We start from the raw sequence: 49955 nt of genomic DNA, 5'->3' as shown, positions 1-49955 counted from the left end.
CACCCACTACTCAGACTCAAAACTGTTTTTCTGGAAAGAAAAAACTGGCATTGCGATAATTATGTTGGCAGTCATCGGCGTGTTTTATGTGGCCCGCGAGCACGTTGACCACCTCCCTCAAGTATTGCTTTATTTGATTCTGTTGCTGTGCCCGCTGATGCACATATTCGGTCACAACCACGGTGATCACTCCCATCGAGGTGATGCTGATACCCCCAAGGATGACAACAGGAAGTGAACCTTATGCACACCAATCCGGACCATCTCGACCATCAGCACTCCAAGCATCATGAAGACCAACACGGGAGTCAGCATGATCCGGTGTGCGGCATGGCCATCAAACCAGACAGCCCATTCAATGACAGCCACGAAGGTCAGACATACCGCTTCTGCAGCGCGAAATGCCAGGAGAAGTTTCGCGCAGACCCTACCCGCTACGTGAACCGTCCCCAGCATGATGAGCATATACATCATGAAACACCGCTTACCGCACATAGAGCCTCTGGGTCTGCGGAGTACACCTGCCCGATGCATCCGGAAATACGTCAGCCACAACCTGGCAATTGCCCCATCTGCGGCATGACCCTGGAGGCAGTGATCCCGGAATTAGAGGAAGAGGAGAATTCAGAACTCAAGGATTTCTCCCGGCGCTTCTGGTGGACGCTCCCTCTCACGATCATCGTGACAGTCTTGGCGATGGCCGGCCACTCATTAACGCTGTTTCATGGTGCAACACAGAACTGGGTTGAGCTTGCCTTGGCGACGCCTGTGACCCTCTGGGGCGGCTGGGTATTCTTTGCCCGTGGCATCGACTCGATCCGCCATCGCAGCCCAAATATGTGGACACTCATTGGCCTGGGTACCTCGGCAGCCTACCTCTACAGCGTTGCCGCGACCCTGGCCCCACAGCTATTCCCTCAAGCCTTCTTCCAAGACGGGCGCATTGGTGTCTACTTCGAAGCTGCGGCAGTAATCATTTCCCTGACATTATTGGGCCAGATGCTCGAACTCAAGGCTCGCTCACAACCCTCAGCCGCTATCAAATCGCTATTGGGTCTGGCTCCCAAAGCCGCGCGGCGCATCAAGCCTGACGGCCAGGAAGAAGATATTCCGTTGACCCATGTGCACCTAGGCGACCATCTGCGAGTACGCCCCGGCGAGAAAGTCCCAGTGGACGGCAGCGTTCTCGAAGGCGAAAGCGCCGTTGACGAGGCCATGCTGACCGGCGAGCCGCTTCCGGTGACCAAGCGCGTTGGCGATACCCTGATCGGCGCAACCATGAATACCCACGGTAGTCTGGTCATGCAGGCGCAAAAGGTAGGGGCCGACACCATGTTGTCCCAGATCGTGCAAATGGTCGCCAGAGCACAGCGCTCCAAGGCACCCATGCAGCGTATGGCCGATGCGGTAGCGGGTTACTTCGTGCTTGGCGTGATCGCTACCGCGATCCTCACGTTCTTCGGCTGGGGCTTGTTCGGTCCGGAGTCGGGCTGGGTATTCGGCCTGATCAACGCGGTTGCAGTACTGATCATTGCCTGCCCCTGTGCACTGGGCCTGGCGACCCCCATGTCGGTGATGGTATCGACCGGCAAGGCTGCCACCAGTGGCGTCTTGTTCCGCGATGCCAGTGCCATAGAGAACCTGTGCAAGATCGATACGCTGATCGTCGACAAGACCGGCACGCTGACCGAGGGACGGCCTGTATTCCATAGCGCAGAAGGTGTCGGCCCGTTCGAACCGAACGAGGTGCTGCGATTGGCTGCAAGCCTTGATCAAGGCAGTGAGCATCCGCTGGCCCATGCAATCGTTGATTACGCCCGCGCTCAGGGCATTGAGTTGGCCAAGCCGGACTCTTTCGAGTCGGGCTCAGGCATCGGTGTGCGCGGCCAAGTAGAAGGTCGGCAGCTGCAATTGGGTAATACAGCGTTGATGGAAGACGCCGGAGTAGATGCCACCCCTCTGAGCAACCGTGCAGAGCAGCTCCGCCTGGAGGGCATCAGCATTGTCTACTTAGCGGTGGATGGTGTCCTGGCAGGACTTCTGGCTGTCTCCGATCCGATCAAGCCGACCTCCAAACAAGCAGTCACCAGGCTTCAAGAGCTCGATGTGAAAGTCATCATGGCCACTGGCGATGGGCTTACAACCGCAAGGGCTGTTGCCAGGGAGTTGGGTATCGAAGAAGTCCATGGCGAGGTTAAACCTCAGGACAAGGAAAAGTTGGTTGCCGATCTGCAGAGCTGTGGCCGCCGAGTAGCCATGGCTGGCGATGGTATCAACGACGCCCCCGCGCTGGCTCGTGCCGATGTGGGTATTGCGATGGGAACCGGTACAGATGTGGCGATGAACAGTGCTCAGGTGACCCTGGTCAAAGGTGATCTGATGGGCATCTTACGGGCAAGAACATTGTCCGTGGCCACGGTAAAGAACATGCGGCAGAACCTAGCCTTTGCCTTCATCTATAACGCCATGGGAATTCCACTCGCAGCAGGGGTGCTTTATCCCCTGACTGGCCACTTGCTGTCGCCCATGATTGCGGCATTGGCTATGAGCATCAGTTCAGCATCGGTTGTATTCAACGCATTGAGACTGCGGAAAACCCGCATCGACTGAAATGAGCATGTATCTAACGCCAGCTGGCAGGCACCGGAATTCAATCAACTCCGAAAGAACATCTACTGGCGCTAAACAACAGGCTTGACCTTACCAACGTGTCAAGGTCGATGCTCAGGTTACGGCATCTTTGCCGCCTAACTAACAAGGTGATTTATGTTCGTTTTACAGGTATCAGGAATGGGTTGTGGCAGTTGCGTAAGCAAGATCACAAAGGCAATTCAGGCGGTAGATGAAACCGCAAAAGTGGAGATTGACCGTGCTGCCGGTAAGGTATCGGTAGACAGCCAAGAACCCGCGGAATCTATCCGCAAGGTGATTCAGGATCTGGGCTATACCGCGCAGGTCAGCCCGTAAGAGTCGACTGGGTTGTGATCGACTCCTTTTGACACCCTCAATCCGAGCTTTTGCGAGCGATGAGGTCATGGCTTCAGGGCCATGGCCTCATTTGAAACCCTTGATCTCAGACCAGGACCGCTGCCTGTGCTTCGATCAGAGATTCCACTGCCGCGTAGAGGTCAACTTCCGTTTGCGGAGTCCTGATCGACACCACCAGACTGTACCTCACGGTGTCGTCATATCGCTGCTGCTTAACAAGCGTTTTCCACCACCCCAGTGCGGGATAGATACCAAGCATTCCCCGTCCTGCCAGTTCGGCTGCAGTACCTCGCCAGATATCCGAGTGGAGTGAGCCTCGATGCCGTGTCTGGGTACCGAGCAGCCAGTTCGGATCTGAGCCGCCGCCCTGGTAGCCACCTTCTTCCTCATCCCGTGCACGCTTGTTGATACGCTGGCGGAACTGGTCACGGTCTTCGTTTGGGCGGCTGACATCGAAGCGTAGGCCATGCGACTCGTAGCGATAACGCCCCTTGATACCGCGTTCGGCTATACCGGGGTTTGGCTCTACGAAGTAGGAAAGTGTCACTCGCATTTCCACATCGATGTTGCCTAAGTTGAGCAGTTCCTCCTGCGGCCAGGGAAGCAGATGAAGATGCATATCCCGCGCGGTGGGGGGCTTGGTGCCCTGCCTCATGAACGGCCTGAGATGGTCCTCGACAATCATGGTCAAGGAGTCGCCAGCACTCCACAGGGCACGATTTAGGTCTGGCACGCCAAAGCCGCAGTGCTTGACCAGATTTTCGTAGCCGGCCTTGGTACCGGCAGCAAGGAAGTCCTGCCGCATGCGATCAGGCCACTCAGCTGAGTGCACGATTAAAGCTCGTACAGTCTCGGGCCAGAACTGTGGGTAGTTCGTCGATACTTGTGCTGCCATGCGAGCTGCTAGCGCGGATGCTGCGCTGGTGGCGCTGGTCGTCGTCAAAAGCCGTTGTTCTGGTTCGTGTGCCGTGGTTACCAGGGAAAGACAGGGCTCGGTGTATGCTTGTTGCCCGTCTGTGGCCAGGTTACCTCCTTCAAACACTACATCGGGTTTCAAGGGCCAAGCCGAGTTGCTCCAGGTCCCCGAAGTCGTGCTGTATGGGCTGAGGCTGCCTGCGGCAGCGATCGGGCGCAATCCAGGGTTGGGAGGGTCGATAGTGACCTTCTGGGTGTAAGCGCCTACGCACAGTGCATTCCAGGCCTGGGCCGGATCATGGATTCCGTCGGTGGTGGTGTTATGCGGGTAGTGGGTGGCCTGGTTCTTGTCCGCATTGCCGGCGGACACGACGATAAGCCGAGGGTTAGCTCTCTCTCCCAACACGTCGGATGCGAGCTCATCAACTGCAGCTGACCATGCGGAGGGGCGGCCGCGATCTCGGTCGTCGAGGCTGGTGATCGCCATGCTGTAGACCCTGCGCACTTCCGGCTTGGCGGTATCCGCCTGGGTTACGGCGTCGATCATCAAAGCGCCGTAGGGCTCCTTTTGATTTCCCTGGGCTGCGGGGAGCAATTTCACCGACTCAAGGCGATGCTCGATCGAAATCGGGTTCTGTCCGTTGAGAGGGTCAAACAGATCACCATAAAGGGCGATTCCTGCGAGCTGTGTGCCATGACCCGTAGTATCCGCAAGACCCCAGTTGTGGTTGACGGTGTAGAGGTCATTCGCGTCAATGTGCTGAGTTAAGAGTGGGTGGCCCCGATTGACTCCGGTATCTAGAAGGCAGACGCGGATACTGCCGCCCCCTGCGGGGGTGGTTCGCTCAAGCAGGTTCTCTACCCATTCTCTTTGTTCTAGCGGCGCAAGGGCATCAAAAAATTCGGCGGTGTCCTTGGCTCTACGAATCTCGGCGACTTCATTGAGCAGCAAGAGTGACCGAGTGATGGCTGCTCGCGAGGCATAAACGTTGAGCACTGTCCGCTCAGGAAACTTCAGCTCTTTTTCGGATGTATGAAAGCCACATGCTTCGGCAACCGACTTAAAGCGATTTAGCACTGCTTCACGGCCTTCCCTGATAGGCAACCAGAATTCCCACCAAATGGTTTCGTTTTCATCTGGCGGCAACACTGCGGGATCATCAGTCCACAGGGCGTTGAAAGCTGCGACTCGGATTTCTTGGATTGGATTCAGGAGCGGAGCGTTGCGCGGACTCCCCTTGGAGGTCTCCACCTCCAGGTATTGCCTGACGAGGTTCTCAAAGGCTTTGAGCTGACCATCTGGAACGAATACCGTGGCGAAGTCAGTATTCGTGGCGGGGTCATGACGCAGGTTCATGAGCTCAATGCGCTGAGCGCCTCGGGCAAGGCCTTCGAATGCAAGCGCGTAACCAGGCTCGCTGCGGAATTCGATTTGCAGGCCGTACCCACCTTCAGACCTGTCTCCTTGTCGCATTTGCCTTTCAGATGCTTCGCGCTGCAGCTGCACTGCAGAGGCCATCTGACCGCTGACATGTTGGAGTTGAGCGAGTAGTTTTCCGCCATGAGCCCCTCGGTTTGGCGTGGGGTAGCGAGGGTCTCGTGTTGCTGATGCTGTGGATCGGAACCGTTCGGGTAGTCCCTGTCCCTGAAGATGAAAGTGAGGCCGTTGTCCGTTGATCGATTCCGTCATCTAAATGCTCTACTACGTTAGGAGTGCCGTCTCCCGTGGAAAGTCTTCCGTTCTTCAAGGTGCCTTTCCACGTCTTTGACCGCCATCTCGGTACGGTCATGAATGATCGTGTCCTTGATCGCGTCGTCTGCCGCCCTCGCAAGTTCTGCATGGCTGAGCCCCTCTGCGACCTTGCAGAGTTTGTCCCAGCTGCGAATCGACTTGGAAAAGTTCGCTAGTCGATTCTTGAGCACAGCCTTGGTCTGTTCCTGATTGGGCAGTCCGTATTCGATAACATCATCGAAGCGTCGGAACAAGGCGTAGTCAAGAATTTCAGGGTGATTGGTGGCAGCGATGATCAGGCTATTGGATTGGTCCTGCTCGATCATCTGCAGAAAGCTGTTCAGGACGCGACGGATTTCGCCCACGTCGTTGGCAAGACCACGCTGGGAACCGATGGCATCGAATTCGTCGAAAAAATAAATGCCGCGAGTATCGCGAATGGCATCAAAAATCTGACGCAGCTTGGCTGCGGTCTCACCCATGTACTTGGTGATGAGGCTATCAAGGCGGACGATGTAGAGCGGAATCCCGAGCTCGCCGGCAAGCGCCGAGGCGGTCATGGTCTTGCCGGTACCAGGTGGCCCAACCAAAAGCAGCTTGCGGCGAGGGGAGAGGCCGTGTGCGCGAATCTTCTCGAAGTTGCGCTGCTCATTGATGATTCTTCCAAGACGGGCATGAGTGGCCTCGTCCAGAATCATTTCCGAAAAGCGGGTCTTTGGAAGAGCTACTGACAGCAGGTTACTCAGCTCGCCGCGAGGCTGCCCGATGGGCACCGGCTGACCGGAAGGCAGACGATTTTTCTTGGCCGAATCAATTAGAGCCCGCAAATCTTCTGCAAGCTTCCCGTGACCCTGCTTAGCCTCATGGGCCGCCATCTGCATAGCAACGGCAAGGAAATGCGTGTCATCTCCCTTGATATGCGAGCGCAGAAGCGCTTTCAGTTGTTCGCCGCTAGCCATGGTTTCTACCTTTGCGTAGGGGTTAGTCTAATCGTTAAGACCCGCTTCTGGCCTTGAATACGTCAACTTTTATTCGCACAAGCAATCAGTGTCTGGCCTGAGTTCAACGCAATTCATTTAACATCGCGGCCCTGCCAAGGGCGGTGGCCATCCAGCTGGGAAGGCTCGCACGGACCGAACCCAGGCTTTCCCACTCCACTTCCGCTAAGTGTCGACGAAGTTTCTGGGCCGAATTTTCAGCCTGATCTTTACCCACCCAGGCCATCGCCCTGAGCGCATCCCCGGCTGGCGTCGCCCCCAATGAGAACAGCCAGTAGGGAGCGTGCTGGAAGTAAATTGTCCGGGAGCCGACTACCAACCGCTTACTGCGCCCTGTGGTCAGGTACACCTCTTTAGTAGAAGCAGCTAGCGTCAACCCCATTGATCTCGCGGCCTGTGCGCCATCGAGCGAGATGCACTGCTTACCCTGAGCGGCGATTGATTTCGCCAATGACTCTGCCGACGGTGCCCTGGTCTGGTCTTTTTCACGCACCGGCGCGACGTAAATACCGCGCGCTATTCGCATCAGTTGCCCGGCTTTAGCCAAGCGACAAAACGCCTGATCAACCGCCGCACGACTTCCAAGATGAAGAAACTCCTTGGGCGCAAGAACCCCACCTTCGCTTAGGGATTGGCTGCGTTCCAAGATCGCTTGCGGGATCGATCGCATATGAAAGCTCGGCTCATATCAATGTCAGATATTTGATTACACTTCTGACATTTGAGCAATGACCGTTCGTCTTTTGTCGCCAGGATTGGGCTAACCGGCTCTTTCTAGGCTGCGCTGAACGTCACGACTGCGCGACAGCTAAAGCGGCACAACTGCGCGCGCATGCGGAACAGGCGTGGACCAAGCAGCTGTCACCCAAAAGTTCTTAGCGTGCGGGCTCTGCCCAGAAGCAGATACGGGCTGCGGCAGTGTCGACGGCAGTTCGAACTGACGCGCCGTGAATTAAATCGCCCACAGGCCTTGACCTTCCCACACGGGGAAGCTTGAAACTTCTCCTCAACAGAAACATTCAAGGGATATTTCAATGGCTTCCGTTGCCCAACAAGACGTCAATCCATCCATGCCCTCAGTCACTCGCCTGAGTCTGCCTATCGAAGGCATGACGTGTGCCTCGTGTGTTGGCCGCGTCGAACGCGCGCTGAAAGAGGTCACCGGCGTGCAGATGGCCTCGCCCAATCTGGCCACCGAGCGCGCCGACATCACTTTCACGGGCTTGGCCGACTCGCAGGCCGCTGTGCGCGCCATCGAGAGCGCCGGCTACACCGTTCGCGAAGAGACCACCGAGCTCGCGATCGAGGACATGACCTGCGCATCATGTGTGGGCCGGGTTGAGAAGGCGCTCGCAAAAGTCCCTGGTGTTCTTAAAGCCACTGTCAACCTGGCGACCGAGACCGCGCGGGTGCGCCACCTTGCCGTTGTCGCCTCCATCGCCGACCTTGAAGCGGCGGTCGAACAGTCGGGTTACAAGTCCCGCCGCGTGTCTGCCGAAACGCCGACTGCGGGCGATCAGGACGCCGAGCGTCGTGAGAGCGAGGCGAGGGCGCTGCGGCGCGCTTTGCTTGTTGCATCCATCCTCACCCTGCCAGTCTTCATCCTTGAGATGGGCTCTCACCTCATTCCCGCCATGCACCATTGGGTGATGGGGGTCCTGGGCCAGCAGACGAGCTGGTATATACAGTTCGCGCTTGCCACCCTGGTCCTGTTCGGCCCGGGCCTGCGCTTCTTCCGCAAGGGCGTACCGGCGTTGCTGCGCATTGCTCCCGACATGAACTCGCTGGTCTCGCTCGGCACTGCGGCTGCTTACGGCTATTCGGTGGTCGCGACCTTTATCCCCAAAGTGCTCCCGCAAGGTACAGCCAACGTCTATTTCGAAGCTGCCGTGGTCATCGTGACCTTGATCCTGCTCGGGCGCACGCTGGAGGCGCGCGCCAAGGGGCGAACGTCGCAGGCGATCAAGCGGCTCGTCGGGCTGCAGGCCAAGACCGCGCGTGTCGAGCGCAACGGCGAGACGATCGAAATTGCGCTCGATCAGGTAACGACAGGTGACGTCGTGCTCGTTCGTCCGGGCGAGAAGGTTCCGGTCGACGGCGAGGTCGTCGACGGAACCTCTTATGTTGACGAGAGCATGATCACCGGCGAGCCGGTGCCCGTGTCGAAGGGAGCGGGAGCCGAGGTCGTCGGCGGTACGATCAACAAGACGGGCGCTTTCAGTTTCCGCGTAACCAAGGTCGGCGCGAACACGATGCTCGCGCAGATCATCCGCCTCGTCGAAGAAGCGCAGGGCTCCAAGTTGCCGATACAGGCGCTGGTCGACAAAGTGACTATGTGGTTCGTCCCGGCGGTGATGGCGGCGGCCGCGCTGACCTTCCTGGTCTGGTTGATTTTCGGCCCAGACCCGGCGCTGACTTTCGCGCTCGTGAATGCGGTCGCGGTTCTCATCATCGCCTGCCCTTGCGCCATGGGGCTGGCCACGCCGACCTCGATCATGGTCGGTACTGGCCGCGCGGCCGAATTCGGCATTCTCTTCCGCAAGGGCGAAGCCTTGCAGGCGCTGCGCGATGTGAGCGTGATCGCTCTCGATAAGACCGGCACACTGACTAAAGGACGCCCCGAACTGACTGACCTCGTCCCTGCCGAGGGCTTCGAATACAACGAGGTCTTGACTCTCGTTGCTGCGGTCGAAACCCGCTCCGAGCATCCAATCGCAGAAGCGATTGTCGCAGCCGCAAAGCAGGCGAATTTCGCGCTCGCACCCATCGAGGGCTTCGAGGCGACACCAGGCTTCGGCGTGTCGGCAAAGGTCGCCGGTCGGACCGTCGCTGTCGGCGCGGACCGGTTCATGACGCAGCTCGGTCTTGATGTGTCGAGTTTCCTGCCAGCCGCCCAGCGTCTTGGCGAGCAAGGCAAGAGTCCGCTCTATGCCGCGATCGACGGCCGCTTGGCGGCGGTTATCGCGATCGCCGATCCGATCAAGGAAACGACGCCCGCGGCGATCAAGGCGCTGCACGCGCTCGGGCTCAAAGTCGCGATGATCACCGGTGACAACGCTGCTACAGCCGCAGCGATCGCCAAGCAGCTCGGCATCGATGAAGTCGCTGCCGAGGTCTTGCCCGACGGCAAGGTCGCAGCACTGAAGAAGTTCCGGACCAATGGCGCGCGGGTCGCCTTCGTGGGCGACGGTATCAACGACGCGCCGGCACTCGCAGAAGCGGACGTTGGGCTGGCCATCGGGACGGGAACCGATGTGGCGATCGAGGCAGCTGACGTAGTACTGATGTCGGGTGACCTGCGTGGCGTGCCGAACGCCATCGCGATCAGCCAGGCAACGATCCGCAACATCAAGCAGAACCTGTTCTGGGCCTTCGCCTACAACGCCGTGCTGATTCCGGTCGCAGCGGGCGCGCTCTACCCGGTGAACGGCACGCTGCTTTCGCCAATCTTTGCGGCTGCGGCGATGGCTTTCTCAAGTGTCTTCGTGCTCGGGAATGCACTCCGGCTCAAGCAATTCAGGGCCCCCATGACCGCCGAAACTCGTACCGAGACGCCGATTAGCAGTACGACATCGAACAAACCACGCCTGGTGAATAGTCGTTAATCCTAGGGATCAGAAACTATGACTGACGAATAAGGAAGTTAACTGGCCGCCACAGATGAAAGGCGGCCAGCCGCTACTGGCAAATGCTTAATGGCAGTGGTAATCGCCCGTTTTGTGGTTGCGATGACAGCCTTTGGAATCCGTACCGCCGCTGTGGGCAAGGGCTGCCACGGAGGTTAAAGCGAGAACAGCAGCAATCAGGACAGCAGAAAACTTCTTCATGAGGAACTCCTTTTCAGTCTCTTGTTATATGTGACACACGTCACGCTTTAACGGTATGGCAAAAGGCCTTCATTGCGCAAGAAGGTTTCTGAAGAGAGGCATCATCACTAACTGAGCGAGCGGATCAGGTGCAGAGCTGCTAGATGGCCGGGGTAGAACCAATAGCCCCAGCGCTTGACCGGCCAAACCCTGAAATGACGCACCCGACGCAGCAGCCATAGTCCAAGCAAGGGGGCGGCAAACGCTGTAAACATGATTAGCAGCGTATAGGGCTGCACCTCCCACTCCGCGACCCATCGGCTGCGACTGTTGGCTAGTACGCAAAGTGCAGCAGGCAATAGCCACACAGGGCCGGGACGCTGAATAGCTAGTAGCAATGCTGCCGGCAGCAGAGCGCCGAAAACCCCATACATCAGGCGCTCTTGAATCAGCACAGCCACGGTTACGCCGGCCAGAGCCAGGACAAAACCGTCGCGCCCACGGTGATGCGCCCCCCAGACGATAAGCAGGCCCAGCATCAGTGAGGGCATTACATTGAGCGTGCTGCTGTCACTGGAAAGCAGGTGATAGGGCAGCTCAGAAATCACCGAAAACGCAGCCATCCAGCCCAGATAGCGAACATTGTCATCGGTGTACACCCCCCCAGATCGAGGGCGTGCGACATTGGCTGCAATCCCCAGGCAGAAAAGCGGAAAGGCAAGCCACCAAATAATGAATAGCCAATCAGCCGCCTGTGGCCAGAGGTAGCGTACGTGATCCAAGAGCATGGTCAGCATCGCCAGCCACTTGATCAGATCCAGGTTGGCGTCGCGCCCTTGCGGGCTCATCCGAGCCACCCCAGCGTAACGCCCGCCAGCAGCAGATAGCGGGCGGCCTTGGCCAGCGTCACAATCAACAGAAAACTCCAGAAGGGTTCGCGCATGACACCCGCCACAACGGTGAGTGGATCACCAATGATCGGCACCCAGCTGAGCAGCAGCGACCAACGACCGAAGCGGTGATAAGCCTGCTGGGTCTTTTCTAGTCGGCTTTCGCTGACTGGAAACCAGCGTTTGTGCCGGTAATGTTCGATAGACCGACCCAGCAGCCAATTCAGTACGGAGCCCAATACATTGCCCGTTATCGCCACCGCCAGTAGTGTCCAGACCGTATAACGGTCAGTCAGCAGCAATCCGACCAGCACCGCTTCCGACTGCATGGGTAGCAGCGTGGCGGCACCGAAGGCGGCGAGGAACAGGCCGACATAGCCGGATAACTCCAACATCACGCTAGGCGTTCAGGCCGTTCCAACCATGGACGCCGACGTAAATCCCCACGCCGATAATCAACAGGCTGGACAGGTACGGGGCCCGACGCGCCACGGTGCCAAACCAAGGCCAACGATTGGACGCTTGGCGTGCGCCGAGAGCGGCGGCGGCACCAACAGTGACTAGGGTAATGGCCAGACCAATGCTGAAGCACAGCACCAAGACGGCTCCGAGCGCGACCTCCTTAACTTGCAGGCAGAGCAGCAGCACGGTGATTGCTGCTGGACAGGGAATCAGGCCGCCCGTAAGGCCGAACATGATGATCTGGCCAGTGGTGACGTTACGGTTGCTGAAGCGCGTACGGATGTCATTGGCATGGGCGCGCTCATGGGCATCCTGATAGCCCTCTAGCGACAGCTCCAGCCCCTCCCGCTCGGTATGCGCTTTATCATGACCGTGGCTGTGCTCGCGGAACTCCAAGTCATAGTCGTGGGAGTGACCGGCATGGCCCAGGCTCAGGCGTGCGGTGAACTCATGAGGCTCGGGAATCTCGTCCAGTGACTCTAGGTAGTCACCCTGATCCGCAAAGCGAAACTGTTGGGCAAACCCATCGGGGCGAGTCGTCAGCAGGCTCACTTCAGCAGCTGGCCAGTCATGGCCAGCCAGGTTCCTCAATCGCCAGCGCGGCGGGACGCTTTCTTCGAAGATCGACAGCTCGACACGACCGTGCCCGGTGTCAATGCGGTGCGTTTCATCGTGATGTTCATCACCTTCCTCGAAGCGCCACATCTGCTCGCCCCGCCAGGTACGCCAAAGCATCCACACCGCGATGACAATGATGATCGCGGCAGAGGCTAGCTGGAAATACGGCTCGGTGGTTTCGGCGTCCAGGTTCTGACCGAGGTACATGCCGGCCATTGCCACAGCCCACACAACCGCAGTGTGCGAGAGCGTTGCGGCCAATCCCAGGAGCACCGCTTGCTTCACTGAACCACGAATGGCCACGATGAACGCTGCCATCATGGTCTTTGAATGCCCCGGTTCAAGACCGTGCAAGACTCCTAGAAGGATAGCGCTGGGAAAGTACAGCCAGGCCTGCGAGGCCCCCTGTTGTAGCAGTTCGGCGAAGCTCGACATGAGAGGAACCTAGAGGTACTTGGTGATTTGCTTGAAGTCTTCAAGAGATGTGCGCTCGCCTGTTGCGAGTGCTTCGACTGTGTGCTCCAGGCAGTGGTCAATGTGATCTTGGATAAGCACACGCTTGGCCTGGCAGACGGCTTTTTCAACAGCATGCAGCTGCTGAGCGATATCGACGCAGGCCCGATGATCTTCGATCATGGTGACGATGCTGCGCAGATGGCCCTCCGCTCGCTTCAACCTTTTGACGATATCGCTATGACTTTGGTGCTGGAGGCCGTGTTCGTGATCGCTCATGCCTTGAGTCTCATGCATCAATGAATTACGCTCGCATGCTATCCCCCTGGGGGGGATACGGTCAAACCGACAGCCTCTCCAGATAAGCCGCCCGCTTAGGTATCGAAAGAACCACGACATGCTCAGCCACCCCGTCAGCACCAAGGTGATTTTTGCCCTTGCTCTCGCCATCATGATGGCTTGGGCAGGACATACCTCTGCGCTGTTTATGGGATCGAGCCAGCAGGCTTGGGATGGTGGCGACACCGATCATTCGCATACCCATGGTGACGAGGCGCTGGCCTGTGCGGCGTACGGGGATCACTGCCACTCGCCTCAGACCGCCGACCATCTGCATGAAACACCGCACCTGACCACGCTGCTGAGTATCACCACACAGCCAGATCGTGCGCAGCCGATAGAAGCCCTTCGCTACTCCATCCCCCCCAGCCCGATCTTTCTGATCGAACGGCCACCACGTCCCATATTCGTGCTCTGACACTGGCCGCCGTGCGGCCCAAGACCACTGCAATTTAGGACTCAACCATGCATTCGCTATTTATGAGCGCAATGGACGCATCGACCGTGCGCCCGAATCGCTCGTTACTACTGTTGCTGCTGTTCACGGCATTGCTGTTTCTCGGCATGCCTGACGCACTGGACCACGCTGTTGCCGAGGGCGACAAGGGTTTTATCCAAGAAAGCTCGGGGGTGATGGCGCTGCCGTTCATCTACATGGGCGCAAAGCACATGATCACCGGCTACGATCACCTGCTGTTCCTCTTCGGTGTGATCTTCTTCCTCTACCGCCTGAAAGACGTAGGGCTCTACGTCACCCTGTTCGCCGTGGGCCACACGGTGACGCTGCTGCTCGGCGTATTGGCGGAAATCAGCATTAGCTCATACGTGATCGACGCCATCATCGGTTTCTCGGTGGTGTACAAGGCATTGGATAACCTGGGCGCGTTCCAGCGCTGGTTCGGTCATCAGCCGAACACCAAAGCGGCCACGCTGATATTCGGCTTGCTGCATGGCTTTGGTCTGGCGACCAAGATTCAGGAGTACGAGATCTCGGCAGATGGCCTGATCACCAACCTGATCGCCTTCAACGTCGGCGTCGAGATTGGCCAGCTGCTGGCCCTGAGTGCCATTCTGATTGTTATGGGCTACTGGCGTCGTACCGCCAGCTTTTGGCGTCATGCCTACACCGCCAACGTCGCCATGATGAGCGCCGGTTTCCTCTTAATGGGTTACCAGCTCATCGGCCTGATCGTGTCTTAATAAGGAATTCTCAACATGTTCAATACCAAGCTTCCAACCTACAGCGAATTGCCGACCAGCCGCCAACTGCTGCGCTCCACCGTGATCGCCGTGAGTGTTGCCGCTGCCTTGCTGGTCACCGTGGTTATGCCATCGGAATACGCCATCGACCCAACTGGAGCTGGCCGCTTGCTCGGCCTGACCCAGATGGGCGAATTGAAAATAACCCTGGCCGAAGAAGCGGCAACGGATGCAGCTGTTCAGCCAGCGACGGCACCAGTCGTACAGGCCCCCGTGCCTGCTCAGCCGGCACCTCAACAACAAGTTGCGGCAGCAGCCGTGGCGGAACCGGCAGTAGAGCCTCAGCTAACCCTGAAGTCCGATGAGATGACTGTCACGCTGAAGCCGGGCGAGGCTAGTGAAATCAAGCTGGAAATGCTGGACAAGGCCACGATCAGCTACGAGTGGACGACAAATGGCGTACCGGTCAACCACGATACCCACGGTGAGCCCTACAACGGCCCGAATGGCTAATTCCACAGCTACAGCAAGGGTAAACAGGTTAAAGGCGAAAAAGGTGATTTCACCGCCATCTTCGACGCCACCCACGGTTGGTTCTGGCGCAACCGCAGCAACAGCGACGTGACCATCACGCTCAAGACCAAGGGCGAATACCTGAGCGTCAAACGAGTTATTTAAAACACGCAGCAATGCTGGGCGTTGATGTCCTCAACGCTCAGCGAACTAGTCGGAAACCACCAAGATTTTACACACTCAACACATCAAGTAGTTTCACTCATGAGCCCAAATGTCGGAGTGCAACCCCGACTCAGTAGCGGGTGTAAAACTTCCAGAGTCCGGCCAACAGTGCCAACCAGAGCAAAATGATCACTATTGCTGCGACTCGACTTACCGGACGCGGTTGCTGGGTCTTTTCCCACGCTAGGGTCAGCTGCCGGCATTCCTCCAGTACAGCCGCAGGCATCAGCTTGATTACTATCCAGATACCCAAAGGTAGCAAGATCACATCGTCCAGGTAGCCAAGGATCGGAATGAAGTCTGGAATTAGATCGATGGGGCTCAGGGCATAAGCGACTACGATGATCGCTACCACTTTCGGCAACCATGGCGTTTGCGGATGCCGGTAACTAAACCACAACATCATCACCTGCCGTTTCAGGGCCTTGGCCCAGCCGCGAACTCGTTGCAATACGTTGCTCACTTTCGAGAAACCGGATCAGAGCGGAAGTACCGGTGGAAATCAATAACGCCGCCACCGTAAACGCTATCACTGGCGATACAGCTGTCCAGAGTACACCCACCAACGTGCTTGAAATGAACTTGGCTGTGTCGTTGACCATACCCCTTGCAACGTAGCGATCAGCTCAATTCAGAAAAATTGTGTCCGAAGTTCCTATTCGGCATGTACGTACCAGAAGCCCATCGCTGATCCAGCTTTTAAGCCAGATAGCAGCTTGCAACGGTGACTGTTCGCCATGCGTACTTAGCAGGTACTCACACATCGAAGCGAACGAGCCTCCATCGGTGAGCAACCGCAAAGCCGAGGCTTCACTTGGCTCTAGAGTGCGGTACTGACACACCAACTTATGCCGCCAAACCAGGCAGTTCATGGGGGCAGACGGAACAACAGCATCAGGAATACCGATTTCTGCCTGGGCGGACTTCCACATATCCACCGTGTTGTGCTGTAGCTGCAACCAACAAACTGAGGGGATGAGACACGCCCGTAGACTGACCCAGTCATCGGCGGAAAAACCACCCATCACATCCAGCGACAGCGGTACTGCATCGGGTGCGTCGAAGGCCAGCGTAAAGGTCCACTCAAGTGTGGCGAGTTCCAGCATAGGAGAGCGCTGTGGCTCGGCAACATAACCACGGATGAACTCTGGCAGCTTTTCACCCAGCCAGCGCAAACTGAAATGTCTTGGCGGCCACGCACTGATGTAAGCCAACGCCAGCTGTTCGAATGATTCGTCACCCATCCAGCGATGTAACGCTGGAAAGTCTTCCCTCATGACGCCAAGAAGCCTGGCGCGATAAGCGTTGTGGTAAATCATCAGGCCATCTGTGGCAGGCAGCGTATTGCTACCTTGGATTTGCTCCAACAGCCCCGGTGGGATCGCGCTATCGCCTGTGGCCAGGTAACGCTCCCGCGCTTCCTGCTGAGCACTCAGACGCATGGTGCGGCAGCCCCTAGAACGTTGGCGGAGATAGAGCGCGCCTTGGACAACTCAGCTAAGAGCTCGTCAAAAGGCGGGAAATGATCATCTCGCTCAATCAGGGTGGCAGTAGCACCCAGGTAGTTCAACGCTTCGCCGTACAGGGCCCAAACCGGACCGGCAATCGGCTGATCGTGGGTGTCGATAAGATAGTGACCGTAGTCGCTATGGCCGGCTAGGTGGATCTGGCGAATCCGCTCACGGGGCAGCTCCATGATGAATTGCCAAGGGTCGAATCCCTGGTTGCGTGAACTGACGTAGACATTGTTCACATCGAGCAATATCTCGCAGCCCGTCAGGCTACTCAGCTCGGCCAGAAACTGGGACTCGCTCATGCAGGACGTTTTCCACTGCACGTAGGCCGACACGTTCTCAAGCACAAGAGGTCGTTGCAATATATCTTGAACCAGCCGAACCCTTGATGCGACATGCAGCAGGCTCTCTTGGGTGAATGGCAGTGGAAGTAGATCATGCAGCTGGTGAGCACTGCCCCTGCTCCAACACAGATGATCAGCAACCCAGCGGGGCTGAACTCGGTCGGCTAGATTTTTCAATTGCCGCAAGTAGTCAGCGTCGATCTCATGAGGACCGCCAATCGACAGGGAAACCCCGTGCATAACCAGCGGATATTGCTCTTTGATCGCATCGAGGAAGTAGAGAGCTTTTCCCCCTCCGACCATGTAGTTCTCGGAGATGATCTCGAACCAGTCGACTGCGGGACGTTGCTCCAAAATCTGCTGGTAGTACTCGCTACGCAAGCCCAAGCCAAAGCCCAGCATGTTGCTTTTACTCATTAGAACTCCGAGTCAAGGGAGTGACTTGCACTCCCTTGGATGGGCTTACTCGCTGGTTTTACCGCCGGCCTCATCGCATTTTTCTTGGGTCATCAAGTTGAAGCCTTGACCTTTACATTCTCCCTGGCCTTTGCAGGCGTTCTTTGCAGTCATGCAATCTTTTTGCCCTTTACAGCCATTCACACCAAAGCATTTTACTTCGGCAGTTTTCGCATCCTGAGCCGCTTGTGCAGGCAGGATGGCAAATAGGCTGGCGGCAACGAGTGCCAATGCGGCACCGGTAGCAACGGTATTTGTGGTCGACATAGTGGCAATCTCTCTTGAGGGTTATGTGGAGGTCAGGACTATTTAGTGCCACTGACCCGAAGAAGCTTAGGCATCGCTGCCAGGCATGCCATAAAACGAATCCGCACAGGCTTCATTAGCGGGCATGAACAGACACTACAGAGCCCTGCAGAGTCTCCACAAGAAAGAAGTAGCAACCTGACAGAACTGTAATGTTCAGCTCAGGTTTATGACAGGGCACTCTGGTTAAGGTTACTTCGAGCCTGAAGCTCAATGCCTGATGGCGACCCAATCAGGGTCACTAGGCTAACTGAACTAAATCGAGGACTGTCCAGATGAAATCAATTAAATCCCTGTTCGTGGTTATCGCGCTTGCCGCGTCTTCGTTGGCAATGGCAGAAGGCGGTGCTGACCGTACTTTTGCGCGCATGGAACAGGCCAGCAAGGTCTCGATGGAAGCCTATCAACTGGCCCAACAACAGAAAAACGAGTCGCCGGTAGCTGGTACTAAAGCCAAAACAGCCGATCACGCCAACTGCTAGTTCGCGGTCAACCTGACAGAAATGTAATCACTTAGCCGGTTGAGATATGGCAATTTCTCAAGCTCGCTGTCGCAACGATTTGAAAAATCACGACAGTGGGCAAGGCTGATAGGGAAACCCCTCCCAGGATGAAACTAACAATCAACCTGACGTCACGGTTGGTTACCCCTGGTTCCTCCAACTGATTGGATATAACGGTATGCACTGCAAAACCTCAAGACGAACCTTCGTTAAAGGCTTGGCCGCCACCGGCATTCTCGGAGGCCTTGGCTTGTGGCGCACTCCCGTTTGGGCGGTGACCAGCCCAGGTCAGCCCAACGTATTGACTGGCACCGACTTCGACTTGTTCATTGGTGAAACGCCAGTAAACATAACCGGCGCAACCCGGACCGCGATGGCTATTAACGGGTCTATTCCAGGGCCAATTTTGCGCTGGAAGGAAGGTGACACCGTCACGTTGCGGGTGAAAAACCGCTTGACCGAAGACACCTCGATTCACTGGCACGGCATCATTTTGCCCGCCAACATGGATGGTGTACCTGGCTTGAGCTTCCACGGCATCGCGCCCGATGGCATGTACGAGTACAAGTTCAAGGTCAATCAAAACGGTACCTACTGGTACCACAGCCACTCGGGGTTGCAGGAGCAGATTGGCGTTTACGGCGCTTTGGTGATTGATGCCAAAGAGCCTGAGCCATTCAGCTATGACCGTGACTACGTGGTGATGCTGACTGACTGGACCGATGAAGACCCAACCCGGTTATTGGCCAAGCTCAAAAAGCAGTCGGACTACTACAACTTTCATAAACGCACCGTTGGCGACTTTATCAACGACGTCAGCGAGCAAGGTTGGTCGGCAACAATTGCAGATCGCAAGATGTGGGCTGAAATGAAGATGAGCCCCACCGATCTCGCCGACGTCAGCGCCTATACCTACACCTACCTGATGAACGGCCAGGCACCTAATGGCAACTGGACCGGTATCTTCAAGCCGGGTGAAAAGCTCCGTTTGCGCTTTATCAACGGTTCGGCGATGAGCTACTTCGACGTACGTATCCCCGGCTTGAAGATGACCGTGGTGGCCGCCGACGGCCAGTACGTAAGCCCGGTCAGTGTCGACGAGTTCCGTATCGCCGTTGCCGAGACCTACGACGTGATTGTCGAGCTCGCCGAGCAAGAGGCTTACACCATTTTTGCTCAGTCCATGGATCGCACCGGCTATGCCCGCGGCACTCTGGCTATACGAGAGGGCTTGAGCGCTGCAATACCCGAAACGGATCCTCGCCCCCTGATCGCCATGGGCGACATGGGTATGGATCACGGCAGCATGGCGGGTATGGACCATGGCAGCATGCAAGGCGACATGAGCGGCATGGACCACAGCAAGATGGCTGGAATGAGCCCTGGTGCCATGCAAGGTGACATGCCGGGCATGGATCACAGCAAAATGGCCGGCATGGACCATTCAGGTATGGCGGGGATGGACGCAGGCGCATCAATGCAAGCGCACCCAGCCTCTGAAACCAATAACCCGCTGGTCGACATGCAGACCATGACCCCAACCCACAAGCTGGACGATCCGGGCATCGGATTGCGTGGTAATGGTCGTCGCGTGCTGACCTATTCCGACTTAAAAAGCACCTTCCCCGATCCGGATGGCCGTGAGCCCAGCCGAACCATTGAGCTGCACCTCACCGGGCACATGGAGAAATTTTCTTGGTCATTCGACGGCATCAAGTTTTCGGATGCCGAGCCGTTGCGCCTTAAGTACGGCGAGCGCGTGCGCATCACGCTGGTCAACGACACCATGATGACGCACCCCATCCACCTTCACGGAATGTGGAGTGATCTGGAGGATGCGAACGGCAACTTTATGGTTCGAAAACACACCATCGACATGCCGCCAGGTTCCAAACGCAGCTATCGAGTAACGGCTGATGCATTGGGTCGCTGGGCCTACCACTGCCACCTGCTACTCCACATGGAAATGGGCATGTTCCGTGAAGTTCGTGTGGATGAGTAAAGGAGATATCTGATGAGCACTTTTATGAAGCGAAAAGCCCTGGTTGGCAGCGCTGTTATGTTGAGCCTTTCGGCTGTTCTGTATGCTCCGCTGTCATTGGCCGGTGCAGGTCACAGTGAGCACGAACAACACGCGACTCAAGCCCCTGCGTCTGAAGCCGCAAGTGAAAAAAATACCGCGCACGCGAAAGAAAAGGCTGCGGCTAGCCAGCAAATGGATCATGGCGGCATGGACCACGAAAACATGATGGATAAGCATGGCGGCAGCGAAGCCGAAGCAGGTTCGAACCATGACCACTAGGCTTTTACACCCGTCCCTAATAGCACTGGCAGTGTCGCTGAGCGTGCTTAGCAGCGGGTTAACTCACGCTGCAGAGGAAATGGATCATTCGGCCATGGGCCACGGTTCCATGCCGATGGACCATAGCAAGATGAACCACGGCTCTACCAAAGAACCGATGCCGGGCATGGATAATAGCCAGATGGGTCACAGCCAAAGCCAGCCCCCCAAAAAAGCTCCGGCTATGGACCACAGCAAGATGGGTCACGGCGCCATGCAAGGGCAGATGGAGGGTATGGATCATACAAAGATGAACCATGGTTCCGCTGAAGCCCCGAGAACCACCAGTCGCACGCCTATCCCGGTACTGACAGATGCGGATCGTGAAGAAGCGTTCCCGCCTTTGCCAGGCCACAAGGTTCACGCCAGCGCCATCAACAGCTTTTTCCTGCTCGATCAGCTCGAATACCAAGATGCCGATGAAGGCAGCACCTTGGCTTGGGATGCGTCCGCTTGGATCGGCGGAGACATCAATCGTCTCTGGCTGCGCTCCGAAGGTGAACGCACCAATGGCGTCACTGAGGATGCTGAATTGCAGGCCTTGTACGGGCGCTCGATTGGTCCTTGGTGGGATGTGGTCGCGGGTGTTCGCCAAGACTTCAAGCCAGAGACGCCACAGACTTGGGCCGCATTCGGCATCCAGGGTATGGCGCTGTATGCCTTTGAGGCGGAGGCCACTGCCTTTGTCGGCGAGAACGGCCAGACGGCTGCGCGCTTAGAGGGCGAGTACGACATCCTGCTGACCAATCGCCTAATCCTTCAGCCGACCGCTGAAGTGAATTTCTACGGCAAGAACGATTCGGAGCGAGGAATCGGCTCCGGTCTGGCCAACGCCGAGGTCGGTCTTCGATTGCGCTACGAGATTATTCGTCAATTCGCACCTTATATCGGCGTTTCATGGAGTCGCTCCTATGGCAATACTGCCGACCTAGTGCGCGATGAAGGTGGCGATATTGAAGACGCACGATTTGTCGCCGGTATCCGGATGTGGTTTTGAGAAACGAAAATGAAAAAAACAATTAAAACCCTCGTTGCGGCGAGCGTAGCCGGAAGTATCGCGGTAGGGGCCGTGGCCTATTTGGGTCTGGTCAACGTGGGGGCTGATGATCCTCACTTCCCTGCAGTGCATGCATTCCTGGCGATGGTCCGTGATCGCTCTATCGAAGTGCGCTCCAAGGATATTGCGGTACCTAACCTCAATGACGAGACGCTGATTAAAGCTGGCGCAGGCAACTACAACTCGATGTGCATCGGCTGCCATTTGGCAACGGGCGTCGCGGAAACTGAGCTAAGCCAAGCACTTTACCCCGCTCCGCCTAACCTTGCGAAGGTGGGTATCGATGGCAGTCCAGCCGCTGCGTTCTGGGTGATCAAGCATGGCATCAAGGCCACTGGCATGCCGGCCTGGGGCAAGAGTATGGGTGACCCGTACATCTGGGGCATGGTCGCATTCCTCAACCAGTTCCCGAAAATGGATGCCCAGCAGTATCAAGCGCTGGTTGCGTCGAGCGGTGGTCACGAGCATGGCGGCGGTGAGACCCGGATGCATAATCACGAGGGCCAACACAGCAGCCCCAAAGCAGGTCATCACGCCCAACCAGAAACTTCGCCTGATCATCATGCTTCGAATACTCTAGATACAAGCACCGGCGCCAATCATCACGGTGATTCGACGAGTACTACGGTCCACCATGAGGCCGATATGATGCCATCAAATAATAGTAACGCTGATTATCACGCAACTGAGCCAACTCAACAGGAGCAGGCCCCGACCGCTCCCAAAACCCACACTCACGCCAATGGCAAAGAGCACCTACATGACAGCTAAAAGTAAAGTAGCGCGAGTGGCAATGCTGGCCGCCTTTTTCATGACTTCAGCAGTTAACGCTACTGATGCCCTGACAATTGAAGTGCACCGTGATGCAAATTGCGGATGCTGCAAGAAGTGGATCTCGCACCTCGAAGCGAATGACTTCAAAGTCGTTGACCATATCGAAAGCAACATGACAGCAGTGAAGCAAGGTCTGGGCGTCTCGCCGCGGCTGGCGTCTTGCCACACCGCGGTGATTGACGGCAAGTTCGTCGAAGGTCATGTGCCGGCGGCTCAGGTCATCGAACTCACCAAGCGCGATGATCTCGTGGGCATCGCTGTTCCCGGGATGCCGGCGGGCTCCCTGGGCATGGAAGTCGATGGCGTAAAGCATTCCTACCAGGTCATTGGCTTGACCAAGGCGGGGACCGATCAGTTCGTTGCAGAATACCCCGTGAAATAGTACTGCCTGCCAGCACGGTTGCTTACGTCTGGTGTGGCCGATTCTTCTTCAAACTACCCATAAGTAGAAAGGGCTCCCGAGGGCGCCGAGGGCAGCCTACAAACCAAAGGAGCACTGTGAGGGAACAGCAGGACCACGACGCGAACGGGCGTACGCCACTCTTCCGAATAACGACTACCCAAGCTGCTAGACTGGCCTTTGCGGAAGTCACGGTTGAAGTAGAGATTTCAATTGAGGATGGTCAGGCTACTGCCTTCAATAAATCTTTCGCACTTCTCGTCGGCAGCCATTGCGGCTTTCCAGATAATGATGCTTAGAGCAAGTAGAGAAATTCCTAACAGGGTCCTGCTATTCATAAATGCTTCTGATGTCATTGGCAGTTGTCATTGTGTGGTCGCATCCATATACCAAGCGCGCCGGGCATAACTAGGCGCGCTTTGGCCATATTTGCACATGCCAAATAACGTCAGGGGGGACTTGAAAATTACTTTTCAGTCAGCGTGATGTCATTCATTAATTTTGGCTCCGGCAGCCTGTCCCGGCTACCCGATACTCAAGAATATTCAGATCACCGTTGGAGTCCTCGTAGGTCATCTGAGCCGGCATAACATTACAGCTAGAGTCCGTTGAGGTAGTGGCAACGACCCTTGCGACATCAAGCTTCATGCCGTAGCGGTAATGAATAACTTCGGGCGGATTCATCCCATTAGCTTCAGCATACTCTTGCATGGCTTGCTCATTGGCTTGAATCATCCGACCATAAACACGATCAGAACCTCCTTCTGCCACAGCAAAAGAAGAAATGGTCAAGATCGAAAGCGCAGCGACAGTTCTTAAGCCTTTCATATTTAATAACTCCTTTTAAGTAGTACTTAAAGTGTAAGCCCAAGACCCTGTCATAAACGTGAAGCTAGAATTACATTCCTGTAACGGATCTAAACACTTTGTGTAGGAGAAATTTTGGCGTATCAGTTTGTTGCGCCCCCCAGAATGGTTGCAGACATTAGCTTCACAAGATAGCGACTTCATCCTCCGCATTGGTAAGTAGGTTATTGGAAATGACCGCTTTGCTGAGGAGATCATTGCTTCGACCAGGTTGGTAGTAGTGCAGTCTTGATGACTCCAGATAATCTTCGTCCGTGCATACTGCCAAATGCGTGCGCTGCAGAACCAGTGCAGCGCACGGTATTGACGACTACATCAATGGAAGGGTGTAGCTGACGATCAAGCGGTTTTCGTCAACGTCATTGCCGAAGTTGGTCGAGCGCAATGTGGCGTTGCGCCATTTCACGCCAAGATTTTTTAGCGCACCGTCTTGGAAGACATAGGCGATGTCAGTATCGCGCTCCCATTCCTTGCCATCGGAAATGCCAGCACCTAAATCAATATCGTCGCCGGTAAGGTAACGGGTCATGAACGTCAACCCTGGGATACCAATGCTGGCAAAATTGAAGTCATAACGGGCCTGCCATGAGGTCTCGTCTTTGTTGGCAAAGTCGCCGATCTGCACATAGTTGACTAGGAACGGATCGGTGCCATTGATGTAGGCGTAACCGGTGTCTCCGCTCATGTTCTGGTAGCCAACGCCAAGTGCGTGACCGCCAAAGGCATAAGTGAACATCGCTCCGAATGCCTTGTTGTCGACGTTGCTGTTGCCCTCGTCGGTAGAGCGGGCATAGCGCAGATCAGTTTTCAGCGATTGTTTGTCACCTAGTGGCAAGATGTGCAGGGCAGTGAAAATATGCTGCCTGTAGAAGTCGTCTAATTTGCCATAGTTGTAGCCAGTGGTCAGGTTACTGTTCCATTTGTAGGTCGCACCGGCGAAGTTGAACTCATCGCTGGTCTGGGTGCCGCCGCCACTGATAGCGCGCGCTGCACCACTGGTAATGCTGAGGTCTTCGCTATCAGAGGAGTCACGCTGACTTACCTGCTTGAGTTGGCCTGCATCGAAGGTTAGGCCGTCAATCTCCAACGAGTTGAGATGCCCTCCCTGAAACGTCTGTGGAAGCAGGCGCGAATCGTTCGCTTGGACGGTTGGCAACCTAGGTTGAAGCGTACCCAGTTTCAGTACGCTGTTGGAGGCGCGCAGTTTCGTAGTTAAGCCCATCTCGCCATATTCATCCTGCGCGGCACGTGGTGCTTCTTTATCGCGCTTGAGCAGACCAGTGCCTGAACGATCGGCACTGGAATCCAGCTTGAGGCCAAGCATGCCGATGGCGTCGATGCCAACACCGACTGTCCCCTCAGTGAAACCGGACTCGTAGCGCAGCAGAAAGCCCTGGGCCCATTCCTCTTGTTTTGATTGCTTGGCTGAGTCTTGACGAAAATCTCTATTGAAATAGAAATTACGTGCTTCCAAACCAACTTTGTTGTCCTCAAAAAAGTCAGCGGTCGCAGGTTGGCTGAGGCCCATAATTCCAGTGCTCATTAAGAGGCCAATAGTGGGACGGCTAAGCCATTGAACTTTAGGTATGGCAATAAACATGTACTCTCCTTGTTGGACGTGTTGTGGTGGACGTGGCGCAGGCTCAGGGAGAGGTATTGCATTTATGTGTTATTCTGATGACATTATTGTTTCTCTAATCTAGAGTCGAACGAAGCCTAGGCAGGGCAAGAGTTTTAGCGCTAGCGATAAGATTTATGTTTGTTTCAGAGATATTACAATTTGAGGATCATAACTCTGATATTTCTCTACAGGATTGCTTAGTGAACCAGGTATGGCGATCATCGAAGCCTTTGCGGATGAGCGATAACAACTCCTGCACTTCTTGCCGCCCCGATGTCAGCGGAGAGGTGGAGACCCACACGACCCGCGCTAAGGCGAGCTCGAATAGCTCGTCAAGAGGTAACAGGTTTCGATCTATATTGGAGATATAGTTCGGTAGTAGCCCGATACAAGAGGAATTTCTGAGCAAATCCGCTACCCACTCTTGTGAGTGCACCTGAACGACCGAGCTCTGACGCTGGCGTATTAACTGATTCCATGGCTCGAAACTGTCAACCGCTGTATTTCCCGCGTACTGAACCAGCATGAAATCATTGAGATCCGCAACTGATCTTGGCAGGCGTTTCCCCGCATAACGTTTTGCCATATAAGCACAATAAGAAATGCGCGCAAGCTGCAATGGCTTGGTCATTGCAAAGCCTGGATTAGGCCTTGATTTGGCGGGGTCGGCGATCCAGACCATGACATCCACCAGCTCCTCGGGTTCGCCCTCCAGAGGGATGATTTCTAGTCTCGCTGCAGCGTGCTTACGTAGCCAGGAGATCAAGTCCCGGGCCAGAAGGTCGGTGAGCAATGCTGTTGGCACAGCAAGACGTACCAGCGGTCGTTGGATACTGGCGCCCTCTGGATGCAAGTCGCCAAATTGTCTCGCTAGCGTCTGCTGCAGTTGACGACCTGTCGCACTCAGGCTCAACTCGCGCCCCTTATATAAGAAAAGCGGGCTACCTACGCTTTCCTCTAACTTTCTGAGTCTTTTGCGCATCGGCACAACTTGCATGTTTAAGCTGCGCGCAGCCTGCCTAAAGCAGGCGCAGCGCGCGCTAGTCATGAAAATCTGTGCTAATTGACGGTCAATGGATAGTGAGTCAGACATGATAAGCAGTCAAAGTTCGTTCCAAGTAATTAGATGCACTTTGAGCTTAACGACACGAACATAACGCTAGGATCGCTGAATTATTACTTCTTTGTAATCTGACATAGTGAAATGAACTTATCCGCTCTGATTTAAGTTGCGTCACAGCACCATGATTAGCTTTAGCAAGTCACGGTGAGCCATCGGGTACTTTGGGGAAGATCAAGCGGAAAACGGTGAAGCTACCAGGGATGCTGCTAACCTCGACAGCACCCTGATGGAGGCTCATTATCGAGCGCACAATAGCTAGTCCTAGCCCAGTTCCACCTTCGGCACGAGAGCGGCTTGTGTCGACACGATAGAAGCGCTCAAACAAATGAGGGATGTGCTGCGCGGGAATACCAACCCCGGGGTTCCCAACCGATACGCATACGGTTTCGCTATGCCTCTCTACCAGCAACGAGATGTTTGCACCGATAGGGCTGTGTCGAATGGCATTTGACAATAGGTTTGAAATAGCGCGCTGCACCATTAACCGATCACCGAAAGTACGCCCCCCTCCGGCGATTCTCAGATTGATCTGCTTCTCTTCTGCGGAGATGCTGAACAAATCAACAACACGCCTTACCTCATCTTCCAAAATAATTTTTTCGAAGGGCACAAGGGATGCTGGGTGGCTAACTTGAGCGAGAAACAGCATATCAGTTACGATTCTGGTGACGCGCTCAAGCTCCTCTGTGCAGCATTCCAGTACGGCTTTGTACTCTTCTGGTGGACGCTCTCTTGATAGCGTTACCTGTGCCTTTCCCATGAGGTTGCTAATGGGCGAACGCAATTCATGAGCCAAATCATCAGAAAACTGCGATAGCTGTTGAACGCCGCTATCAAGCCGATGCAACATGAAGTTGATTCCATGAGCTAGCGTGCTGAGCTCTTGGGGCAGTTTATCCACGGAAATTCTATGGGTCAGATCCTGCGTGGATATAAGAGATGCAACTTGTCGGAATTGCCGAAGCGGTGAGAGGCCTCGCTTCACGATCCTCCATGCCCCCATGCCAATCAGAGCGAGTAAAAACGGGAGCAAAATCAAGGTTGACTTCAGGTAAGCGCTGAGCAGCGCTTCGTCTGCAGATCGATCGATAGAAAGCAAGACTCTAACAATATCGCCATCATTAAGCTGCATCACCTTGGATGCGGTTAGGAAATTCTTTCCCTCAGAATCCGACCAACGCTGATAACTCGTAGTGTCGGTGGCAGGAATGCTGGAAAGCATGGGCTCTAATGACCGCTCTCCAAGGTTCAAGAGTAACTTGATGCCTGATTTATTTTCGTAAATCGTCAAGTGAAGGTTGTCATGCCCCATGACTAAATCCAACAACGCGTGAGGCTGCTGGGAAATTGCATGAGCACTCATATCCTCAGCTAGGCTATGCCGAATTTGCTCCAGTTTCCCGTCTAGACTCTTTTTAGCCAAGGAATCCAACTCATGGGTAAGCGCGAAGTATGCTAGCGCCGCTAGCAAAACCACCAACGCTGCTCCCATTACGCTGACCGAAAGGCCAAGGCGCATTGAAAGACTCGTCGGTCTCATGCCCGTTCCTCAAGAACATACCCGACACCCCTAAGGGTGTGGATTAGCTTGCTATCGAACGGGTCATCAATCTTTGCGCGTAGCCTGCGGATGGAAACTTCGACGACATTCGTGTCGCAGTCAAAATTCATGTCCCAGACCAGCGAGATAATCTGGGTGCGAGAAAGCACCTCTCCAGAGCGGCGCATTAGCAGGTGCAATAGTGCAAATTCTTTGGTAGTTAGGTCGATACGCTGCTCACCGCGAAACGCGCGGTGCCTAGCCGGATCAAGTTCAAGGTCAGCTACCCGTAACACTTCTGGAACTGGAATTTGCTCACTGCGCCGCAGTAGAGTTCGGATTCGCGCAAGCAATTCAGGGAATTCAAACGGTTTGACTAAATAATCATCCGCTCCCAAATCTAGACCTTTAATTTTATCTACTAATCGTCCGCGTGCAGTCAACATTAATACCCGGGTGCTGCTAGTACTTCGTATATTCTCTAGTACTCTCCAGCCATCAACCTCAGGAAGATTTACATCGAGCACTACTAAGTCATAAACATGTTGTCGAACTAAGTGAAGACCGTCTACACCAGTGGCGGCCCTATCAACAATATAGCCACTCTCGCTTAATCCTTGGTGCAAGTATTCGGCAGTCTTTGGCTCGTCCTCGACAATAAGGATTCGCATAAAATTCACCTTAAAATTTACAGCCGTTATTGATTAATATTATTTGTTTTGGCGGCAGGGGTTAATTTTTTTCATCGACGGTCACGGACACGACCTACGAGGACTGATATTTTTCATATCCTAAAGCCTGTAGCGGCTTTAGGGTCAATCTGTTTCGCCATTGCTCATCATTCCGAATGGTTGTGCGACAACCCTTCGCAGCGCTTTAACTCGCCTGCAAAACTCAGCCTTTAACTGGGAGGCAATACAGGCATGACAAGCCTTTCTTGAGCGCATATGTTTCTAGATGTTGCGCATCATCGATATCATCTACCTTCTTGAGTGATGGCAATACTAATACAGGCCAACTTGAAAAAGCGCCGGATAACATAATTGTAATTTTTCAGTCACCTTGTTGATAGACCTAAAGCACTACATTCTGCCAAGAATTGGCGCCCTACTTATTCTCCCGAGTACTAATCCACAAACTCTCTCAGGCTCAGTAAGTAGCCCAGCCTTAATCTATTCCAGCAGAATATATGCTGCGGAGGGCTTTAAGTGTACGTAAAAACAATCGGCGGTTATAAAGTAGTTATCGATAAGTTCTGTATGCTTTTAGGCTTACTGGCAATATTGTTAGCTATGCCCGTTACAGCAGATTCTGCGGAATTAGCTGGGAGACCTATAACGTTTGATGAGGCTTTAGCGCAAGCACTATCAGAAAACCCAGAGTTCGCGGCAGCCCAATGGAATACAGGCATTGCCCAGGGCGCTCGCACTCAAGCCGGGCTAATCCCAAACCCCGAGCTGTCTTGGAGCGTTGAGGACACACGTCGTGATTCACGGATAACTAGCATTCAGGTATCTCAACCAATTGAACTAGGCGGTAAGCGAGGTGCAAGAATTGATGTTTCTGAGCGCGATCAGGACGCTGTAGCTATTGAATTTGAGCGCAAGAAAAACACTCTACGCGCAGAAGTCATTCGAGCCTTTTACTCGGCACTGCGAGCCCAAGAAGGGCTTCAGCTATCCACTCAGTCACTGGAGCTGGCCAGTCGCGGGCTTCAGGTGGTCGAAGGACGTGTAAAAGCCGGCAAGGCTTCCCCGATCGAAGTGTCGCGCGCTCAGATGCAGCTCTCCGAGATTCAACTGGAGTTGAATCGTGCTCAGCTCAACCGAAGTAACGCCTACAAACAACTAGCACTTGTAACGGGCGCCACGACGCCGAATTTCGATTATGTCGAAGGAGATCTTGAGCGCCTGCCAGATTTGCCATCGAAGGCAGATATGCTCGCACGCATAACGGATACAGCCGACCTGCGGCTAGCTAGTATGCAAATCCAACGTACCGAGTCCTCCTTAGAGCTCGAAAAGTCTCAGCGCATTCCCGATATCAACGTCAGTGTTGGAAGCCAATACGACGAGGGTCTTGGCGAGCGTGTCAACTTGCTCGGATTGTCAGTACCTCTCCCGTTGTTTAACCGCAATCAGGGCAATGTGATGGCCGCGGCTCAAGAAGCTAATCGCGCGCGCGACTTACGCAACGCCACAGAGCTTCGATTACGCGCGGAGGCAAAGCAGGCGTTTGAGCAATGGATAAGCGCGAGAAGTGAAGTCGATTCAATCAGCGGCACCTTGCTTCCGACTGCGAAGCAAGCGGTAGAGGGTGCCGTCCGGGGGTTTGAGATGGGTAAATTTGCATTTATCGATGTGCTAGATGCTCAGCGCACCCTTGTAAGCATGCGCTCTCAATATCTCAATTCATTGGATGAGGCCATTTCGGCTTGGGTAAGTCTGGAGAAAATCTACGGCTCCCAGATGAACGTCGAATTCAAACAAAAATCTTCCCACGCGCCCACATAACGCCTTGAACGGTCGCGTTATACAGCATGGAGCTTTTCCTGCCAGTAGAGCGCGTCTGGACACCGGATGTGCTTGAGTCAAATTTAATATTCTTATTTATATGGAGTTACCAATGGCATCAACAGCTCCCAGAAAGCAGTGGCTAATGATTGCGGCAGTTGTCGCAATCGGTTTGACCGTGGCGGCTCTGATATTAAGTGGCAGCCCTAGTAAATCCGGAGAGCAAGGCCATGGTCATGATGAAAGTCATAAAGATGCATCAGCTCATGCAGATCCAGAGCACCACGGGAATCCTTCGTCAGAGAAACATGAGGAGGCGGACCAGCATACAGATGAAGAGCATCATGAGAGCTCAGAATTCACTGAAGGTGAGCACGGCGGTAAGCTCTTCTCTGAGGGTAATTACGCACTTGAAGTAACAATTTTTGAGGAAGGCGAGGAGCCTCAGTTCAGGCTGTATACCTACCTAAATGGCAAGATTCTAGACCCTGCGGACAGCACGGTGAACATGACATTGTCACGCTTAGGTCAACCTGCGCAACTTATCAAGTTCAGCAAAGAGAATGAATACCTGCGTGTTAATTCCTCATTTGTAGAGCCACATTCATTCCAAGTCTCTATCAGTGCGAAGCACAGTAACAATAGCTACTCGTTTGATTACGAGCAGGTTGAGGCACGCGTGTCCATGACAGATGAGCAGCTTTCTCAGGGTGGCGTCACAATTGCTACCGCGGGGCCTTCGAAAATTGCATCCACACTGCAGATACTGGGCGAGGTTCGTTACAACGGCGATCGTACTGTTCAGGTGACACCGCAACTTGCCGGACGCGTTGATTCTGTGGCGGTCAGCGCTGGTGAAACTGTCCGCAAGGGCCAGCTACTGGCCAAAATATCCAGCCAAACCCTGGCCGACATGCGTGGTGAGCTACTTGCTGCCCAGCAGCGTTCGGCGCTTGCTCGCACAACCTATATCCGTGAAAAAAAGTTGTGGGAAGAGAAGATATCCGCCGAACAGGACTTTTTGCAGGCAAAGGTTGCCATGCAGGAATCAGCTATCGCAGTGCAACGCGTTCAGCAACAGATTGCCTCACTAGGTAGCGCACCAGCCAAAGGTCAAAATCTTACCGAGTTCGAGATTCGCGCCCCAATTGACGGAGTTATCACCAGCAAAAGCATATCGGTTGGAGAGGTTCTGAAAGAGGATTCTGCGGTATTTACCGTGTCGGATCTGTCGACAGTTTGGGTGGACTCAACAGTCGCGGCGAAAGACTTGGGGGTAATCGCCGAAGGGCAAGCAGTAGTCGTGAGTTCCAGCGCATTCGCTTACAAGGCTGAGGGCAGAATTTCGTATGTCAGCGCATTGGTTGGGGCCCAAACCCGCTCAGCCACTGCCCGCATTGTGCTCGCCAACCCAGAGCGGGTATGGCGTCCTGGCTTACCGGTCACGGTCGAAGTGGTTGCTGAGGAAAGCAACGTGCCAGTTGCTGTGGCAGTAGAAGCGATCCAGACCGTTCGCGATTGGCAAGTGGTGTTTGGCCGTTTTGGTAACCAGTTGGAGGCCCGACCTATTGAGCTGGGCAAGACTGATGGACGCTTCGTCGAGGTTATTTCGGGTCTAAAAGCGGGTGATCGCTACGCACTGAAGAACAGTTTCCTGATCAAGGCTGAGCTTGGCAAAGCCGGCGCGAGCCATGACCACTAATTTGGAGTCGAGCCATGAAACAAGTTACAGCTATATTTCGTCCGATCCGGCTTGAGGCTGTCGAGCAAGCGCTACACGCACTGCCACATCTACCCGGCTTCACAATTCTACCTGCACAAGGCCATCCTCGTGGTCACGGTAAAGATCACAGCTATATCGCTGACGAATGGAACCCCGACGCTCACCAACATCTCGTACTGGTAGCGTTCTGCGGCGACGAAATTGTAGATGGGATCGTCAAGGCCATCGAGAAGGCCGCTCACACAGGTGTACCCGGCGATGGGATCATCGCCGTGGCCCCTTTGACCGACGTATTGCGCATCCGTACCGGAGAGCGCGGTGATGCTTCGCTTTAGGGGAAACTAACATGTACGAACGATTAATTCGCTTCGCCATCGATCAGCGCTGGCTGATCTTGCTGGCTGTGCTCGGCATGGCAACATTGGGTATTTACAGCTATCAAAAGCTATCGATTGATGCGGTTCCCGACATTACCAACGTGCAGGTGCAAATCAATACTGAAGCAAAGGGATACTCACCTTTAGAGACCGAGCAACGTGTGACATTCCCGATTGAGACAGTCATGGCGGGGCTGCCCAAGTTACAGGAAACTCGCTCCATTTCGCGTTATGGATTATCGCAAGTAACTGTAATCTTCGAAGATGGCACGGATATCTACTTCGCGCGCCAGTTAGTGAATGAGCGAATACAAGAAGCCCGAGGAAACCTTCCTCGTGGACTGTCGCCAAGCATGGGACCAATCGCCTCTGGGTTAGGTGAGATCTACATGTGGACCGTAGAAGCGGAAGACGGCGCAAAAAAGCCAGATGGAAGCTCCTACACGCCGATGGACCTGCGAGAAATCCAAGACTGGATCGTAAAGCCTCAACTACGAACAGTAAAAGGTGTTACTGAGATCAACACCATTGGTGGCTATGCTAAAGAATTCCAAGTATCGCCCATTCCAGGGAGCTTGGTTGCCCATGACCTCAGTTTGCCTGACATTGTGGATGCATTGGAAAATAACAACGCAAACGTCGGGGCGGGCTACATCGAACGGAGCGGCGAGCAGTACCTGATCCGCGCCCCTGGGCAGTTAGGCTCGATCGCGGATATCGCTAACATTATTATCAAGAGCACCAATGGTGTCCCAGTGCGCATCGGTGATGTAGCTGATGTCGGCCTAGGCAAAGAGCTGCGTACCGGTGCAGCCACCGAAAACGGCCAAGAGGTAGTGCTCGGCACGGTGTTTATGTTGATTGGTGAGAATAGCCGCTATGTATCGCAGGCTGTCGATCAACGGCTAAAGGAGATCAATCGAAATCTTCCGAAGGGTGTACTAGCGAAGACAGTATATGACCGCACCGTATTGGTCGACAAAGCAATCAACACGGTAAAGAAGAACCTAATCGAAGGTGCTCTGCTGGTTATCGCGATCCTCTTTCTATTCTTGGGCAACATCCGTGCAGCCCTCATAACTGCGATGGTGATCCCGCTGTCGATGTTATTCACTTTCACAGGCATGGTAAGCAACAAGGTGAGCGCGAATCTAATGAGCCTCGGTGCGCTCGACTTCGGCATCATCATTGATGGCGCAGTCGTGATTGTTGAAAACTGCGTGCGTCGCCTGGCTCACGCGCAAGCTACTGCGGGAAGAACGTTGACGCGTAACGAGCGCTTCCACGAAGTTTTCGCTGCTTCGAAGGAGGCACGTCGCCCGCTGCTATTTGGGCAACTGATCATTATGGTGGTGTACCTACCGATTTTTGCCTTGACGGGCGTTGAAGGCAAGATGTTCCATCCGATGGCATTCACCGTGGTGACAGCGTTGCTAGGCGCTATGGTCCTTTCTGTCACGTTTGTTCCAGCGGCAGTTGCATTGTTTCTCAATGGCAGCGTCAGTGAAAAAGAAAACCGTTTGATGGTTTGGTTAAAGCAGGGTTACGAGCCATTACTGGACTGGGTCATGGTCCGCAAACCGCTGGTGTTGACTATAGCGACGGTCATAATGGTGTTGTCTGGTTTGGCTGCTTCGCGAATGGGTAGCGAGTTCGTGCCAAGTCTTGACGAAGGTGATATCGCTTTACATGCTATGCGTATCCCAGGTACCAGCCTCTCTCAAGCAATTGACATGCAGGTGCAGCTCGAACAAAAAATCAAGTCATTTGCTGAAGTTGATACGGTATTCGCCAAGCTGGGAACCGCTGAAGTTGCAACCGACCCAATGCCGCCAAATGTGGCGGACAACTTTGTAATGCTCAAACCGCGAGATCAATGGCCAGATCCGAGTCTCAGTAAAGTAGATTTGGTTGCTGCGCTTCAAAAAGCAATCGAGCAGATCCCCGGCAATAACTATGAGTTTACTCAGCCAATTCAGATGCGCTTCAACGAACTGATCTCCGGTGTGCGCAGTGACGTAGCGGTCAAGGTCTTTGGCGATGATATGGATGTCATGAACGAGACTGCCGAGCAAATCGCAGAGGTGCTGGAAGGTATTTCAGGTGCAGCTGACGTGAAGGTTGAACAAACCACGGGGCTCCCGATGCTCAGCGTGCAAATCGACCGCGAAAAAGCCGCACGGTTCGGTTTAAATGTATCAGAGATCCAAGACGCTATTTCCACCGCAATCGGCGGACGCGAGGCAGGTGCGTTGTATGAAGGCGACCGTCGCTTCGACATTCAAGTCCGCTTATCAGATGAGTGGCGCAATGATGCCGACAAAATTCAGCAATTGCCTATCCGCCTGGCCAATGGTGATAACAAGGACAGTCCGGGATTTGTGCGCTTAGCGGACGTCGCTACTGTAATTGCCGCACCGGGACCAAACCAGATAAGTCGTGAAAGCGGAAAGCGTCGCGTGGTCGTCACCGCCAACGTGCGCGGTCGAGATATAGGTTCTTTTGTTGCTGAGGCCGAGAGCAAAATCGCTGAATCAGTCAGCATCCCTACAGGTTATTGGACGACATGGGGTGGTACATTCGAGCAATTGCAGTCGGCTGCTAAACGCCTGCAAATTGTCGTGCCAGTGTCACTTCTACTGGTATTCACTCTGCTATTTATGATGTTCGGAAATATCAAAGACGGCCTTCTGGTATTTACTGGCGTGCCCTTTGCACTGACAGGTGGGGTCATGGCTTTGTGGCTGCGTGATATTCCGCTATCTATTTCGGCAGGTGTAGGTTTCATTGCATTGTCAGGCGTCGCAGTGCTCAACGGTTTGGTGATGATTTCCTTTATTCGTAGTTTACGTGAGAACGGCATGGGGCTGGACGAAGCCATCCGCGTAGGTGCGCTGACGCGTCTACGTCCGGTACTGATGACTGCCTTGGTGGCTTCTCTAGGCTTTATTCCAATGGCTACTGCAATTGGGACAGGGGCTGAGGTTCAACGGCCATTGGCCACGGTGGTAATTGGGGGAATATTATCATCTACGACGCTAACGCTACTGGTGCTGCCATTGCTCTACCGATTGGCTCATCGACTGCGTTAAGGACGGCACATTGCTCACTTAACAGAGTGTCTAATCCCGTAATAGGTTTACACCTATTACGCTCTCAAAACGCCCGACGTAAAGCACCGGGCGTTTTGTACCTTTATGTCAGATTAGACCGCATGCTGCAGTGAGTCTTAACAGATCCGTCGAGCATGCGATCCGCCTCAGCTAAATCTTTAAGCCGGAGAGATAAGAGCTACGTTCTGAATATCCCGCTCGAACACTTAGCCAAGATACAACAGGGAATTCAAGGCCAAGCACAATAGTATTATCGTACCGGTCTAGTGTTGTTTTTTTCAGCTATAGGTACAAAGTTGGTTGCTAATAAAGATCACTTTGCACATCAACTTACGCACCTTGAATCGCCAATTAGCATGCCGTCCTCACTAATCAGATGTGGAATGCTTTGTAAAATAGGACTGGCCACTAGTCCAACGGCTGATCTGCGCTGACCATCTACCCTGACTAAATCAACGGTATGGCTTCCTCGCCTGCCGACTCAGCGGGCATGTGAGATCGGTGAACCGCTGCCGCATAGCTGGGCACTTTATTCAGGCAGGTATGCTAGCTTTGCACCATTTTCGTTCTGGAGGGGGGAGTCAGGAGCAAAGACATACTTCATGTCGGCGCTTCTCATCACCAATTTCGTACTTATTCCGTAATTGCTTTGGGGCATCACTAGAGACCTTGTAGACCACCCGGCCATACTCGTGGCGCACTATTGAAATTGCTAACACCCTGCATCGACTACGTGGTGGTCTTAACTCATATTGGCAAAGGCGACTCGCGCGCGACTCTTTCGGCCACCCCGGTTCTGGTGTTGGTACAGCTTGTATTGCTGCCTTTTTACCTGGCCTTCATGCTGGTACGGTAGTCCGAAGTCGTAATCTCCATCGGCCCATTCGTTGAAGCGTTTCCTCTTCTAATTATCGCACCGATGTTTTTGGCGGTAGCTACAGCTGCTGAGGCCAAACGGTCAAATCTTGTCGCCGGGTGGAACGCAGTGTGGGCATGGCTACCCGTTCCTAAAATGGCTTCGGTTCTAATCGTGGTGGTTGGAACTCAGATATCTTCGGGGGGACGTGACATTACCCTGCTTGCTCCAGTTATACCTGTGTATATAGCTTTCTGGTATTGGCTCCACGAATGGGAGCGCTGGGATCAAGAGCTGCCAAATTGCCAGCCACGACAGCACGAACGGTTACCTTTAGCTCAACAACTCGAAACTCCCTGGTTGTTCTGCCTCTGGCATTAGCATTGCCTGAAGATATTCGAGGGCTTGCTGCCGCAGCAGTAATAACACAGACGTTGATCGAGTTGGTATGTGAGCTGATTTACATTCGCGCAGTACCGGCGATACCGGCGATCGTTTGGCGAGGGAAGCCCGGTTTTGCGTCGACAGCGGCCTAAATAGGTCGCCTGGCGCAATACGGGTTGGCCGGGCGCTTACACTTCAACCACAAAGTACAATAGATATGCTGGCTCCTCTTGACGGAGTACAGGGCTAACCCGAACAATTTTCCACCATGATGGGCGCGACAAGCTTTTTAAAGTTGATTTCTAACGTTTCTATCGACAAACCCCCGCTATTTGCTCCTCATTTTTTGTTGCTCATACAGCACGGCTTTGCTTTTCAGTACCCCCCCTTGCTGGAGCTTTTTAAACCAGCGATTCCGAACAGAATCAACCAAAAAAGTGACTGGACTATCTCATAGTAACTATAGCCCTGATCGAACACCAAGCAGTCAGCTTTGTACATCAACTCGTGTATGTAGCCCAGACGCTACTTGGTCATCAGACTCCTTACTGACCAGCATCCTCACTTAAGTGAGTGCCTAGTTTCATCAGAAATCAATATATCCAAAGAAATGCTGTGAGATATAAAAATCGTGTATTAAAAAAAGCGCCACGAAGGGCGCTTAGGGTACACCTCTTTCCAAAGGAGCTCGGGAGCTACTAGAGGTGAACATCGTATGGAGTTGAGCAATTATTCAGCGTTAATTTGTTTATTAATATCGGTTTCAGTCCGATCTTGGTCGTTAGAATTAACATTTAAATCGTCTGCTGGTTTAGCGGTAGACTCAACTCCGTGAATTCGTTTTTGATCGGCTCTGAATTTTTCTTGCGCGTTCATTGAGCGATCATAGCCATCTTCTGCATAAGTCAGTGTAGAGCCGACAAGAAGTACCGATCCAATAATCAGGGATTTCAAAATCTTCATAAGACTGGCCTCGTAAAAGTAAACAAGCAACTTGAGAAACCTTAGTGAAAAGCTCGCAAGGACTGGAAAATTTTACAAGAGGAAACCTAACACCAGCGTGAGCTGAAAATTACATTATTGATATCTAATCATTACTTGGATGCCGCGCATGAGCGAGCGGGGGGGGGCCCTCCCGCCCAGCCATAATTATTTACAGTACGCTAAGGGGATATTCAACGATTAGACGAACCTCATCCAAATCAGACTCGTAAGCGGTAGCACGCGTAGTCATCTGACGAACGCGGAAAGACATATCTTTCAATGAGCCTGTTTGCAGGACATACTTAGCTTCAATATCTCGCTCCCAGCGCTTCTGATCAGTTAGCGGGTTACCATCGTCATCACGCCGCATATAGACTTCGTTTGCACTGGAGTAGTCAGCATCTGAGCCCTGTGCATAGCGAGTCATGAAGCTCAGCCCAGGGATTCCGTAGCTTGCCATATCTAGATCGTAGCGAAGCATCCAAGAGCGCTCATTCGGTGAGTTGAAATCGCTGTACTGGATCGAGTTGTCGAGATAGATAGAGTCGGATTGGCGCAGGTAATCGAAGTCGTTATCACCATTATTACGCTGGTAAGACAAAGCGACGCTGTGGGCTCCAAATTGCACGCCTACTTTACCGCTATAGATATTATTATTGAATTCACCCAACTGCTGTTGGCCTTCGTCGACAGCTTTGTAGTAGTTCAAGCCACCAAACAACGAAATATCATCAGTCAACGGACGACTAAAGGCTGTCCCTGCATAGTATTGGTCCCAAACATCTTTAAGTTTGCTGCTGTAAAGGCTAAAACTCAGATTATCGCTCACTGAATAGTCGCCACCGAAATAGGCAAGCCATGACGAATCTACTGGGCCAGCGTAAAAAGTTTCAAAGTCATCGCGCATTGTGCTGACTTGCGGTTGGCTCATAGCATGCAAACGCCCCCCCTGAAGGGTAAGTCCCTCAAAGCTACTATTTTCAAGGGTTACACCACGAAAGCTTTCCGGTAACAGGCGAGAATCACCGTAGTGAACCACCGGAGTCATGGGGAATAAATCACCTGCCTTGACAACCGTATCGAGCAAGCGAACTTTTACTGCACCACCAACTTTAGAATAATTGTCCTCGGCTTCCCCTTCACTATTAACAGGTAATAGGTTCACACTGCCTCCGGGGCCATAGCGCCCATCACCAGTATCCAGTTTTAGGCCAAGCATGGCAAAAGTATCAATACCAAAACCTACAGTCCCCTGGGTAAAGCCCGACTCAAACTGACCAATGATTCCATGTGCCCAAGCTTCAGTGTAACCGTTACCTGTGTTGCTTGACTGGCCCTTCCGGAAGTCACGGTTCATGTAAAAGTTTCGATTGAGGATATTGAAACTGCTGCCCTCGACAAACCCATCAGCTTGTTCTTCTGAAACTGCAATGAGAGGAGTTGAACTGACAATCGCCGAAAATACTGCAAGGGAAATCTTGGTTTTATTTAGCATTTATTGCTCCTTTATAATTGGCAGTCATAAATATAATTCTTCGCCATTGCATTTTTATAGGTTGCGCACCCACAAGTGCTCCGCACCATCGGTGCTGAGCCATATCCTTGCAAGGTGGAGATAACTTGAAGATGATTGTAAAATTACAATTTTGTAATCTTAATTGACCACTAGTAATAAGTTGTCTTAAAGCGACATTTTCTTGTGGTTTTCAGCGATATTTCAATGTAACGGCCACGGGAAGCTTCAGGCGTAAATTGGATGGATGATGCTTGAGAAGTTTCAGTAAGCTCACAGTAGGGCTTGAAGGTCAGCGCCCGTCACTTAAATGACGCCTGATCATCACTTGCAAGCAGAGCCTGCAGATCTGATGGGACTGGCAAGGACCTGAAAGCATTAATTCTTGCGCGGCCTGTGTTGCCTACCGGGACCCAAATTTTAGAGAACAACAAGGCCGCGAGAATGCGCGATACTTGTCCGGCAACCTCTCGATAATCGCCAGTCTGCCAGCCGAGCACGAGCATCAGCCAGTGTGACTTGGCATGCAGCAAGGGGCGGCGCTGGGTCAGGATGTGCACTCGCTCTAGCCATTGAAAGGCAGTTGCACTGCGCTTTTCCTGCATGGCGTGCTCGGCCTCTTGAAAGGCCTGCTCAATTGCGAATTGCAATGCTGCCCTGATCTGCAATCCTCCCACCTCATTTTTTAAGCAGGCGCAGGCCTTTGAATACCACCAATAGGCTGACGCCCATGTCGGCGAAGCCGGCCATCCACATCGTCGCCTGACCCGTCAGGGTAATGGCGAGAAACAGGGCCTTGATTCCCAGCGCCAGTACGATGTTCTGCTTGAGGATTACGGCGGTCTGTTGCGACAGCCGAATGAAGGCCGGGATCTTGCGCAGGTCGTCGTCCATCAAGGCTACATCGGCCGTTTCGATGGCGGTGTCTGTGCCGGCGGCGGCCATGGCGAAACCGATTTCAGCTTTCGCCAGCGCCGGCGCATCGTTGATGCCATCGCCGACCATCCCGACCACGTAACCACGGGTTTGCAACGCTTCAATCGCCTGCAACTTGTCGACGGGCAGGAGGTTGCCGCGCGCCTCGTCGATGCCTACCTGTTGCGCGATAGCTTCTGCGGTGTGCAGGTTATCGCCGGTCAGCATGGTGGTCTTCACACCCAGCGCGTGAAGCTCTTCGATGGCCTGGCGGCTGGAGTCTTTGACGGTATCGGCAACGGCGAACAGGGCAATGGCACGCTGTGGATTGCACAGCACCACCACGGTTTTACCTTGGCGTTCGAGGCCTTCAAGTGTTGCCTCCAGCTCGGGGGAGCACAGGCCAAGTTCTTCAACCAAGCGGTGGTTGCCCAGGTGGAAATCCACGCCGTCGATGCGGCCTCGAACACCTCGGCCCAGCAGGGCTTCGAAGCCGTCAACGGCAGAGTTTGGCAGGCCGTTTTCAGTGGCGTGTTTGGCTATCGCTTGCGACACCGGGTGGTCAGAGCGGCTGGCGAGGCTGGCGGCATGGGCGTGGTAGAGCGCGGCGTCCTGCTCAACCAGCGGCATGTAGTCGGTTTGTACCGGCTTGCCGTGGGTTAGGGTGCCGGTCTTGTCGAGTTCTAGGAAGCCAAGCTTGCCGCCGATCTCCAGATAGACGCCGCCTTTGACCAGGATGCCTTTGCGCGCCGCCGCCGCCAGGCCACTGACGATGGTGACGGGCGTCGAGATGACGAGGGCGCAAGGGCAGGCGACGACCAGCAGCACCAGGGCGCGATAGATCCAGTCGTACCACGGTTCGGCCATAAACAGCGGTGGCACAATGGCGACAGCCAGGGCGAAAAGAAATACAACCGGAGTGTACACCTTGGCGAATTGATCGACAAAGCGCTGGGTCGGCGCACGTGAGCCCTGCGCCTCCTCGACTGCGTGAATGATGCGGGCCAGCGTGGTGTTGCCGGCTGCGGCCACAACGCGGTATTCCAGCGAGCCGGCTTCATTGATGGTTCCAGCAAAAACCGGGTCGCCAATGGTTTTCTCGACGGGCAGGCTTTCCCCTGTGATCGGCGCTTGGTTGATGGTGGGGTTGCCAGCCGTTACCTCGCCATCGAGGCCGATCCGCTCGCCAGGGCGAACCCGCACCAATGCGCCTAGGGCGATGCTTTTAACCTCGACCTCAAGCCATGTGTCGTCAGCTTGCTGCACCGTGGCGCGCTCTGGGGTGAGGTCCATCAGCCCACGAATGGCATTGCGCGCCCGATCCAGCGACTTTGCTTCGATCAGCTCGGCGACAGAAAAAAGGAACATGACCATGGCCGCTTCTGGCCATTGCCCAATCAGCACCGCACCGGTCACCGCGATGCTCATCAGCGCATTGATGTTCAGGTTACGGTTTTTCAGGGCGATCCAGCCCTTCTTATAAGTCGTCAGGCCGCACAGCAGAATGGCCAGCAAAGCCACGCCGGCCACCACCCACTCAGGCGCAAGCTCGGCGAAGTGCAGCACTTCAGCCGATACAGCGGCCACACCGGATAGTGCCAAAGGCCACCAGGACTTCTTGCGCGGCGCGGCTGGCGCTTCACCGTTTGCCGTTGCTGAGCCCTCGATCACTGGGGTGAAACCCAGGTCGCTAATCGCTGCCAGCGCGACGGGCAGTGCGTCTACTGTGTGGCTAAACGTCAGTACGCGCTGGATCAGGTTGAACTCCAGTGCACTGATGCCAGGCAGTGAGGACAGCTTGTCGCGGATCAGCTTTTCTTCCGTCGGGCAGTCCATCTGTTCGATTTTGACGCGGGCTTGCCCCTCAGTAGAGAGCGGTTCTGCTAGCATACCCAGGGACGAAATCGCCGCTTCGATAGGCGCGGTGGACGGCAAGGTTTGCCATACCCCAAGAACGCGATTGATCAGTTTGAACTCGAGTTTTTCTACGCCCGCCAGCTTGCTCAGCTTGTCCTGAATCAGCGTCTGCTCGGTGGGACAGTCCATTTGCTCAATACGAAAGCTGCTGAGCCTGGAACCGGCTGCGGGGCCTAGCGCTGCAGCACCAGTGGTGGAGTTTTTACTTGCTTCGTTGAAGTCACAGCAGACATCCTTTGCAACCGCTTCAGATTTTTTTTCGTCACCGCAGCAGCCAGCCATGGGGGAATCCTCGTTGATCAGTTGTGCAGGGTGAACACCCTGAAGCCACTACAGGGTCAAGCATTTGTCGAAGAGGTATTTGATGAAAATTGGAGAGCTTGCCAAGCTTGCCGATTGCCAGGTTGAAACGGTTCGCTATTACGAGCGTGAGGGGCTGTTGCCGGCTCCGGCCCGCAGCGAGGGTAATTACCGCCTGTACACCAGCGAGCACCTTGAGCGGCTTACGTTCATTCGTAACTGCCGAACCTTAGACATGACCCTAGACGAGATCAGAAGCTTGCTGGCGCTGATGGATCGGCCAGAAGAGAACTGTGAGGGTGTGAATAACTTAGTGGATGAGCACATCGAGCATGTGCAAGCGCGCGTGACCAGCCTGCTGGCACTGCAACAACAACTGGTTGAGTTACGGCATCGCTGTGCCTCTGAGCGGGGCGTAGACGAGTGCGGAATCCTTCAGCGCCTGAACACTACTGGCGGAGTCAGTGCGCTTCCAGATGATGGGCACACCCATGTTGGGAAAAGTCACCGCCATTGACCATTACCACAAAAGAGCGCGGAAAGTATTCCCCCACACGCGATTCACGTTGTAGTTGCCAACCCCCGCCTTAATGGGAGCTTCGTCATCAAGATGAACGCCCAGCTCGATAGCTGCTGTGCCTGCTGGTTGCAACGCCAAGCGAGTCGACCGGTGCCTGTGCAAGACGCATGCTGTAACACAAAGCCAATCGACAGCTGCTGCGGGCCCGCTAACGTGCCATCCCCATATAAGGAAAAGGGCGAGTAGATAACGATGAGAAGCCAGATAGCCCCCTCCGCTAACCCCTGGGGTTTGCTGCTCGCCGTGTGGCTGCTGGCGTTGGCCGCGACCCTAGCCGCCTTGTTTATCGGTGAAGTCATGGGCAAAACCCCGTGCGTGCTGTGCTGGTTCCAGCGCATCTTCATGTTTCCTTTGGCGGTAATGCTGACGGGCGCCCTTTACCGCGCGGACTTCGCCGTTTGGCTGTTCGCCTTTTCCCTGGCCGTTATCGGGTCGGGCAATAGCCCTGTATCACTGCCTGCTGTTCATGGGGGTGATTCGGGAAAACCTCAAGCCGTTCAGCCCCGGGACCTCCTGTTTCGGGGCCGACATGCTGATCTTGGAGTCATAACTGCGCAGTACTTCGCCCTCTCTCCAAGTTCCAAATAAAGCACACGACGACATGGCCCTGTACTTCTTGCATCTGTCCACCGACCGGCGAGCATCAGGAAAAGAAGCCCAGCGGACTGGGCAGTGTCAGTTATTGCTAGAGATTTCCGGTCAACAGCATGACCTCAACTCAGGCTACTACGCAGTCTTTACTGGATGTTATCGCACGCACGCTGCTGACCCGTAAGGGTAGATATGCATGAAGTGCAGAAACAAAGCCAGTTGAAGGCAACCGACATTGGCTAGCCACCCTTTGACGGCAGCTTGATCACTGAGCCGCCTTTGGCAGGCTTACGAAACACAGGGCTATCATCTAAGAATTCCGCAGGATCGATATTCTTACGGCGAGCAATCATAGAGGCGTATATAAGTCTTTCTCGCTCCCTATTCAATTGCTTCGTCAATTCCTGGACCTGTGCCTTGAGCATTTCGATCTGGTGATCTCGATCACGATCTCTGGCCGCTTTCAGCGAAACCTCTTGATCGAACTGTTTCTCACCACGAGCATAACTTTTAACAATTCCCTTAATACGCTGAAACTCTTTTTCAAATTCCTTATTTCGCCACAGGGTCGGCTTAGACACACCAGACTTATCGGTAATATACTTCCACCCAAAGTCGGAAGGATCTATAAGCTGCCTTTCAAATTGCTGCAAGACCGAGAAAGCTTTACCCCATTGCTCAGTAGACGTAGTCACAATCAAGCTACTCCACATTGGAATACACAGTCGCTTGGAACAGAGCCACCGGTCTTAAATGGTTGATAGTCCTTACTCTTTTCAACTTGAATGTCGTTAAGCACCATCTCAGAACTATCTAAAATATAAGAAGCATTTCTAAAAATCGCCATTTGATGTTCAATATGCATTTCAACAGACTCTACCGGGATACCGGGTCTATTCAAGGCTTCAAAAAGCCGCGCCAACTCCATTTCTGCTCTATTACGCTCTGACTCGACTTGCTTAATTTGAACTGGATCTAAAAGATCTACAACAAACTCTCTACAGCCCTTTCCTGAATTACCGGTCAGACACTTCAGATGAAATTCGCAGGGCTTCAAATTAATATCACGAAAACAATGTCCAAGCGGACCGTAATGTACGGTTTGCAGCATATCAGTCAAAACAGCCTGCACATTCTGGGTCGGAATATTATTGTCATTCCAAATCTTGACCTTATTCGCCAAATCACCAATAAATCGGGACTGCTCAGAAAGCATAAGTTCACCGACCTTCTCAGCACGTTCTTTAGCAGTCTGATGATCGTAATGCTCACCTTGACTGTCAGATCTTCCCATCCACTTATTGACAATACTTGCAGCCAAACCGGCCCGGAAAAGTGAATTAGTTTGCCAATGTCGTCCCTTGTGGGTCTGAAACGTACTTACAATCTCTTCATTGGCTTCAACACCGTAACGGAGAAACGCTGACTGCCCCTGCCTAGCTGGTTTTATCGCATATAGAACAGAGAAATAACCAAGGGTAGATGGAATGTGTTCGTTATACACACCGCCAAGATTGCTTGGAACAACAAATAAATAATCAGAGACCTTTTGATTTATCCCAAATGTAGCCGAACCAATCTCTACTCCATCCGCTAGAAGCTCCTCTTTAATTCCCTGTATTAGTTCTGATTTAACTTTCGTATTAACTGATACAAAAGCATCTACGACGGCGCTTTTAATGCTGGCCTGTTCAACCAAGAACCCAGATACGGCATGATATTTTAGCCTAATGTTATCCGGGGCCGGTCTGTAAAAAGTCTTTCGCTCCTCTGTGACTCTTAAAAACGAGTAAAATCCAGTTTCACTACCATTTGCGATGGAGGTCATAGTCTTCTGGTTAAACAGTTCTGGGTAGAGCTTTTCAGCATCTAATATCGGGATATAAGCATCGTAATTATAACCACCACTGACAATAGTGCGTATTGCTGCGACTGCGTCGTCACTACTAAGATATACGATTCTTGCGCCATGAAGGCACGGCTCACCTGTCAAAGCAAAGGCCTCCAGAGAAGCCAGGTTTTGCGACTTCAACCTATCTTTTAGAGCGTGCACATCCTTAGAACGACTTCCTTCAGGTTTACGATTATGAAGCACCTCAAAAAACTCAGAATATAAAACAACATTTCGGCGGAGCTCTATCAATTGGACAAGACGCTGCTTAACATCAAAGCCTCGTAAATAATAAGCACACTTTACTTTTCCTAGCGATTTTGAAGTCACCTTAAAGCCGTTTTTTTTGTAAAATTTGAGGAGCGCATTTGAGTCTCTTGATTTTGAGGCAAATGGTAAGTATTCACCCAAATTTTTAAGTTCGACAAGTTCATCATCAGGCAGATACTTAAGAAGACGCAACTGCCTCTCAGCCTCTGAGGCATTAGACTCAATTTTTTTATAAAGACGGTCTAAAGCAGACTGAACATGCCGATCAATCGCTTCTATTCTTGTCTGAAACCGATTATCCAGATTTTCGGCATAGGAACCATCTTCAATGCTCAACGCTTGCTCTCTATAGGGTCCGCAAATTTCATCAATTCGCAGAACCGCTTCACAGATTGCATCTCTCCAGATAGTAGGGACATACCTAGCGATCGGCGCCGTACCCTTTTCTGTCCATACTCTACAATACAGTTCGCCACTTATTGTAACTAAGCAATTCTTAGGTAACCGCAAAACCTCGCCAATTCTTAAGCCTAAACCATATTGAAATGCCTGAGTCAGAACAGACAGCATATCCATCTGAGCACGAAAGCTGCCATCCCACTGCTCTTGTACCGCCCACTTCAACGCAATGATTGTTTTGACCAACTCAGGAAGCGGCAGTTTTTCTCCAAGGGCAACACGGCCATACTTATCTTTATCTTGTAAATCCTGTATACCTATGAGGTCAAAATTGCTAACGATCAAGGAAGAATCGAAGACAAATCTAATAAAATAATTTAGCGCTCTACACGCTCCAGCAGGTGACTTATAGTGAGCTATAAGATATTTGAACGTTGTCATGTAGGAAGATTGATCAATCCCTCTAAGGCTGAAAACCCCCTGACCAGCCATGTACTTAACAGCAGCAGCCAAGTCCATAACACGGCCAGCCGTTATCCCATTGTGATCCGACCTTCTGCCCCAGAGATAACTTACCAAGAAGACCTTGTTCAGCAGCATTAACTCTGGGTTAGTTTCTCCACGAGCCAATAAATAAACATTATGCCTGCCGTTATATAACCAGGAAAAATCCTCCCACTTTGATCCTTTAAAGCATGCGAGTTTTGAAAATCTCACTTCAGCTATGCTGGCAAGACGGCTTAGCTTAATCCGAAGCTCCTCATGCAAAATATCCTGTGCCATTACATTTTGCATTCAGATTTCCTTAACATTAATTAGGACCACGTCCTGCCCGTCAGAGTAGGCAATTGCAGCACGGCAACCAGCTATTGCCTGATCAATAACTGAAACTACATTAGCGGTGCTGACAGTTAACAATTGATCTTTTCGCTCGACCAAACCCTCTAAAGCACTTTCATGAGCTGCTACATCTTTATTAGGGCAAAATCTGTCACACGAATAGCAAGCTACCGCTGGTTCTTCGAAGCATACTGATTGAGCCGCGCACTTCCCTATAACATTAAAATTTCTTGGCTCACATACATGACTATATATATTATTTACAAGGTCACCTTCTCTCATCCAAGCAGCTGTGAATTGCTTCTGTTCAATGCGACTCAACGTGGCATTTTCGAGAATTTCCCACATCTCATGAGTGAATCTGAAGTAGTGTTTAATACTGTTTGTATCATTGTGATCAAGTAAATCGGCAAGCTCTTCTGGGGAACAGCCGGACATTACTGCTTGCGTGCCAACCGTATAACGAAATCTATATGCACATAAATTGAATTGCTTTCCGGTACGAGGGGAAAATGGCAGCCTATGTTCATTTCCCCAGAGAATATAATTAATTCTGGCACTCGACTTTTGGTAAAGTACGGCTCGCTTTGACTCATCTGAAAAATAGTCACTTGACAGCCGCTCTGTATCTTCCCAGTAGTGACTTCCTAAGGAATTGCCGTCTCTTTCTAAATGTATCGGATTTGAACTAATAAAAAGTGGAAGCTCTGCGGGATTAATACCATCAGGTAATTTTGTAGAAACCATGTGAGCCTGGATAAGACTTGCAGTTCTTTCTGTAAGTATTCGAGAGCTGAATTGAACTCGCCGATTGCGCGAATTTTGCTTCACGCGCGGCACGTTAAGATATTTTAATCCGCTTTTACCGTCCTTAATGAAGTCTTTTCGTTTCAATAAAGAAACTTGTATCGGCCTCAATCCAAAACATAAACATAGATCTAACAGCAAACGAAATTCTAACGGAAGCTGCTGATTATTAACCTGATCCGACAGTACGGAAATTTCCTCTCTTGTAAATGGGCCTCTGGCTTCATCCATTACAAATAGAGCTAAATACGAATTTACTTTACCTGAATAATTTCGGAGCTTATGAAACTCCTCATATGACTCTAACGAAAGATCTTCATATCCGCAAAGCAATAGAAAATTCAAGAATTCCTTACAAGCAGAGATGAATGCCGCCTTTTCTTTAGTTTCAAGCACAGAAAGTCCGCCCAAGAAGTCGTTGATATGAACTCCTTTAGAAATCTCACAGGCAAAAAAATCCAGAAATTTATATTTAATTCTAACGGTTGAAGTGTGATACCGCTCCAATATATACCTTAGGTAACTCCTCACAACCTCTCTTAATTCAGTATCCAGAAGATTAAGATACTGTGATTTAAGATAAATAAACTCACCCGTATCATCTGGCAATTTTATTACAGATCGAAATCCCCCATGATCATCAAATAGTTCGATTTCATAGCCAAGCCGACTTTTTACAAAAGCTCCTCCTGGCCACAGATCTGAAAGCTCATCGTTTGCAGCCAACGCCCACTGAGTCTGAAGTCCATTCATTTAATTAACCGATTACGCCTTAAGCGTTTCTTGTTGAAGCAGAGCTTGTAACTCAGCTACTTTGGCTTGTATCGATCCCTTTGCATAATGATCTGGCATATTACTGTTCTTACCCCACCCGCCTGCCGCTTCCTGAATAGGGGCTTTTAATAGCTTACGACTTAAACCGCTTTCACCTTTAAATTTTCTATCCAGTGCCTGATTCAAAAGATCATGAAATGTATTTCGAAGACGATGAGGGCTGAGAAGGCCCACAAACTCTGGATATTGTTTAATTAGCTCATTAAGAATTGAATTAGGAGTCTGCACTGAAAGAGGACGCCCATCCCGGTAAGACAAGAAGACATAGCTTGTTGACTGCCAGCCGATGAATTCTTTTCTGATATTCACAATGTAGTGTTCAACCAGCGCAGCGAGCTGATCATGTAACACTACCTGCCGACCGAGGGTTTTAACTGAAGGAGACTCAGCGCGGGGATAATCAATCACATCTTTACTCTTGACGATATCGTAATACTTTCGCATCCCTGTGAGCTGAAAATTGTTCAATTTCAACAACAACGTCTCACCTTTACGATTTCCGCCCAACATCAAAAGAAGCAGGAGAATATAATTTCTCCATCGCACCTTATAAATTTTCCAAGGATTTAAATTATTGCTTGCATCAGGGTCAATAATGGCAATGAACTTAGCCTGAAGCTCAGGAGTAAGGCCAATCCTGTCTTTTTTATCGCCCCTGTAAGGAGCTTTCATATACAACTTGAAGCCGGCAGTCATCCTCTCAAACGAACGCTTAGCAATTTTAAGTTGTTCTAAGTTTCGAGCACACCGCCCCTCATAGAACAGCCATAGGTAATCTACAAATTTTTTTGCGCCTCGCATGCGGGCACCATACCAATTTGGATTAACTTGTTCGCCAGTCTGTTGAGCAAAGCCGCAATACGATGAGAAAGCTTCAATCTCCCCGATTGTAAGAGGATTAAGATTTGCAACGCGCTCAATCAAATTTATTTTTTGAATTTCACAGAATCGATAGAGGATCAAAATAGAACTCTGATCAACTCTTATGGTGTTTGGCTTCGAGCCATTGTCGAATCGTTGCAAAGCATACGCGCCGGCAAATATATCAACCTGGCTACTTTCAGTTACTAACTTTAGTTTTATACCGCCCAATTTATCAAAGA

Annotated in this window: 43 protein-coding genes and 3 pseudogenes; 20 read left to right on the top strand and 26 right to left on the bottom strand. The window is 52.9% G+C overall.

What is annotated here, in order from left to right; translation table 11 throughout:
* The 3 genes from PSES9_RS24775 to PSES9_RS0122205 all read left to right on the top strand — a co-directional run.
* The coding region (locus PSES9_RS24775; protein WP_010490715.1) for a DUF2933 domain-containing protein at positions 1-238 on the top strand (238 nt) is incomplete at its 5' end.
* Between the two features lie 5 nt (positions 239-243).
* Positions 244-2610, top strand: a complete 2367-nt coding sequence (locus tag PSES9_RS0122210) for a heavy metal translocating P-type ATPase (protein WP_010490714.1) — start codon at positions 244-246, stop codon at positions 2608-2610.
* Positions 2611-2766: 156 nt separating this feature from the next.
* Entirely contained in the window at positions 2767-2967 is a 201-nt protein-coding gene (locus PSES9_RS0122205) for a heavy-metal-associated domain-containing protein (RefSeq protein WP_029529721.1), read from the top strand.
* Between the two features lie 106 nt (positions 2968-3073).
* On the opposite strand, the gene PSES9_RS0122200 is transcribed toward PSES9_RS0122205, so the two are convergent.
* The 3 genes from PSES9_RS0122200 to PSES9_RS0122190 form a co-directional block, all read right to left on the bottom strand.
* Positions 3074-5422, bottom strand: a complete 2349-nt coding sequence (locus PSES9_RS0122200; protein ID WP_010490708.1) for a S8 family peptidase — start codon at positions 5420-5422, stop codon at positions 3074-3076.
* A 188-nt stretch (positions 5423-5610) separates the two neighbouring features.
* A complete protein-coding gene (locus PSES9_RS0122195) occupies positions 5611-6594 on the bottom strand; it encodes an AAA family ATPase (protein ID WP_010490707.1) in 984 nt (327 codons plus the stop codon).
* Between the two features lie 103 nt (positions 6595-6697).
* Positions 6698-7303, bottom strand: coding sequence for a DUF6088 family protein (locus tag PSES9_RS0122190; protein WP_010490704.1), 606 nt, complete (start codon positions 7301-7303; stop codon positions 6698-6700).
* Between the two features lie 364 nt (positions 7304-7667).
* Between PSES9_RS0122190 and PSES9_RS0122185 the strand changes: the two genes are divergently transcribed.
* Entirely contained in the window at positions 7668-10238 is a 2571-nt protein-coding gene (locus PSES9_RS0122185) for a heavy metal translocating P-type ATPase (RefSeq protein WP_010490702.1), read from the top strand.
* 87 nt (positions 10239-10325) lie between these two features.
* Here PSES9_RS0122185 and PSES9_RS24975 read toward each other — a convergent pair whose 3' ends face one another.
* From PSES9_RS24975 to mreA, 5 genes are all read right to left on the bottom strand, one after another.
* The gene (locus PSES9_RS24975; protein ID WP_010490700.1) at positions 10326-10460 is read right to left on the bottom strand and encodes a YHYH domain-containing protein; all 135 of its coding nucleotides are present in this window, start codon (positions 10458-10460) and stop codon (positions 10326-10328) included.
* 107 nt (positions 10461-10567) lie between these two features.
* Positions 10568-11287 carry a TraX family protein gene (locus PSES9_RS0122175; protein ID WP_010490698.1) on the bottom strand — a complete coding sequence of 240 codons (720 nt, stop codon included), beginning with the start codon at positions 11285-11287 and terminating at the stop codon, positions 10568-10570.
* Positions 11284-11724 (bottom strand): YqaA family protein, encoded by a 441-nt coding sequence (locus tag PSES9_RS0122170; RefSeq protein ID WP_010490696.1) that lies wholly within the window; start codon positions 11722-11724, stop codon positions 11284-11286. Before PSES9_RS0122170 ends, PSES9_RS0122175 begins: the two co-directional genes overlap by 4 nt.
* Positions 11725-11728: 4 nt before the next feature.
* A complete protein-coding gene (locus tag PSES9_RS0122165; RefSeq protein ID WP_010490694.1) occupies positions 11729-12844 on the bottom strand; it encodes a nickel/cobalt efflux transporter in 1116 nt (371 codons plus the stop codon).
* A gap of 9 nt (positions 12845-12853) precedes the next feature.
* Positions 12854-13141 (bottom strand): metal-sensing transcriptional repressor MreA, encoded by a 288-nt coding sequence (gene mreA / locus PSES9_RS24770; protein WP_010490692.1) that lies wholly within the window; start codon positions 13139-13141, stop codon positions 12854-12856.
* A 118-nt stretch (positions 13142-13259) separates the two neighbouring features.
* Between mreA and PSES9_RS0122155 the strand changes: the two genes are divergently transcribed.
* The 3 genes and pseudogenes from PSES9_RS0122155 (at position 13260) to PSES9_RS24120 (ending at position 15079) form a co-directional block, all read left to right on the top strand.
* Positions 13260-13619, top strand: coding sequence for a hypothetical protein (locus PSES9_RS0122155; RefSeq protein ID WP_010490690.1), 360 nt, complete (start codon positions 13260-13262; stop codon positions 13617-13619).
* A gap of 47 nt (positions 13620-13666) precedes the next feature.
* A complete protein-coding gene (locus PSES9_RS0122150) occupies positions 13667-14401 on the top strand; it encodes a HupE/UreJ family protein (protein WP_010490689.1) in 735 nt (244 codons plus the stop codon).
* A gap of 15 nt (positions 14402-14416) precedes the next feature.
* A pseudogene (locus PSES9_RS24120) lies at positions 14417-15079 on the top strand (transmembrane anchor protein).
* Positions 15080-15209: 130 nt separating this feature from the next.
* Here the strand turns inward: PSES9_RS24120 and PSES9_RS0122140 are convergent.
* The 4 genes from PSES9_RS0122140 to bufA2 all read right to left on the bottom strand — a co-directional run bounded on the left by PSES9_RS0122140 (position 15210) and on the right by bufA2 (position 17720).
* The gene (locus PSES9_RS0122140; RefSeq protein WP_010490683.1) at positions 15210-15602 is read right to left on the bottom strand and encodes a YkvA family protein; all 393 of its coding nucleotides are present in this window, start codon (positions 15600-15602) and stop codon (positions 15210-15212) included.
* A 163-nt stretch (positions 15603-15765) separates the two neighbouring features.
* Positions 15766-16581: an HvfC/BufC N-terminal domain-containing protein gene (locus PSES9_RS0122135; RefSeq protein ID WP_010490681.1), complete on the bottom strand. Its 816-nt coding sequence runs from the start codon at positions 16579-16581 to the stop codon at positions 15766-15768.
* The gene (bufB, locus tag PSES9_RS0122130; protein WP_010490679.1) at positions 16572-17414 is read right to left on the bottom strand and encodes an MNIO family bufferin maturase; all 843 of its coding nucleotides are present in this window, start codon (positions 17412-17414) and stop codon (positions 16572-16574) included. The genes PSES9_RS0122135 and bufB overlap by 10 nt, the downstream gene beginning before the upstream one ends.
* A 45-nt stretch (positions 17415-17459) precedes the next feature.
* Positions 17460-17720 carry a BufA2 family periplasmic bufferin-type metallophore gene (bufA2, locus tag PSES9_RS0122125; protein ID WP_010490676.1) on the bottom strand — a complete coding sequence of 87 codons (261 nt, stop codon included), beginning with the start codon at positions 17718-17720 and terminating at the stop codon, positions 17460-17462.
* Between the two features lie 314 nt (positions 17721-18034).
* Here bufA2 and PSES9_RS0122120 point away from each other — a divergent pair, with 314 nt between their 5' ends.
* The 6 genes from PSES9_RS0122120 to PSES9_RS0122095 all read left to right on the top strand — a co-directional run bounded on the left by PSES9_RS0122120 (position 18035) and on the right by PSES9_RS0122095 (position 22876).
* Positions 18035-18241, top strand: a complete 207-nt coding sequence (locus PSES9_RS0122120) for a co-regulatory protein PtrA N-terminal domain-containing protein (protein WP_010490674.1) — start codon at positions 18035-18037, stop codon at positions 18239-18241.
* Between the two features lie 199 nt (positions 18242-18440).
* Complete coding sequence (locus PSES9_RS0122115) at positions 18441-20264, top strand: copper resistance system multicopper oxidase (RefSeq protein WP_010490673.1); 1824 nt, start codon at positions 18441-18443, stop codon at positions 20262-20264.
* Between the two features lie 12 nt (positions 20265-20276).
* On the top strand, positions 20277-20564 hold the full coding sequence (locus PSES9_RS0122110; RefSeq protein ID WP_010490670.1) for a hypothetical protein: 288 nt from the start codon (positions 20277-20279) through the stop codon (positions 20562-20564).
* Positions 20554-21600, top strand: coding sequence for a copper resistance protein B (locus PSES9_RS0122105; protein ID WP_029529720.1), 1047 nt, complete (start codon positions 20554-20556; stop codon positions 21598-21600). Before PSES9_RS0122110 ends, PSES9_RS0122105 begins: the two co-directional genes overlap by 11 nt.
* A gap of 9 nt (positions 21601-21609) precedes the next feature.
* A complete protein-coding gene (locus PSES9_RS0122100) occupies positions 21610-22431 on the top strand; it encodes a c-type cytochrome (RefSeq protein WP_010490667.1) in 822 nt (273 codons plus the stop codon).
* The gene (locus PSES9_RS0122095; RefSeq protein ID WP_010490666.1) at positions 22421-22876 is read left to right on the top strand and encodes a DUF411 domain-containing protein; all 456 of its coding nucleotides are present in this window, start codon (positions 22421-22423) and stop codon (positions 22874-22876) included. Before PSES9_RS0122100 ends, PSES9_RS0122095 begins: the two co-directional genes overlap by 11 nt.
* 155 nt (positions 22877-23031) lie before the next feature.
* Here PSES9_RS0122095 and PSES9_RS25460 read toward each other — a convergent pair.
* The 6 genes and pseudogenes from PSES9_RS25460 to PSES9_RS0122065 all read right to left on the bottom strand — a co-directional run.
* A pseudogene (locus tag PSES9_RS25460) lies at positions 23032-23232 on the bottom strand (OprD family porin); the annotation flags it as partial.
* A gap of 157 nt (positions 23233-23389) precedes the next feature.
* Entirely contained in the window at positions 23390-23722 is a 333-nt protein-coding gene (locus PSES9_RS0122085; RefSeq protein ID WP_010490664.1) for a DUF2790 domain-containing protein, read from the bottom strand.
* 349 nt (positions 23723-24071) lie between these two features.
* Positions 24072-25304, bottom strand: coding sequence for an OprD family porin (locus PSES9_RS0122080; RefSeq protein WP_036988411.1), 1233 nt, complete (start codon positions 25302-25304; stop codon positions 24072-24074).
* A 244-nt stretch (positions 25305-25548) separates the two neighbouring features.
* Positions 25549-26475 (bottom strand): LysR family transcriptional regulator, encoded by a 927-nt coding sequence (locus tag PSES9_RS0122075; protein WP_010490662.1) that lies wholly within the window; start codon positions 26473-26475, stop codon positions 25549-25551.
* Positions 26476-26644: 169 nt separating this feature from the next.
* Positions 26645-28045: a heavy metal sensor histidine kinase gene (locus PSES9_RS0122070; RefSeq protein WP_029529717.1), complete on the bottom strand. Its 1401-nt coding sequence runs from the start codon at positions 28043-28045 to the stop codon at positions 26645-26647.
* On the bottom strand, positions 28042-28716 hold the full coding sequence (locus PSES9_RS0122065; protein WP_010490660.1) for a heavy metal response regulator transcription factor: 675 nt from the start codon (positions 28714-28716) through the stop codon (positions 28042-28044). Before PSES9_RS0122065 ends, PSES9_RS0122070 begins: the two co-directional genes overlap by 4 nt.
* 537 nt (positions 28717-29253) lie before the next feature.
* On the opposite strand from PSES9_RS0122065, the gene PSES9_RS0122060 reads away from it, so the two are divergent.
* The 5 genes and pseudogenes from PSES9_RS0122060 to PSES9_RS24115 all read left to right on the top strand — a co-directional run.
* Positions 29254-30558: a TolC family protein gene (locus tag PSES9_RS0122060; RefSeq protein ID WP_010490659.1), complete on the top strand. Its 1305-nt coding sequence runs from the start codon at positions 29254-29256 to the stop codon at positions 30556-30558.
* 112 nt (positions 30559-30670) lie between these two features.
* On the top strand, positions 30671-32260 hold the full coding sequence (locus tag PSES9_RS0122055; RefSeq protein ID WP_029529715.1) for an efflux RND transporter periplasmic adaptor subunit: 1590 nt from the start codon (positions 30671-30673) through the stop codon (positions 32258-32260).
* Positions 32261-32274: 14 nt separating this feature from the next.
* Complete coding sequence (locus PSES9_RS0122050) at positions 32275-32616, top strand: P-II family nitrogen regulator (protein ID WP_010490657.1); 342 nt, start codon at positions 32275-32277, stop codon at positions 32614-32616.
* Positions 32617-32627: 11 nt separating this feature from the next.
* On the top strand, positions 32628-35750 hold the full coding sequence (locus PSES9_RS0122045) for an efflux RND transporter permease subunit (protein WP_010490656.1): 3123 nt from the start codon (positions 32628-32630) through the stop codon (positions 35748-35750).
* 563 nt (positions 35751-36313) lie between these two features.
* Positions 36314-37163, top strand: a pseudogene (locus PSES9_RS24115) (arsenic resistance protein); the annotation flags it as partial.
* Between the two features lie 577 nt (positions 37164-37740).
* Here the strand turns inward: PSES9_RS24115 and PSES9_RS24760 are convergent.
* From PSES9_RS24760 to PSES9_RS0122020, 4 genes are all read right to left on the bottom strand, one after another.
* The gene (locus PSES9_RS24760) at positions 37741-37974 is read right to left on the bottom strand and encodes a hypothetical protein (RefSeq protein ID WP_010490653.1); all 234 of its coding nucleotides are present in this window, start codon (positions 37972-37974) and stop codon (positions 37741-37743) included.
* Positions 37975-38164: 190 nt separating this feature from the next.
* Entirely contained in the window at positions 38165-39490 is a 1326-nt protein-coding gene (locus tag PSES9_RS0122030) for an OprD family porin (RefSeq protein WP_010490651.1), read from the bottom strand.
* Positions 39491-39810: 320 nt separating this feature from the next.
* Positions 39811-40170 carry a DUF3703 domain-containing protein gene (locus tag PSES9_RS0122025; protein WP_029529713.1) on the bottom strand — a complete coding sequence of 120 codons (360 nt, stop codon included), beginning with the start codon at positions 40168-40170 and terminating at the stop codon, positions 39811-39813.
* A gap of 16 nt (positions 40171-40186) precedes the next feature.
* On the bottom strand, positions 40187-42469 hold the full coding sequence (locus PSES9_RS0122020; RefSeq protein ID WP_029529712.1) for a heavy metal translocating P-type ATPase: 2283 nt from the start codon (positions 42467-42469) through the stop codon (positions 40187-40189).
* Positions 42470-42704: 235 nt separating this feature from the next.
* Between PSES9_RS0122020 and cadR the strand changes: the two genes are divergently transcribed.
* Both cadR and PSES9_RS24110 read left to right on the top strand, forming a co-directional pair.
* Positions 42705-43157, top strand: coding sequence for a Cd(II)/Pb(II)-responsive transcriptional regulator (gene cadR, locus PSES9_RS0122015; RefSeq protein WP_010490645.1), 453 nt, complete (start codon positions 42705-42707; stop codon positions 43155-43157).
* A gap of 255 nt (positions 43158-43412) precedes the next feature.
* Complete coding sequence (locus PSES9_RS24110) at positions 43413-43808, top strand: disulfide bond formation protein B (protein WP_010490644.1); 396 nt, start codon at positions 43413-43415, stop codon at positions 43806-43808.
* 242 nt (positions 43809-44050) lie between these two features.
* On the opposite strand, the gene PSES9_RS0122005 is transcribed toward PSES9_RS24110, so the two are convergent.
* The 4 genes from PSES9_RS0122005 to PSES9_RS24095 form a co-directional block, all read right to left on the bottom strand.
* Positions 44051-44506, bottom strand: a complete 456-nt coding sequence (locus PSES9_RS0122005; protein WP_010490643.1) for a hypothetical protein — start codon at positions 44504-44506, stop codon at positions 44051-44053.
* A gap of 2 nt (positions 44507-44508) precedes the next feature.
* Complete coding sequence (locus PSES9_RS24845; protein WP_010490642.1) at positions 44509-47166, bottom strand: hypothetical protein; 2658 nt, start codon at positions 47164-47166, stop codon at positions 44509-44511.
* On the bottom strand, positions 47167-48771 hold the full coding sequence (locus PSES9_RS24100; protein ID WP_010490641.1) for a site-specific integrase: 1605 nt from the start codon (positions 48769-48771) through the stop codon (positions 47167-47169).
* A 12-nt stretch (positions 48772-48783) separates the two neighbouring features.
* Positions 48784-49955, bottom strand: a 1172-nt coding sequence (locus PSES9_RS24095; RefSeq protein WP_010490638.1) for a tyrosine-type recombinase/integrase, incomplete at its 5' end; no start/stop codon positions are given.

Origin of the sequence: Pseudomonas sp. S9 (genome assembly GCF_000222125.1) — a bacterium.
In the GTDB taxonomy this organism is placed as follows: Bacteria; Pseudomonadota; Gammaproteobacteria; order Pseudomonadales; family Pseudomonadaceae; genus Aquipseudomonas; species Aquipseudomonas segetis.
Note: the sequence above shows the minus strand (reverse complement) of the source record. Positions and strands in the feature narration are given on the sequence as shown.

Bases quoted from the DNA above. Each gene is read 5' to 3' on its own strand.
- PSES9_RS0122100 (WP_010490667.1), top strand. From the start codon at position 21,610: ATGAAAAAAACAATTAAAACCCTCGTTGCGGCGAGCGTAGCCGGAAGT.
- PSES9_RS24100 (WP_010490641.1), bottom strand. From the start codon at position 48,771: ATGAATGGACTTCAGACTCAGTGGGCGTTGGCTGCAAACGATGAGCTT.
- PSES9_RS0122205 (WP_029529721.1), top strand. From the start codon at position 2,767: ATGTTCGTTTTACAGGTATCAGGAATGGGTTGTGGCAGTTGCGTAAGC.
- PSES9_RS0122055 (WP_029529715.1), top strand. From the start codon at position 30,671: ATGGCATCAACAGCTCCCAGAAAGCAGTGGCTAATGATTGCGGCAGTT.
- PSES9_RS0122085 (WP_010490664.1), bottom strand. From the start codon at position 23,722: ATGAAAGGCTTAAGAACTGTCGCTGCGCTTTCGATCTTGACCATTTCT.
- PSES9_RS0122175 (WP_010490698.1), bottom strand. From the start codon at position 11,287: ATGAGCCCGCAAGGGCGCGACGCCAACCTGGATCTGATCAAGTGGCTG.
- PSES9_RS0122020 (WP_029529712.1), bottom strand. From the start codon at position 42,469: ATGGACTGTCCCACCGAGCAGACGCTGATTCAGGACAAGCTGAGCAAG.
- PSES9_RS0122150 (WP_010490689.1), top strand. From the start codon at position 13,667: ATGCATTCGCTATTTATGAGCGCAATGGACGCATCGACCGTGCGCCCG.
- PSES9_RS0122080 (WP_036988411.1), bottom strand. From the start codon at position 25,304: ATGAGCACTGGAATTATGGGCCTCAGCCAACCTGCGACCGCTGACTTT.
- PSES9_RS0122050 (WP_010490657.1), top strand. From the start codon at position 32,275: ATGAAACAAGTTACAGCTATATTTCGTCCGATCCGGCTTGAGGCTGTC.
- PSES9_RS0122120 (WP_010490674.1), top strand. From the start codon at position 18,035: ATGAAATCAATTAAATCCCTGTTCGTGGTTATCGCGCTTGCCGCGTCT.
- PSES9_RS0122045 (WP_010490656.1), top strand. From the start codon at position 32,628: ATGTACGAACGATTAATTCGCTTCGCCATCGATCAGCGCTGGCTGATC.
- PSES9_RS0122155 (WP_010490690.1), top strand. From the start codon at position 13,260: ATGCTCAGCCACCCCGTCAGCACCAAGGTGATTTTTGCCCTTGCTCTC.
- cadR (WP_010490645.1), top strand. From the start codon at position 42,705: ATGAAAATTGGAGAGCTTGCCAAGCTTGCCGATTGCCAGGTTGAAACG.
- PSES9_RS0122030 (WP_010490651.1), bottom strand. From the start codon at position 39,490: ATGCTAAATAAAACCAAGATTTCCCTTGCAGTATTTTCGGCGATTGTC.
- PSES9_RS0122105 (WP_029529720.1), top strand. From the start codon at position 20,554: ATGACCACTAGGCTTTTACACCCGTCCCTAATAGCACTGGCAGTGTCG.
- PSES9_RS0122135 (WP_010490681.1), bottom strand. From the start codon at position 16,581: ATGCGTCTGAGTGCTCAGCAGGAAGCGCGGGAGCGTTACCTGGCCACA.
- bufA2 (WP_010490676.1), bottom strand. From the start codon at position 17,720: ATGTCGACCACAAATACCGTTGCTACCGGTGCCGCATTGGCACTCGTT.
- PSES9_RS0122095 (WP_010490666.1), top strand. From the start codon at position 22,421: ATGACAGCTAAAAGTAAAGTAGCGCGAGTGGCAATGCTGGCCGCCTTT.
- PSES9_RS0122185 (WP_010490702.1), top strand. From the start codon at position 7,668: ATGGCTTCCGTTGCCCAACAAGACGTCAATCCATCCATGCCCTCAGTC.
- bufB (WP_010490679.1), bottom strand. From the start codon at position 17,414: ATGAGTAAAAGCAACATGCTGGGCTTTGGCTTGGGCTTGCGTAGCGAG.
- mreA (WP_010490692.1), bottom strand. From the start codon at position 13,141: ATGAGCGATCACGAACACGGCCTCCAGCACCAAAGTCATAGCGATATC.
- PSES9_RS0122115 (WP_010490673.1), top strand. From the start codon at position 18,441: ATGCACTGCAAAACCTCAAGACGAACCTTCGTTAAAGGCTTGGCCGCC.
- PSES9_RS24845 (WP_010490642.1), bottom strand. From the start codon at position 47,166: ATGCAAAATGTAATGGCACAGGATATTTTGCATGAGGAGCTTCGGATT.
- PSES9_RS24760 (WP_010490653.1), bottom strand. From the start codon at position 37,974: ATGAAGATTTTGAAATCCCTGATTATTGGATCGGTACTTCTTGTCGGC.
- PSES9_RS0122190 (WP_010490704.1), bottom strand. From the start codon at position 7,303: ATGCGATCGATCCCGCAAGCGATCTTGGAACGCAGCCAATCCCTAAGC.
- PSES9_RS24975 (WP_010490700.1), bottom strand. From the start codon at position 10,460: ATGAAGAAGTTTTCTGCTGTCCTGATTGCTGCTGTTCTCGCTTTAACC.
- PSES9_RS0122075 (WP_010490662.1), bottom strand. From the start codon at position 26,475: ATGTCTGACTCACTATCCATTGACCGTCAATTAGCACAGATTTTCATG.
- PSES9_RS24110 (WP_010490644.1), top strand. From the start codon at position 43,413: ATGAGAAGCCAGATAGCCCCCTCCGCTAACCCCTGGGGTTTGCTGCTC.
- PSES9_RS0122165 (WP_010490694.1), bottom strand. From the start codon at position 12,844: ATGTCGAGCTTCGCCGAACTGCTACAACAGGGGGCCTCGCAGGCCTGG.
- PSES9_RS0122110 (WP_010490670.1), top strand. From the start codon at position 20,277: ATGAGCACTTTTATGAAGCGAAAAGCCCTGGTTGGCAGCGCTGTTATG.
- PSES9_RS0122210 (WP_010490714.1), top strand. From the start codon at position 244: ATGCACACCAATCCGGACCATCTCGACCATCAGCACTCCAAGCATCAT.
- PSES9_RS0122065 (WP_010490660.1), bottom strand. From the start codon at position 28,716: ATGCGAATCCTTATTGTCGAGGACGAGCCAAAGACTGCCGAATACTTG.
- PSES9_RS0122200 (WP_010490708.1), bottom strand. From the start codon at position 5,422: ATGGCCTCTGCAGTGCAGCTGCAGCGCGAAGCATCTGAAAGGCAAATG.
- PSES9_RS0122170 (WP_010490696.1), bottom strand. From the start codon at position 11,724: ATGTTGGAGTTATCCGGCTATGTCGGCCTGTTCCTCGCCGCCTTCGGT.
- PSES9_RS0122070 (WP_029529717.1), bottom strand. From the start codon at position 28,045: ATGAGACCGACGAGTCTTTCAATGCGCCTTGGCCTTTCGGTCAGCGTA.
- PSES9_RS0122195 (WP_010490707.1), bottom strand. From the start codon at position 6,594: ATGGCTAGCGGCGAACAACTGAAAGCGCTTCTGCGCTCGCATATCAAG.